General features: G+C 41.8%; 51 protein-coding genes, 1 tRNA gene and 3 pseudogenes (1 of these 55 only partly in view). 22 read left to right on the top strand and 33 right to left on the bottom strand.

What is annotated here, in order from left to right:
- Positions 1 to 1,591: the 3' portion of an ABC1 kinase family protein gene (locus tag LI82_RS06985; RefSeq protein ID WP_048194490.1), read on the top strand. The gene continues 35 nt to the left of window position 1, outside the view; only the last 1,591 of its 1,626 coding nucleotides appear in the window; its start codon lies beyond the left edge, outside the window; it ends in the stop codon at positions 1,589 to 1,591.
- Between the two features lie 93 nt (positions 1,592 to 1,684).
- Positions 1,685 to 2,998 (top strand): coenzyme F390 synthetase, encoded by a 1,314-nt coding sequence (gene ftsA, locus LI82_RS06980; RefSeq protein WP_048194624.1) that lies wholly within the window; start codon positions 1,685 to 1,687, stop codon positions 2,996 to 2,998.
- A gap of 97 nt (positions 2,999 to 3,095) precedes the next feature.
- On the opposite strand, the gene LI82_RS12465 is transcribed toward ftsA, so the two are convergent.
- Together LI82_RS12465 and LI82_RS12755 are read right to left on the bottom strand one after the other, a co-directional pair.
- Positions 3,096 to 4,829, bottom strand: coding sequence for a sensor histidine kinase (locus LI82_RS12465; RefSeq protein WP_052402797.1), 1,734 nt, complete (start codon positions 4,827 to 4,829; stop codon positions 3,096 to 3,098).
- A gap of 575 nt (positions 4,830 to 5,404) precedes the next feature.
- Positions 5,405 to 5,758, bottom strand: a pseudogene (locus LI82_RS12755) (transposase); the annotation flags it as partial.
- Here LI82_RS12755 and LI82_RS13395 point away from each other — a divergent pair.
- Entirely contained in the window at positions 5,679 to 6,017 is a 339-nt protein-coding gene (locus LI82_RS13395; RefSeq protein ID WP_048194486.1) for a PGF-pre-PGF domain-containing protein, read from the top strand. The pseudogene LI82_RS12755 and the gene LI82_RS13395 overlap by 80 nt on opposite strands.
- Before the next feature lie 305 nt (positions 6,018 to 6,322).
- On the opposite strand, the gene LI82_RS13100 is transcribed toward LI82_RS13395, so the two are convergent.
- Entirely contained in the window at positions 6,323 to 6,466 is a 144-nt protein-coding gene (locus LI82_RS13100) for a hypothetical protein (protein ID WP_160174962.1), read from the bottom strand.
- A 429-nt stretch (positions 6,467 to 6,895) separates the two neighbouring features.
- Positions 6,896 to 6,968, bottom strand: a tRNA-Asp gene (locus LI82_RS06960).
- 259 nt (positions 6,969 to 7,227) lie between these two features.
- Here LI82_RS06960 and tnpB point away from each other — a divergent pair.
- The gene (gene tnpB / locus LI82_RS06955; protein ID WP_048194484.1) at positions 7,228 to 8,349 is read left to right on the top strand and encodes an IS200/IS605 family element RNA-guided endonuclease TnpB; all 1,122 of its coding nucleotides are present in this window, start codon (positions 7,228 to 7,230) and stop codon (positions 8,347 to 8,349) included.
- Here the strand turns inward: tnpB and LI82_RS06950 are convergent.
- Positions 8,322 to 8,735 carry a DNA-3-methyladenine glycosylase I gene (locus LI82_RS06950; protein ID WP_081955769.1) on the bottom strand — a complete coding sequence of 138 codons (414 nt, stop codon included), beginning with the start codon at positions 8,733 to 8,735 and terminating at the stop codon, positions 8,322 to 8,324. The two genes, tnpB and LI82_RS06950, sit on opposite strands and share 28 nt — an antisense overlap.
- A gap of 99 nt (positions 8,736 to 8,834) precedes the next feature.
- Here LI82_RS06950 and LI82_RS06945 point away from each other — a divergent pair, with 99 nt between their 5' ends.
- Positions 8,835 to 9,140, top strand: coding sequence for a helix-hairpin-helix domain-containing protein (locus LI82_RS06945; RefSeq protein ID WP_048194481.1), 306 nt, complete (start codon positions 8,835 to 8,837; stop codon positions 9,138 to 9,140).
- A 101-nt stretch (positions 9,141 to 9,241) separates the two neighbouring features.
- On the opposite strand, the gene LI82_RS06940 is transcribed toward LI82_RS06945, so the two are convergent.
- The 6 genes from LI82_RS06940 to LI82_RS12460 form a co-directional block, all read right to left on the bottom strand.
- Complete coding sequence (locus LI82_RS06940) at positions 9,242 to 9,646, bottom strand: pyridoxamine 5'-phosphate oxidase family protein (protein ID WP_048194480.1); 405 nt, start codon at positions 9,644 to 9,646, stop codon at positions 9,242 to 9,244.
- A gap of 282 nt (positions 9,647 to 9,928) precedes the next feature.
- Positions 9,929 to 10,522, bottom strand: coding sequence for a pyridoxal 5'-phosphate synthase glutaminase subunit PdxT (gene pdxT / locus LI82_RS06935; RefSeq protein WP_048194478.1), 594 nt, complete (start codon positions 10,520 to 10,522; stop codon positions 9,929 to 9,931).
- Between the two features lie 36 nt (positions 10,523 to 10,558).
- Positions 10,559 to 11,455, bottom strand: coding sequence for a pyridoxal 5'-phosphate synthase lyase subunit PdxS (gene pdxS, locus LI82_RS06930; RefSeq protein WP_048194476.1), 897 nt, complete (start codon positions 11,453 to 11,455; stop codon positions 10,559 to 10,561).
- Positions 11,456 to 11,520: 65 nt separating this feature from the next.
- Positions 11,521 to 14,016, bottom strand: a complete 2,496-nt coding sequence (gene gyrA / locus LI82_RS06925) for a DNA gyrase subunit A (RefSeq protein WP_048194474.1) — start codon at positions 14,014 to 14,016, stop codon at positions 11,521 to 11,523.
- 11 nt (positions 14,017 to 14,027) lie between these two features.
- The gene (gyrB, locus tag LI82_RS06920) at positions 14,028 to 15,932 is read right to left on the bottom strand and encodes a DNA topoisomerase (ATP-hydrolyzing) subunit B (protein ID WP_048194472.1); all 1,905 of its coding nucleotides are present in this window, start codon (positions 15,930 to 15,932) and stop codon (positions 14,028 to 14,030) included.
- Positions 15,933 to 16,248: 316 nt separating this feature from the next.
- Complete coding sequence (locus tag LI82_RS12460; protein ID WP_052402795.1) at positions 16,249 to 16,857, bottom strand: ASCH domain-containing protein; 609 nt, start codon at positions 16,855 to 16,857, stop codon at positions 16,249 to 16,251.
- 88 nt (positions 16,858 to 16,945) lie between these two features.
- Between LI82_RS12460 and LI82_RS06910 the strand changes: the two genes are divergently transcribed.
- The 4 genes from LI82_RS06910 to rpiA all read left to right on the top strand — a co-directional run bounded on the left by LI82_RS06910 (position 16,946) and on the right by rpiA (position 21,045).
- Positions 16,946 to 17,515 carry a DNA-packaging protein gene (locus tag LI82_RS06910; protein WP_052402794.1) on the top strand — a complete coding sequence of 190 codons (570 nt, stop codon included), beginning with the start codon at positions 16,946 to 16,948 and terminating at the stop codon, positions 17,513 to 17,515.
- Positions 17,516 to 17,876: 361 nt separating this feature from the next.
- On the top strand, positions 17,877 to 18,344 hold the full coding sequence (locus LI82_RS06905; protein WP_048194470.1) for a hypothetical protein: 468 nt from the start codon (positions 17,877 to 17,879) through the stop codon (positions 18,342 to 18,344).
- Positions 18,345 to 18,972: 628 nt separating this feature from the next.
- The gene (aspS, locus tag LI82_RS06900) at positions 18,973 to 20,304 is read left to right on the top strand and encodes an aspartate--tRNA(Asn) ligase (RefSeq protein WP_048194468.1); all 1,332 of its coding nucleotides are present in this window, start codon (positions 18,973 to 18,975) and stop codon (positions 20,302 to 20,304) included.
- Positions 20,305 to 20,349: 45 nt separating this feature from the next.
- On the top strand, positions 20,350 to 21,045 hold the full coding sequence (gene rpiA / locus LI82_RS06895; RefSeq protein ID WP_048194466.1) for a ribose 5-phosphate isomerase A: 696 nt from the start codon (positions 20,350 to 20,352) through the stop codon (positions 21,043 to 21,045).
- A 110-nt stretch (positions 21,046 to 21,155) separates the two neighbouring features.
- Here the strand turns inward: rpiA and LI82_RS06890 are convergent, their stop codons facing one another.
- The 6 genes from LI82_RS06890 to LI82_RS06865 form a co-directional block, all read right to left on the bottom strand.
- On the bottom strand, positions 21,156 to 22,427 hold the full coding sequence (locus tag LI82_RS06890; protein ID WP_048194464.1) for a hypothetical protein: 1,272 nt from the start codon (positions 22,425 to 22,427) through the stop codon (positions 21,156 to 21,158).
- A gap of 41 nt (positions 22,428 to 22,468) precedes the next feature.
- A complete protein-coding gene (locus tag LI82_RS06885) occupies positions 22,469 to 23,119 on the bottom strand; it encodes a CDP-alcohol phosphatidyltransferase family protein (protein WP_048194462.1) in 651 nt (216 codons plus the stop codon).
- The gene (locus LI82_RS06880; RefSeq protein WP_048194461.1) at positions 23,119 to 24,237 is read right to left on the bottom strand and encodes a pyridoxal phosphate-dependent aminotransferase; all 1,119 of its coding nucleotides are present in this window, start codon (positions 24,235 to 24,237) and stop codon (positions 23,119 to 23,121) included. The genes LI82_RS06885 and LI82_RS06880 overlap by 1 nt, the downstream gene beginning before the upstream one ends.
- A 229-nt stretch (positions 24,238 to 24,466) precedes the next feature.
- Positions 24,467 to 25,216, bottom strand: coding sequence for a phosphocholine cytidylyltransferase family protein (locus LI82_RS06875; RefSeq protein ID WP_048194459.1), 750 nt, complete (start codon positions 25,214 to 25,216; stop codon positions 24,467 to 24,469).
- Between the two features lie 225 nt (positions 25,217 to 25,441).
- Entirely contained in the window at positions 25,442 to 25,897 is a 456-nt protein-coding gene (locus LI82_RS06870) for a hypothetical protein (RefSeq protein WP_048194457.1), read from the bottom strand.
- A 461-nt stretch (positions 25,898 to 26,358) separates the two neighbouring features.
- Positions 26,359 to 26,814 (bottom strand): hypothetical protein, encoded by a 456-nt coding sequence (locus LI82_RS06865; RefSeq protein ID WP_048194454.1) that lies wholly within the window; start codon positions 26,812 to 26,814, stop codon positions 26,359 to 26,361.
- 293 nt (positions 26,815 to 27,107) lie between these two features.
- Here LI82_RS06865 and LI82_RS13390 point away from each other — a divergent pair.
- Positions 27,108 to 27,252: pseudogene (locus LI82_RS13390) on the top strand (IS5/IS1182 family transposase); the annotation flags it as partial.
- 7 nt (positions 27,253 to 27,259) lie between these two features.
- Here the strand turns inward: LI82_RS13390 and LI82_RS06860 are convergent.
- The 5 genes from LI82_RS06860 to LI82_RS06840 form a co-directional block, all read right to left on the bottom strand.
- On the bottom strand, positions 27,260 to 28,465 hold the full coding sequence (locus tag LI82_RS06860; RefSeq protein WP_048194453.1) for a potassium channel family protein: 1,206 nt from the start codon (positions 28,463 to 28,465) through the stop codon (positions 27,260 to 27,262).
- Between the two features lie 68 nt (positions 28,466 to 28,533).
- A complete protein-coding gene (locus LI82_RS06855) occupies positions 28,534 to 29,094 on the bottom strand; it encodes a magnesium transporter (RefSeq protein WP_201770306.1) in 561 nt (186 codons plus the stop codon).
- The gene (locus tag LI82_RS06850) at positions 29,091 to 29,711 is read right to left on the bottom strand and encodes a magnesium transporter (RefSeq protein WP_048194451.1); all 621 of its coding nucleotides are present in this window, start codon (positions 29,709 to 29,711) and stop codon (positions 29,091 to 29,093) included. The genes LI82_RS06855 and LI82_RS06850 overlap by 4 nt, the downstream gene beginning before the upstream one ends.
- 172 nt (positions 29,712 to 29,883) lie before the next feature.
- Positions 29,884 to 31,245, bottom strand: a complete 1,362-nt coding sequence (locus LI82_RS06845) for an MATE family efflux transporter (RefSeq protein WP_048194449.1) — start codon at positions 31,243 to 31,245, stop codon at positions 29,884 to 29,886.
- Positions 31,246 to 31,278: 33 nt separating this feature from the next.
- Positions 31,279 to 31,722, bottom strand: coding sequence for a MarR family winged helix-turn-helix transcriptional regulator (locus LI82_RS06840; RefSeq protein WP_048194446.1), 444 nt, complete (start codon positions 31,720 to 31,722; stop codon positions 31,279 to 31,281).
- A gap of 282 nt (positions 31,723 to 32,004) precedes the next feature.
- Here LI82_RS06840 and LI82_RS06835 point away from each other — a divergent pair, with 282 nt between their 5' ends.
- On the top strand, positions 32,005 to 34,032 hold the full coding sequence (locus LI82_RS06835; RefSeq protein ID WP_048194444.1) for an ATP-binding protein: 2,028 nt from the start codon (positions 32,005 to 32,007) through the stop codon (positions 34,030 to 34,032).
- Here the strand turns inward: LI82_RS06835 and LI82_RS06830 are convergent.
- The 3 genes and pseudogenes from LI82_RS06830 to hsdR form a co-directional block, all read right to left on the bottom strand.
- Positions 34,029 to 35,717, bottom strand: coding sequence for a restriction endonuclease subunit S (locus tag LI82_RS06830; protein ID WP_048194442.1), 1,689 nt, complete (start codon positions 35,715 to 35,717; stop codon positions 34,029 to 34,031). The two genes, LI82_RS06835 and LI82_RS06830, sit on opposite strands and share 4 nt — an antisense overlap.
- On the bottom strand, positions 35,714 to 37,162 hold the full coding sequence (locus LI82_RS06825; protein WP_048194440.1) for an HsdM family class I SAM-dependent methyltransferase: 1,449 nt from the start codon (positions 37,160 to 37,162) through the stop codon (positions 35,714 to 35,716). Before LI82_RS06825 ends, LI82_RS06830 begins: the two co-directional genes overlap by 4 nt.
- A gap of 31 nt (positions 37,163 to 37,193) precedes the next feature.
- A pseudogene (gene hsdR / locus LI82_RS13680) lies at positions 37,194 to 39,482 on the bottom strand (EcoAI/FtnUII family type I restriction enzme subunit R).
- Between the two features lie 781 nt (positions 39,483 to 40,263).
- Here hsdR and LI82_RS06815 point away from each other — a divergent pair.
- From LI82_RS06815 to msrA, 3 genes are all read left to right on the top strand, one after another.
- Positions 40,264 to 40,782, top strand: a complete 519-nt coding sequence (locus tag LI82_RS06815; protein WP_236622700.1) for a hypothetical protein — start codon at positions 40,264 to 40,266, stop codon at positions 40,780 to 40,782.
- Between the two features lie 15 nt (positions 40,783 to 40,797).
- A complete protein-coding gene (locus tag LI82_RS13095; protein ID WP_160174961.1) occupies positions 40,798 to 40,965 on the top strand; it encodes a hypothetical protein in 168 nt (55 codons plus the stop codon).
- Positions 40,966 to 41,384: 419 nt separating this feature from the next.
- Positions 41,385 to 41,891: a peptide-methionine (S)-S-oxide reductase MsrA gene (msrA, locus tag LI82_RS06810; RefSeq protein WP_048194436.1), complete on the top strand. Its 507-nt coding sequence runs from the start codon at positions 41,385 to 41,387 to the stop codon at positions 41,889 to 41,891.
- Positions 41,892 to 41,971: 80 nt separating this feature from the next.
- Here msrA and LI82_RS06805 read toward each other — a convergent pair whose 3' ends face one another.
- Positions 41,972 to 42,277 (bottom strand): hypothetical protein, encoded by a 306-nt coding sequence (locus LI82_RS06805; RefSeq protein WP_135607297.1) that lies wholly within the window; start codon positions 42,275 to 42,277, stop codon positions 41,972 to 41,974.
- Positions 42,278 to 42,665: 388 nt separating this feature from the next.
- Between LI82_RS06805 and LI82_RS06800 the strand changes: the two genes are divergently transcribed.
- The 3 genes from LI82_RS06800 (at position 42,666) to LI82_RS06795 (ending at position 44,095) form a co-directional block, all read left to right on the top strand.
- Positions 42,666 to 43,301, top strand: coding sequence for a hypothetical protein (locus LI82_RS06800; protein ID WP_048194432.1), 636 nt, complete (start codon positions 42,666 to 42,668; stop codon positions 43,299 to 43,301).
- A 181-nt stretch (positions 43,302 to 43,482) separates the two neighbouring features.
- Positions 43,483 to 43,704 (top strand): hypothetical protein, encoded by a 222-nt coding sequence (locus tag LI82_RS13385; protein WP_236622699.1) that lies wholly within the window; start codon positions 43,483 to 43,485, stop codon positions 43,702 to 43,704.
- A complete protein-coding gene (locus tag LI82_RS06795) occupies positions 43,676 to 44,095 on the top strand; it encodes a GNAT family N-acetyltransferase (RefSeq protein ID WP_236622698.1) in 420 nt (139 codons plus the stop codon). Before LI82_RS13385 ends, LI82_RS06795 begins: the two co-directional genes overlap by 29 nt.
- Before the next feature lie 86 nt (positions 44,096 to 44,181).
- Here LI82_RS06795 and LI82_RS13380 read toward each other — a convergent pair whose 3' ends face one another.
- The 3 genes from LI82_RS13380 to LI82_RS06785 form a co-directional block, all read right to left on the bottom strand.
- Positions 44,182 to 44,421, bottom strand: coding sequence for an AMP-binding enzyme (locus tag LI82_RS13380; RefSeq protein WP_269078521.1), 240 nt, complete (start codon positions 44,419 to 44,421; stop codon positions 44,182 to 44,184).
- A 12-nt stretch (positions 44,422 to 44,433) separates the two neighbouring features.
- The gene (locus LI82_RS06790; protein WP_236622696.1) at positions 44,434 to 46,038 is read right to left on the bottom strand and encodes an AMP-binding protein; all 1,605 of its coding nucleotides are present in this window, start codon (positions 46,036 to 46,038) and stop codon (positions 44,434 to 44,436) included.
- 269 nt (positions 46,039 to 46,307) lie between these two features.
- Entirely contained in the window at positions 46,308 to 47,573 is a 1,266-nt protein-coding gene (locus LI82_RS06785) for an ABC transporter substrate-binding protein (protein WP_048194430.1), read from the bottom strand.
- Between the two features lie 246 nt (positions 47,574 to 47,819).
- On the opposite strand from LI82_RS06785, the gene LI82_RS06780 reads away from it, so the two are divergent.
- Complete coding sequence (locus tag LI82_RS06780) at positions 47,820 to 49,463, top strand: PAS domain-containing protein (RefSeq protein WP_052402792.1); 1,644 nt, start codon at positions 47,820 to 47,822, stop codon at positions 49,461 to 49,463.
- Between the two features lie 87 nt (positions 49,464 to 49,550).
- Here the strand turns inward: LI82_RS06780 and LI82_RS06775 are convergent, their stop codons facing one another.
- Complete coding sequence (locus tag LI82_RS06775; protein ID WP_048194427.1) at positions 49,551 to 49,802, bottom strand: hypothetical protein; 252 nt, start codon at positions 49,800 to 49,802, stop codon at positions 49,551 to 49,553.
- Between the two features lie 169 nt (positions 49,803 to 49,971).
- Between LI82_RS06775 and LI82_RS13675 the strand changes: the two genes are divergently transcribed.
- On the top strand, positions 49,972 to 50,355 hold the full coding sequence (locus LI82_RS13675; RefSeq protein WP_048194425.1) for a DUF6713 family protein: 384 nt from the start codon (positions 49,972 to 49,974) through the stop codon (positions 50,353 to 50,355).
- A gap of 45 nt (positions 50,356 to 50,400) precedes the next feature.
- Here LI82_RS13675 and LI82_RS06765 read toward each other — a convergent pair whose 3' ends face one another.
- The 3 genes from LI82_RS06765 to LI82_RS06755 form a co-directional block, all read right to left on the bottom strand.
- On the bottom strand, positions 50,401 to 50,856 hold the full coding sequence (locus LI82_RS06765) for a GNAT family N-acetyltransferase (RefSeq protein WP_048194423.1): 456 nt from the start codon (positions 50,854 to 50,856) through the stop codon (positions 50,401 to 50,403).
- A 126-nt stretch (positions 50,857 to 50,982) separates the two neighbouring features.
- Positions 50,983 to 51,330 (bottom strand): hypothetical protein, encoded by a 348-nt coding sequence (locus LI82_RS06760; protein WP_236622705.1) that lies wholly within the window; start codon positions 51,328 to 51,330, stop codon positions 50,983 to 50,985.
- A 255-nt stretch (positions 51,331 to 51,585) separates the two neighbouring features.
- Entirely contained in the window at positions 51,586 to 52,998 is a 1,413-nt protein-coding gene (locus tag LI82_RS06755) for a sodium:solute symporter family protein (RefSeq protein ID WP_048194420.1), read from the bottom strand.
- Between the two features lie 483 nt (positions 52,999 to 53,481).
- Here LI82_RS06755 and iorA point away from each other — a divergent pair, with 483 nt between their 5' ends.
- Genes iorA through LI82_RS06740 form a run of 3 tightly spaced genes read left to right on the top strand, consistent with a single transcriptional unit; the run spans position 53,482 to position 57,338 of the window.
- Positions 53,482 to 55,371 (top strand): indolepyruvate ferredoxin oxidoreductase subunit alpha, encoded by a 1,890-nt coding sequence (iorA, locus tag LI82_RS06750; RefSeq protein WP_236622695.1) that lies wholly within the window; start codon positions 53,482 to 53,484, stop codon positions 55,369 to 55,371.
- Positions 55,368 to 56,003, top strand: coding sequence for an indolepyruvate oxidoreductase subunit beta (locus LI82_RS06745; RefSeq protein ID WP_048194417.1), 636 nt, complete (start codon positions 55,368 to 55,370; stop codon positions 56,001 to 56,003). The genes iorA and LI82_RS06745 overlap by 4 nt, the downstream gene beginning before the upstream one ends.
- An 18-nt stretch (positions 56,004 to 56,021) precedes the next feature.
- Positions 56,022 to 57,338: a phenylacetate--CoA ligase family protein gene (locus LI82_RS06740; protein ID WP_236622694.1), complete on the top strand. Its 1,317-nt coding sequence runs from the start codon at positions 56,022 to 56,024 to the stop codon at positions 57,336 to 57,338.
- The last annotated feature ends 333 nt before the right edge of the window (positions 57,339 to 57,671 follow it).

The following is a 57,671-nucleotide window of genomic DNA, read 5'->3' as shown; positions in this document are numbered from 1 at the left end:
AAAGGTATTTTTCAAATACAATCTGTTCAGCCTTCTTTATAAAGACATACAACAGAACTATGTTTCCAATAAAAAGGGAACCTGTTATATTGATGTTGAGATGCAAAAGAATGCAAGAAAGCTCAGGCTTGCATTTGAAGATCTTGGAGTGACGTTCATCAAACTGGGCCAGATCATGAGCAAGCGTCCTGATCTTCTTCCCCTGGATTATACCAGAGAGCTTTCACAGCTTCAGAATAAGGTCCGTCCTCTTGAACTGGAAGAGATGGCTGAGTCCCTTGAGGGATTCCGTGCCAGTTGTTCTATAGCAGAAGCAGATGCTTCAACAGTCGTTTCTGAATTCCTTTCGAATTTTGATGATTTTAAGAGAAAACCTATTGCCAGTGCATCCATAGCACAGGTCTATGAAGCAAGGATCGGTGGCAAAAGGGTGGCTGTCAAGATCGCAAAACCTGGGCTTATAGACCAGATCAATGTTGACCTTGCCATCATCAATGACCTCAAGCCACTTATGAAGAAAATGGGTGGTTTTGGGAACAATATCGATATTGATGATTTTCTCGATGAATTCCAGGATATGCTGAACAAAGAAGTAGACCTTTTGAACGAGGCTCGCAACATCAAGAGATTCGAGGAATTATTCGCAGAATCCCATGATGTCCATATACCCGCAGTACACGATGAGTATTGTACCGAAAGTATTCTTGTGATGGACTATATGGAAGGCATCCTTGTAAAGGACCTTGAAACAACAGACCAGAAAACGAGATCAAAATATGCGCACATCATCAGTTCCAGTTATCTGAACCAGGTCTATCTGCATGGTTTCTACCATGCAGACCCTCATTCAGGAAATATTCTCCTCCGTGATGACGGGATCGCTTTCATCGATTTCGGGGCTGTTGGACTAATTGATTCCGAGCTTCGCAGGAACATGCTGAATCTTTTCTATGGGATCTACAAGAAGAACGTTGACATTGCTTTTGATGCTTTCCTGAAGATCGCTGACATCAATAAGGAAGAGATTAATGTGCATAAGTTCAAGGTCGACCTTGATACGCTCATATCTATACAGAACTTTGCTTTAGGGGAACGGCAAAACGATAGTTATGCAAATCTTGCACTTAAATACAATCTATCCCTTCCGAGTGATTTCTCCACACTTGAACGTTCTCTTGTAATCGTTGAAGGTGTTTGCCTGGAGCTTGATCCCAGGTTCAATATCATTGAGGATGCCAAGAGACTGATCTTCATTGTCATGACTAAAAGGTATTCCCCATTCAAGGCAGGCGAATACTTCCTCCTGGAAGGTGACAGGTATCTCGAGATATTCAAGAACCTTCCACAGGGGGTTAATGACGTTATTGAGACGATACGTGGATATCGTATAGAGAAACTGGAAGAGAAGACCCGTGAGATCAAGCATGACAGAATGGTCGAGAATCTTGCGAAGTATGTCTTCCTGTCGATTATCCTTGTAGCTTCGGCTTATCTGGCATCACAATCTGAGGGTAGCCTTGCAACTCTCGGAATAGCAGGATTCGTTGTAGCTATCTTCATGTTCGGAGTGTTGTTCCTGAGAAGCCAGTAACACCAAACAAACAAAACAATACCAATATTTGATCATTGAAACTAAGGGGTGAACAATTTGAGTGGGGAGTATTACAATGAAAAGATCGAGACCATGGATCGGGGAGACCTTGATTCCCTGGTAGAAGAGAAGTTAAGATACACTATAGACTATGCTGTAAAGCATTCTTCCTTTTACAGAAAATGGTTTGAAAGTAATGATGTATCGCCTTCAAGTATCCGGGATCATGAAGACCTTCTGGAAATGCCGCTCGTATCAGGCGAGCTTATCAGGAACAACCAGCCTCCAAAGACCAATGATTTTAATTTTATGAGTACCAGCTGGGATAAGGTTTTTACTATCCATGAAACCAGCGGCACAAGCGGAACCCCTAAGGCTTTTTTCCTTACATGGGATGACTGGTTACGTTTTGCTGAGAAATACAGCCGAAGTTTCACATCCCAGGGATTCGGGAAAGGTGACAGGATGATAATGTGTGCATCCTACGGAATGAATGTCGGTGCCAACACCATGACACTTTCTGCACGTGATATCGGCATGGCTATCATACCGGAAGGAAAATGTACATTCCCAACTCGCGTCCTTGAAAGCTACCAGCCTACAGGGATAGTGGCCAGCGTATTCAAGCTTTTAAGACTTGCACGCAGGCTAAAAGATGAAGGAATAGATCCAGGGGAGACCAGCATCGAAAAACTGGTCGTAGGAGGAGAGAGCTTTGCTGAGGAGAGCAGGAGCTATCTGGAGGAATTATGGGGCTGTCCTATCTACAACACCTATGGAAGTACTGAAGGAACGATGTGCGGAGAATGCACAGAGCAAAGTGGCCTTCATGTTCCGGAAGACCTTGTCCACCTTGATATCTATGACCCATACCGGAAGGAATTCCTTGAAGATGGTGACTGTGGCAGGATAGTACTTACGACACTGCTAAGCCCCGGTGAAAAGTGTGGCAATCTTCTGATCAATTATGACACCGAAGACACAACAGTGGTTCAATCAAGGAAAAAGTGTGCATGTGGCAGGACTCATATGAAGATCTTCACCCCTGAGCGTGAGGCTGAAACTCATTGGATATCAGGTTCACCATTTAATCGTGTGAATGTTGAAAGAGGTGTCTTTCAGAGGGAGAACATGGACTACCTGACTGGAGAGTATGAAGCTTTCCTTTATGAGGACGAGGATGGAACTTCCATTCTAAAGGTAAGTCTAGAATGCATTGATAAGGAAAATTGCGATAGATCTGTTATCGAAGAAAATTTTCTCAGAGGTTTCCTCAGCAACATAACAGGCACCAAGGGCCTTTATGATAATGGTGAGCTTGATGTTGACATCAAATTAACAGGTCCGGGAGAGCTTGAATTTTATAAACTAAAAGGAAGAGCTAAAAGAGTGATAGATCGAAGGTGATCCTATTGCCCTTACTCTAAGTCTTCCCAAAGGTCGATGAGTTTGCCCCTTGTTAGTTTATCTCAGCAAAGTAAACCGCTTTGAAGAAATTCGTTTGTTAGCTGGATGAGGTATTAGGATTCATTAGTATACTAAATCCAAATGTACTTCCTTTTCCAACTTCACTTTCAACCCAGACCTCACCACCATGCATTTCAACATACTGTTTAACAAGCGCAAGTCCCAATCCGGTTCCTTCATATTTACGGTTAAAAGATGAATCAACTTGCTTAAAGGCCTCAAATACAGTTTTTTGTTTATTCTCGGGAATACCTATACCAGTATCAGATACAGAAACCTGAACTTTACCGCCAATAATTTTTGAGTTGACCCATACTTTGCCACTTTTTGGTGTAAACTTAATTGCATTACTGAGTAGATTATACATAATTTGTTTGATCTTTGTCCTATCAGCATATATTTCCAGAATTTCAAGTTCTATATTGGATTTAAGATCTATGGATTTTTTCTTTGCCATTGGATCTATTAACATTACAATTTCATCAATTATTTCTGGCAGGTTTATAATTTCAGGCTCATATTTCATATTACCGGATTCAATTTTTGAAATATCAAGTATATCATTGATCAACGTCATCAAATGCCTTCCGCTTTTCAGGATATTAGATATATATTTGGTTTGCTTTTTGTTCAAATCACCAAACCTTTTATCGCTTAAAACTTGAGAAAAACCGATAACTGAATTAAGTGGTGTACGTAACTCATGACTCATGTTCGCGAGGAATTCCGATTTGATACGATTTCCTTCTTCAGCAAGAACTTTGGCCCGAACAAGAGCCAACTCCGCTTTCTTACGTTCAGTAATGTCAGTTACAATGACAGTAACCCCAATAATATTCCCCTCGTCATCCTCAAGAGGACTGTACACATTCTCATACCACAGCCTTTCGAGTAACACATCTCCATATTCTTCAACAATGGTGAATGCTTCACCAGCAAGCGCCCGGTCAAAGTTTATTTTTGCTTTTTCCCCATCTTTAGGGTCTTTGATGTAACTTAGCATACTAATGCCAATCGCAATCCTGGCATTCCATATGTTCTTCATTGTTAACTGATGAATTTTGTTGAAAGCGATATATCGATACTCCCGATCAATGGCGAATATAACGACATTATTTGGACTTTCAAATACTGCCTGCATGAGATTGTAGGCCTGCCGATACTTCAATTCACTTTGTTGCAGCGCTTCCTCAGTCTGTCTCTGCTCCACAATGTTCCATACCGAATCCATGATCAAGGTAAGCTGAAGTCTATCACTCTCATCATAATTTGATTCCTTGTTGGCTAGTCCGACAACAGCAACGATTTGTCCGTTTCTGAACACTGGTATGCTTAGGTATTTATGAAGTTCAACATGTCCTTTTGGGTAACCTTTTTTCAGTGGATTTACAGCCTGAAAGTCATTTAGAATGATTGCTTTGCGTTGCTTGACCACCTCTCCCCATATACCGGTATCCTTCAGATCATATGTATTCAGAGGTTCAACAATTGTACACTCCCTCATCACATCTTTTGACCATGTGTTGAGAGTTAACTTCATTTGTTCCTCATCATAATGGTATATGTGACCAATTTTACTCTGGGTGAGTTTGATTGCTTCATCAAGTGCAAAATTAAGAAGATCCTGAACTGAATCAGGCTTATAATGTAGAACGGACTCAAGACATCTTAATCGCTCATCTCTAAGGCGGAGTTCTTCCTCAATATTTTTACACCACGTAATATCTGTGATGCTTTTTCCCACAGGTAAAACGATATTATCTTTTCTCATAGGTAACCTCAGAACTGTCATGGGATCAATGAATATTTATGTCGAGACATTGAATACGATACTCTGTAGAAACTTCTTCTTTTTTACTCTGATCGAATAAGCGAAACTGAAGTAAATCGAGAGCTTCGTGTGCTACATCCCTTTAATATTTTTAAACATATATACATTTGCCAATATTTCAAGTAATGATTATTATCAAAATTGAGTATATGCATTAATTATTAATACAAAAATGTATCATTCAAATTTTTACCCTTATTTACGTGATTGGAGTGCTGCAACTACTGAATAAAAGTCTGGAAAGTGCTAGTTCAGAATTATCTTAGGCCTAGGAAGAAAAATGGGTTGTAATAAGGTGGGGGTAGGAGCGTTGCCTATGAGGTGCCCGTGTTTTAGGGGGCAGGTTGTCAAAATCAAAATTAAGTTCGATTAACAAATAGTCCTCACGCTCTTACCCCATTAAGCAATTGATTTTATGTCTTAATAGTGTTTACGGTCGTAATCGACCTGGTTACAACGTTGTTCTCCATGTGCCAGTTTCTTGTACTTCTGCTACATATGAAGTTACGGGTGCGAGCAGGATACATATCCATTGATATATACTGGATATTATCAGGATTTATTTTCTTAGAAAGGATAGCTCTAAAGTTTTTGAAAACACTTCTCTTCTTTCCATTTCCTATATGAATTACTCTTGATATGTTTAGATCATAGAATAAAATCACAAAGCTGTGACTCTTTTTAACAGATATTTTGTCTACTCCAATTGTATCAAGTCCAGACAGATCCATCTTTACTCTTGCTTTTTTAACATAATGAGCTAGAATTCATCAGACAGAATCTTCATTAATGTTGACCAATTCAGCAATAGAAGAAACACTCATTTCTTTCGACATTCCAACGATCAATGCTTCAAAGAATAATATGAAGATTGGAGAGGATGACTCATACGTTTACTTCGAAGCAGAAACTCCGGGATTCTCCCCATTTGCTATCGCAGCTGATGTGGAAGATGGATCATCAATTAACACCGACGATCCATCAGATGATATCTATGATTCTGATAATGCCGGAGCTTCAGAAGAGGAACCTACTACAGATGAACCAAATGGAATACCTGGCATATCCCCGGTCACATCCATATTAATTCTGGTCTTTGCCTGTATATTCCGCAAAGGGAAGAACTAAGTTTCTTCCTTTTTCTTATTTTATTATTTAAGTTTTTAATTATGACACATATTTTGATCATTATGATCCTATAATCGTTAGTCCATGCTCTTAATTTTCATAGAAATTGTTTTTCAATATATTGCATTTCTATTATTGTATCAAAATTCATTACCAATAAAAAAGTCGATTACAAATACAATTAGAATAGCTATAGATTACAAAAAAATCTGCTCTTGAAAAAAGAATACTCCAGGAATAACTGAAATCGCTGGATTTTAATAAAAAAATAAGAACAGGACATAATAACCCTGTTAGCTCTTTAATCATTTCTTCTTCATCAATATAAAGGCAGATCCAAGGCAGGCAAGAGTGACCAGGAATGAAAGAGGACTTTCTTCTTCATTCTCCTTATCGTGATCCTCTTCTTCAGGAACAGTTTGTTTCTCAATTGTAGGATCTTCGAACACAACTACCAGAGTATCATATGCATCTCCGTCATTAATAGATGTAGATCCTGCTGTAACTAATTGCCATCAGATCCTGCAATAGAGTTGAAACCTGAAGAGTAATAACTATCATTGGACTGAGACCAGATTTCATCACCATTTTCATCAATCTTTAATAAGACTCCTTCATAGCTATTACTGAAAAGCTAGCCTCTACAGATCCATTTGGAACACTGCCCATTGAACCAGAGACAAGATAGTTACCATCAGAAGGCGGTACTACTTAAAATTTTCTAAAATGGTCCCAAATCAAATAGATAAACTATAAAAATAATTTATTAAAAATGATTGTTATCAAAAATCATAAGATTCCACTAAAATTCTAATTAATCAATATTAACAAAGATAAAAGAGAAAAAATTACCAGCAATTTCTGCTGGTAAATCTATACGCCCGAACCGGGATTCGAACCCGGGTCGGAGCCTCGACAGGGCTCCATGATAGGCCTCTACACTATTCGGACATTGCGACTGATTGCTGTTGTGAGCACTCCTACAACGCTTCTACACATATAAACATATCGCATCTTTGGACTGTTGTAGTCATTTTTCCATTTTTTACTTTCTATTTGTTCGTCCAATTGCTCAATTACTCATTTATCGGTTTTTAGTAAGAAGACCACCGTTTTCAAACGGTGGATGAATTACGTCTATTCTACAAAATAAGTTCTTTGTGTTTCTTAACATTAATTATATATACAGTTAACTCAAATATATATTTGAATGTTAAAAGCCTATAAGTATAGATTATATCCTACAAAAGAGCAACAGGAGATGTTATTTAAGCATTTTGGAGCATGTAGATTCATCTATAATTGGGGTTTAGAGCAGAAAATTAAGACATATGAACAAGATGGTAAATCCGTTTCAAGATTTGACTTGAATAAAGGAATAACAATGTTGAAGAGGGATGGAGAACACGAATGGCTTAAAGAGGTTAATTCTCAGTCATTGCAGGGTGCTACTCTCAATCTCGATAATGCTTTTACACGATTTTTCAGAGAGAAAAAAGGATTCCCTAAGTTCAAATCTCGAAAAAATCCAGTACAGGCGTACAATGTTCCTCAGAACTATAAGGTTGATTTTGAGAACAACATGATTTACCTTCCAAAAATAGGCAATGTTAAGACTATTTTACATCGTTCATTAGGCAACGGTGATTTGAAAACAGCTACAGTCTCCCAAACATCTACAGGAAAGTTCTATATCAGTATTCTTGTGGATGATGGAGGAGAAAATCTGAAAAAGATGGAATTCTCGGAAAATGACACCGTGGGAGTAGATGTAGGTATCAAAGATTTCGCCATCATGTCAAACGGTGACAAAATCGATAATCCAAGACACCTTAAAAACTCCATGAAACGCCTTAAAGTCCTGTCGAAACGTCTTTCTCGAAAGCAAAAAGACTCCAGCAATAGGAACAAAGCACGTAAACAAGTAGCTAAACTTCATGAAAAAATAAGTAACCAGAGACACGATTTTCAACACAAGGTTTCAGCAAAGCTCGTCAGCGAGAACCAAGCCATAGCAATAGAAACCTTAAATGTATCTGGTATGCTCAAGAATCACCATCTTGCACAACGTATAGCTGATGCATCGTGGAGTTCTTTCGTAGAAAAGCTCGAATATAAAGCAGAATGGTATGGGAAAACAATACTTCGCATCGGGCAATTCGAGCCGTCAACTAAAATCTGTAATGTTTGTGGAAAATATAACGGTTCTTTGACCCTTGCAGATAGAAAATGGGAATGTTTAGACTGTAATACCACTCACGATAGAGACATTAATGCCGCTATCAATATCAAAACATTTGCTCTTCAAGAGCAGAACTTAATAGGTATATAATCGTCACCGTAGGAACTACGGGAAGAGCCTGTGGACTTGTTCTCAATAGAGAAAAGAATGAAACAGGAAGCCACCCTGTTCATAGGGTGGTAGTTCACTGAAGACAGTATCTTTCTTCTGTTGCGTATGATCCCACTGTTCTGCATAAGTTCCCCGACCTTTGCATCATCATAGGCTGCAATTTTATTGAAGTCAAAATCATCAAAGGCTTCTTTATATGATTCTCTCCTTTTCAAAATACTATCCCAGCTCAAACCTGCCTGTGCACCTTCCAGTATCAGGAATTCGAACAGAGTTCTGTCATCATGCACAGGTACACCCCAATGTTTGTCATGATACTCTATTTCAAGATCGTTTGCATTTGCCCACTCACAACGAAGTTTCATACATTTCAGACAGATGTCAAAGCTTTTATAGTTTCTTTTAGGAAATTCTACAAGAGGGGTAAAGCTAAGATGAAATTAGATAAGATAAAGGACTAAACGATGAGCGGATCAAAGAAAGAAGAAACCTTAAAAGAACTAATGCAAATGCCGGGCTTTGGGAAAAAGTCAGCTGAGCAACTGTGGGATCTTGGAATACGCTCCATTTCCGAACTCAAGGAAAGGGATCCTGAACTGATGTATCTTGAATTAATTGATCTAAGAGGCAGACACATAGACAGATGTGTATTATACGGCTTCAGGGAAGCGGTCTATTATGCATCCCACAAAAACCCTGAACCTGACTTACTCAAATGGTGGAACTGGTCCGATAAAAATATGGAAAAAAAGAAGAACGAAAAAAAGTGATCCTAATGATAAATTTAGCTCTTCTTTTTTTATTCACTTATCAGATTCAGAATAAAGAAGATCAACCTATCATTAGATGAACGATTAATGAATTAACCTGATCAGATCAACTTCTTTCCGGCATTATCTCCGGAAATACATTCGAATACCTCAGTGATCTTCATGACCATGAGAGCTTTTGCAGGGAACTTGTCGCCCTTTGCCTTTGCACCAGCATAAGCTTTGTCATAGTCCTCACCGCTTGTCTTGACCTCGACATCTCCCTTTATCTGGAAACAGGCGCCAACCTCAGGACCCCAGACAAAGATGGATGCCACAGGGTTCTCATCCAGGTTCTCCCGGGTCTTCAGGAAATAGTTGTCCGTGACCCAGATAGTTTCATCATCGACTAACTGGCACATGCCGATAGGAATGACATTTGGCATTCCTGCCTTTGATGCTGTTGCAAATGGGAAAATTCTTACCTTTGAAAATGCTTCCTTCATATCTTCTGTGAGTTTGACCATCTAAATCACCATTTCTAATAAAATAATCATGATCTCTTATGAGACCTAAAGGGAAAACACGCTATACCTTAATAAGAATTTCTTATTTGTTCCATATTGCCGTTATCGGAATGTTTTTTAACTACGCTGAATGCTCCTGCATTGATGATTTTATAGTTTCTTAATCTGCATTGGAATGATAAACATCATCCTCTTGAAGTATATCATGAAGAAAAAAGAATGAAATCAGGAAACAACAAATTACTGATAGCAATATTGCTGTTCCGTACTTTTTAGTTTTAATTAGAATAACTTATCGAGGAAATACTGGTGGATCCTCATATCCTCAGTAAGCTCCGGATGGAATGCCAGTGCAAGGACATTGTCCTGTTCAGCAGCAACGATCTTGTCATCAATTGACGCAAGGACGTTCACATCCTCACCTGCTTCAAGGATCGCCGGTGCCCTGATAAAAACGGCGTTGTATGGTGAATCCAATACTGAAACATCGAGGTCGACCTCGAAGGACTGGAACTGCCTTCCAAAAGAGTTCCTGTTTACCTTTATATCCATCAGTCCAAGCAGGTATTGATGTGTCTTCTCGACCTGTGAATCTCCAGACTTCGCAAGAAGGATCAGACCTGCACAGGTACCAAGTATTGGAATACCTTTCTCTTTTGCCTGCTTGATCTCCTCGTCAATGCCTTCCCTGAGGATCAGGCGGCCAAGAGTTGTACTTTCTCCGCCTGGGAACACGAGACCGTCACATGTAGGAACTATTCCTTTGTGCTTGATAGTGACAACTTCTGCAGTTTCCCCGCGTTCAGCGAGTGCTCTTTCAACAGATTCAACATGTTCGGCAACATCGCCCTGAATAGCAATAACACCTATACGCATTATAAACACCGTAAAAAAAGAAAGAAAAGAAGAAGGTTACCAGCCGCGTGTCTGGAGAACCTGTTCATCCGGAATGGAATCAACGCTGATTCCTTTCATGCCTGCGCCGATACCTTTTGAGATCTCTGCGAGCACTTCAGGATTATCATAGTTGTTGACAGCCTCAACGATAGCTTTTGCCATCATTGCAGGGTTCTCTGCCTTGAAGATTCCTGATCCGACGAAAACACCGTCAGAGCCAAGTCTCATCATGAGAGCTGCATCAGCAGGAGTTGCGACACCGCCAGCTGCAAAGTTCACAACAGGAAGACGCTGCATTTCTGCGGTCTCCATTACAAGCTCAATAGGTGCTTCGATGTCTCTTGCAGCCATGATAAGCTCTTCCTTTGTCATGCCCTTGAGGGTCCTGATCTCTCCCTGGATCTGCTTCATGTGGCGTACAGCTTCCCTGACGTCACCGGTACCAGCTTCGCCCTTTGTACGGATCATAGCTGCACCTTCGTTGATCCTTCTGAGTGCTTCACCGAGGTTACGTGCACCACATACGAAAGGAACAGTGAACTGTGTCTTGTCGATATGGAAGCTTTCATCAGCAGGTGTGAGCACTTCTGACTCATCGATCATGTCAGAGCCAAGTGCCTGCAGGATCTCAGCTTCAACGAAGTGTCCTATCCTTGCTTTTGCCATTACCGGAATTGTTACGGATTCAATGATGTCAGCAGTTACCTGTGGGTCAGCCATCCTTGCAACGCCGCCTTCCTTCCTGATATCGGAAGGTACAGCGTGAAGTGCCATAACTGCAACAGCTCCTGCTTCTTCAGCGATCCTTGCTTCCTCAGGAGTTGTAACGTCCATAATAACGCCGCCTTTCTGCATCTTTGCAAAACCGCGCTTGATAAGTTCGGTACCATGTCGTAATTTTTCAAGTTCCATAAGATCATCCTTCTGTCGATTTATTGTACTAAATATAGTCAATGCTTAAAAGTGTTTAGTTCGTGTCATTCCTCATATTTAATTCTTGCAACACCCACGACCTTGTCGCCAGGTTTCACATTCATTATTTTAACACCCTGTGTGTTCCTGCCCTGTGCACGTATGTCTTTCACAGGTATCCTGATTATAATGCCTTCAGAGCTGGTGACCATGACCTCATCGTCATCGTTTACAGCCTTCACATTTATGACCGGACCATTACGCAGGCTTGTGACTATGGTAATGACACCCTGTCCACCACGTTTCATGCTACGGTATTCATCAAAGGTAGTACGCTTTCCATATCCATTCTCGGTTATTGTCAGCAACTTGCTTTCCGCATCAACGAGGTCAAGGCTTACCACAACATCATCGCCTGCAAGCTTCATACCGCGTACTCCTCTTGCGGTTCGTCCCATTGAACGTACATCGTCCTCAGAGAACCTGATGGCCTTTCCATGCCTTGATACCATCATTATTTCCTTTGAGCCGTCGGTAAGTGCTACATTGACAAGATCATCACCATCGTCAAGGTTTATAGCAATAATACCTGCCTTTCTGACATTGCTGAAATCAGACAACTGGGTCTTCTTTACAGTACCGGACCTGGTAGCCATGAACAGGTATTTGTCCTCGTCGAATTCCTTTACAGGTATCATTGCAGTAACGGATTCGTTCTCTGCAAGTTCAAGAAGGTTAACGATAGCCTTACCTTTGGATTGTCTGCTTCCCTGCGGAATATTGTAGACCTTTAACCAGTGTACCTTTCCACGGTTTGTGAAGAACATCAGGTAATTATGAGTTGAAGACACGAAGATATTCTCAACGAAATCCTCCTCCTTGGTCTCCATACCCATGACACCCTTACCACCCCTGTGCTGCTGAGTATAAGTGTCCACTGGCATCCTCTTGATATAACCGCTATTTGTGATCGTTACAACAACATCTTCCTCGGGGATGAGATCCTCATCCTCGATGTCAACGTGGGAACCTGTGATCGTTGTCCTGCGTTTGTCTGCGAACTTGTCACGGATCTCCTGCAACTCATCTTTGATTATGGTATATTTTCTTTCATCGCTGGCGATGATCTCCTTCAGGTCACCAATGAGCTTAATGAGTTCCTCATGCTCGTCCTCTATCTTCTGCCTTTCTAATCCTGTCAGGCGCTGGAGGCGCATATCGAGAATAGCCTTTGCCTGGACCTCATCAAGACCGAACTTTTCCATCAGGCCGCTTCTGGCTTCATCAACGGTCTTTGAACCACGGATAAGAGCAATGACCTCATCAATATGGTCAAGTGCGATAAGCAGTCCCTTAAGTATGTGTGCCTTCTCCTCAGCTTTTCTCAGGTCGTACTGGCAGCGCTTGAGGATAACTTCGATCCTGTGCTCCAGGTAGATCTGAAGTATTTCCTTGAGAGTAAGTTCCCTTGGGATACCATCCACCAGTGCAAGATTAATGATACCAAAAGTGGTCTGCATCTGGGTGTGCTTGTAAAGCTGGTTCAGGATAACTTCTGGATTGGTATTCCTTGTAAGTTCGATAGCAACACGGATACCATCCCTATCAGACTCATCACGAAGATCGGAAATACCGACTATTCTTTTGTCCCTCACAAGTGAGGCAATGTTCTCGATGAGTTTGGCCTTATTGACCTGATAAGGTAGCTCTGTTACGACAATACGGTTCTTGTCGTGTTTCATTTCCTCGATAGAGGTCACTGCACGCAGCTTTATAGGGCCACGTCCGGTCTCATATGCAGACCTGATACCCTGTGTACCGAGAATTGTAGCGCCTGTTGGGAAATCCGGGCCTTTGACTATTTCCATGAGCTCAGGGGTCGTAGTTTCCGGCTCATCAATAAGTTTCAATGTGGCATCGATCACTTCACCAAGGTTGTGAGGTGCCATATTAGTGGCCATTCCGACTGCAATACCGGTAGAACCGTTAATAAGAAGATTTGGAAGCTTCGCAGGAAGCACTGACGGCTCCTTGAGAGAACCATCGTAGTTCGGCTTGTAATCTACGGTCTCTTTATCGATATCTGAGAGCATCTCATTGGAGATACGGTCCATGCGGACCTCAGTGTATCGCATTGCTGCTGCTGAATCACCATCAATTGAACCGAAGTTACCCTGACCATCAATAAGTGGATACCTCAGGGAGAACTCCTGTACCATCCTCACAAGGGAATCATAAACTGCAGTGTCACCATGCGGGTGGTATTTACCAAGAACGTCTCCCACTACACGGGCGGACTTCTTGTATGCCTTATCAGATGTGATCCCGGCTTCCTTCATGGAATACAGGATACGCCTGTGTACCGGCTTGAGACCGTCACGTGCATCAGGCAATGCCCTTCCCACAATAACACTCATTGCATAATCGATATACGAGTTCTTCATTTCGTCCTGTATCAACACAGGTACGACCCTTTCACCTGTATCGGTAGGCCGGATGTCCAGAGGTGCTTCATCTTCTGGCTGTACGTCTGTAGGCTCATTGTTCATATTATCTGCCATCTTATCTCACCTCACACATCCAGATTGACAACTTCCTTTGCATGCTTCTGTATGAACGCTTTACGCGGTGCGACCTCATCTCCCATCAGGATAGAGAATATCTCATCAGCAGCTACTGCATCTTCCATGCTTACCTGCAATAATGTCCTTGTCTCAGGATTCATTGTGGTTTCCCATAGCTGTTCAGGATTCATTTCACCAAGACCCTTGTATCTCTGGATGCTGGTTCCTTTTTCACCGATCTCTTCAAGCTTTGCTGCCAGTTCCCTGTCAGAATATACATAATGTTCAGCCTTTCCTTTCTTTATGCGATAAAGAGGAGGCTGGGCGATGTAAACATAACCTGCATCAATAAGCGGTGTCATGTACCTGAAGAAGAAAGTAAGTATGAGTGTTCGTATGTGTGCACCATCAACATCAGCATCAGTCATTATGATGACTTTATGGTAACGTGCTTTTTCCAGGTTGTAATCCTCTCCGATACCTGTACCCATTGCAGTGATCAGTGAGAGCACTTCGTTGTTCTTCAGTACTTTTGCAAGACGTGCTTTCTCAACATTGATGATCTTACCCCGGAATGGCAGGATCGCCTGGAACTTACGGTCACGTCCCTGTTTTGCTGAGCCACCTGCAGAATCTCCTTCCACAAGATATACTTCGCTTACTGTGGGGTCCTTTTCGGAACAGTCTGCCAGTTTTCCCGGAAGTGTGCTGACCTCAAGGGCGCTCTTCCTTCGGGTAAGTTCACGTGCTTTCTTGGCAGCTTCCCTTGCACGCCTGGCATCCAGTGCCTTCTGGAAGATGATAGTTGCTACCTTTGGGTTCTCTTCCATGTACTCTGAAAGTCCTTCTGAGACCATGGAGTCTACTATTCCCTTAAGCTCGCTGTTACCAAGCTTGGTCTTTGTCTGCCCTTCGAACTGGGGTTCTGTGAGCTTCACACTGATAATGGCTGCAAGCCCTTCACGAATATCCTCGCCTGAGAGCTTCTCATCACCTTTTACCACATTGTTCTTCTTGATGTAATCATTAGCAACACGTGTAAGTGCTGTCTTGAACCCGACAAGGTGAGTTCCACCTTCGTGAGTGTTGATGTTGTTAGCAAAAGAGTAGACGTATTCCCCATAACTGTCAGTGTACTGCATGGAGATCTCGACTATGGTCCCTTCTTTTTCCCGTTCGAAATAGATAGGGTCCTTGTGAAGTGGCGTCCTGCTCATGTTAAGATGCTCAACGAAAGAGACGATACCTCCTTCATACTCAAAGACATCCTGTTCCATTTCCTCCTGCCTTGCATCCGTTATGCTGATACGGATACCTTTGTTGAGGAATGCAAGTTCCCGAAGTCTTGTAATAAGAGTGCTGTAATCAAAATGAAGCGTTTCGAATATCTTGCTATCAGGCATGAAAGTGCTCTTTGTCCCGTTCCCTTCTGCATCCCCGATAACAGATACATCAGCAACCGGTGCACCATACTCATAACGCTGATAGTATAATTTTCCGTCACGTTTTACTTCAACTTCCATCCATTCGGAAAGGGCGTTGACAACTGATACACCAACACCATGGAGACCGCCTGATACCTTGTAATTGCTCTTATCGAACTTTCCTCCTGCGTGCAGGACCGTAAGTACGACCTCGAGAGCGGATTTCTTATATTTCGGATGGGTGCCAACAGGTATTCCACGACCGTTGTCCACAACGGTAACAGAACCATCAGAATTGATGGATACATCTATTGAATCACAATATCCTGCAAGTGCTTCATCGATACTGTTGTCAACTATTTCGTACACGAGGTGATGAAGTCCTCTGGTGTCTACACTTCCGATATACATGCTGGGTCGTTTGCGTACTGCTTCCAACCCTTCAAGTACCTGAATGTGTGTTGCATCGTAATCTTGCCTGTCACTCATCTCGATTTTCTCCATGTGATGTGGCTTTTAGCTCTTAAATAAAATCATTTATCCTGTAAATGATATTTGTAGACAAAAAGTCAGTATGAATTAATTTAGTTTCAATTTACCAGATATTGTTTTTTATCTAAATAATCTGCTCGTACTATGCATTACATGTATATAAATGTATGATTGGTAATTGGGTTTGATTTAGGACCAATTTGTAGGAATATCGGATATATCGGAATATTGGAATATTGCCAATACCGATACAATAAATCCGATAAGAGGAAATAATCTGAACTTAACAACTCACATCTTACATTAGAGAGTCTTAAGCAGTTTGCTGTAATATCTCAGTATCCGCCAGACTCCAGACGACCTCTCCATTGAACTTATAATCGACCGGTTCTATTGCACGCGGAGATCTTAAAAGCCAGCCTTTAATGTTCTCACAATAGTTATCTTCCCGGTTCATGTGCCGTCTTTGGTCAAGTTTGAAATGAAAATCCGATTCATATTCCATACATTCGATCAGGTTTGCTGTCCCGATTATCATTCCTGTGGGCAGATCATCAAAAAGGTCAGCAGGAACATCACAGTTCTCATTCACCCATTTCAGGTCTTTCTTACGAATAGGTGCTCTGCTCGCATAGATCGCGATGGTTCCCCGAATAGAGGTATTCTTCGAACGTATGTCTATATTTTTTAGCCCGTGTATTACCAGTGATGCCCATGGCTGCCTTATTGCAAGGACATGTATCTTTGGATATGGCAATGCATGTTCATCACCCATGTCCATACCACATTCGAAAAGCGTGCTCTGTTGATGTGTGGAAGGTAAGAAACGGTCAAAATAAGTTGGTTCTTTTGGAATAACAGCGACTTGCCATTTTTTGGGTACATTTATATCCGTATTTGTGGGAGTCTGCTCTTGAACCATCTTATTTATCCATATTGATTGTTATATAAATAATTTTATGTGGAACAATGCCCTGCAGCCTTCTTCATGAAGATGTTCCTTTCTAAGTTTGAAGTTTGAAGGTAGTCATCCTGGCCAACAGGAACTCAATGTAGAGATACTGGATGACAATCCTGATGCACTTTGGCAGAGGGACAACATTGAGACACACAGGGTCGCAAAGATACCTGAGCTCGTCCGCATTGTTGTAGGTGTGGATCCGGCAGTAACGTCAAAGGATGGGGACGTCGATACCGGCATTGTTGTTGCTGGCATCGATAGACAGAAGCATGGGTATGTTATGGGTGATTATACCTGCCACACTACACCTCGAAAGTGGGCAGCTGAAGCAATCGCAGCCTTCGGGAAGCACTCTGCAGATCGTGTCATCGGCGAGGTGAACAACGGTGGAGATCTTGTTGAGGTCAACCTCAGAGCAGTTGATCAGTCGATTCCATTCAAGGCTGTTCGCGCCAGCCCCATGGAAAACAAACGAGAGCAGAGCCGATATCATCATACTACAAGCAACGGCGGATTCAACATATCGGCACATTCCCTGCACTCGAGGACCAGATGTGTGAGTGGATACCTGGGGAAGGGAAGTATCCGAACCGAGTCGATGCTCTTGTGTGGGCCCTGACCGAACTGCTTCCTCCGAAGAAACCTGGTATACCGATTCCTCGGTTCTCAGGAGGATTTGGTGTGAGTGGTGGGTTGAGAGTTTGAGATGTGGATAGGTGAGTCGACTGTACATAAAAGGACAATAATAAGAAGCGGAGGTATGAGAAGACGAGTTTGTGTCCTATGAAATTGAAATATGGCGAATTTATGATAAAAGGTCAGCTAAGATTGGGGAAGTTGAAAGACTATACCAATCAGTAAGTAAGAGCGGAATTGGAAAGCAGAGGTTTTATAGTTCTTACAAAACACATTAAAAATATTTATATATAATCGAATGTATAATACATTTAACTAAAAAAATAAATTATTGAGGTAAATATATGGAACAAATACTACAAAATACAACAAGTGTAGAGATGAAAGCTCCCTTATGGGAAGATGAGTTGAAAAAAGAAATAATGGATAAATTGGATGTAAGTGAGGAAACTTTGCTGGGAATCTCCCAGCTCGGAGAAGGAAACCTTGGTGTCAGTCAACCCATAGACATAAAATTACACGTTGTAAATGGATATGGCTCAATAGTCGTCGGATCATTTACTAATCCTTTCCCCTGGTCCATAACAGCCAAAATCGATGCCAAAATAGTTGCTCCATCTAATGGTAGCTGGAGAATCCGTGTCAAAGCAAACGATAGTGTGAAATTTGATCAATCGAGCATCACCCTGAATCAGGATATGAAAGCAAGTGTTTCCGTTGGTGGCTGGTCGAAGGTGAAAGTCAGTGGTGAAGCTTGGTGGAGTGAAAAAGCAGATACCACTCTTGAACTAAAAGGCACAGCTTCAATTTAAGGGAAACAAAGGATGGAGTTGTAACTTTTTTACTCCATCGTTTTATTTTTTAATGGATGTGGAAATAAATATACAACCTAGAAGAAATGTTCCCAAACAATAGCAAACATTGAGATCTTGGAAGAAGAACTCGACAAGTTAGAAACTATTTATGATGAATTTGAAACGTTGGTATTTGCTTAATCCCCACTTATTGCGATTCCTACAACGACCAAAAAGCTAACCTTTCAACTTTCCTTTTTGTATATATCCCAGCACCACACATGAGCATCCTCAATCACCTTTTTTCATTAAAACCACAATCCGATCAGAAAAACATATCGGCGCACTTCCGGGAAACAGCCAGTACGACATCTACACGACTAGCTCAAGTGGATTACCGAAACGAGAAGGAAACCGATCGAACTCTCTGGTTCAGACCGTAGTGAAGCTTGCAACATAGATTCACTCCTGAAAGGCGTTACATCCTTCCTGAAAATTAGAATTACAATATCCTTCTTTTCCAATAGTTAGCTATATTTACATGGATGCAATTTAGAGTACAAGAATAGCTTATATACTAACAGGCTTATCAAAAGCGTCATAAAGCGCTATACATATCATTTTGATAACTTTGTAAGGTGAATATATGTCATTAGAAAACCCAAGAACACATTATACCTCACAGATCGATCCGGAAAAGATCGGTGATGAGAAGGTCACTGTCTGCGGATGGGTACATGAAGTCAGAGACCTTGGCGGAATCTGCTTCCTGGTTGTCCGTGACCGTGAAGGAAGGGCACAGGTAACACTTGTCAAGAAGAAGATCGACAAGGAACTCTTCGATACTGCAAGAAAGCTGGTACGTGAGTCAATTGTGGCTGTTACAGGTACTGCAAAACCTGAAGGCAAGGCTCCAAACGGATATGAGATCATACCTGATGAGGTCGTACTCCTCAATGAAGCTGAATCACCACTTCCAATGGACACCACCGGAAAGGTAGATGCTGAACTTGACACACGTCTTGATTCCAGGTTCATTGACCTTAGACGTGAAAGGACCACAGCTATCTTCAAGATAAGACACGAGGTCCTTCGCTCAGTGAGGAATTTCCTGTCCGACGAAGGTTTTATCGAGACATCAAGTCCTAAGGTCGTTGCAACAGCTACCGAGGGTGGTACATCCCTTTTCCCTATCACATACTTTGACAGGGAAGCATTCCTGAACCAGAGCCCGCAGCTTTTCAAGCAGATCCTTATGTCCGGCGGACTTGACAGGGTATTCGAGATCGGTCCTATCTTCAGGGCAGAAGAGCACGACACCCGCAGGCACCTTAATGAAGCTACGTCCATCGATATCGAGGCAAGTTTCGTAGACCACTTCGAGGTCATGGAGATCCTCGAGAACATGATCGCTTACGTCTATGGACAGGTCATCGAGAACGAGTCAGCTTCCCTTAAGAACCTTGGTATTGAGCTCGAAGTTCCAAAGACACCATTCATGAAGATCCCTTACAGCGAGGCTATTGACATCGTCAATGCCAAGGGTGAGGAAATGATCGAATGGGGCGGAGATCTTGGTACCGTTGCAGAGCACACCATTGGTGAGTATGTGTTCAAGGAAACCGGAGAATCACACTATTTCATTACTGACTGGCCAACCGAGATCAAGCCATTCTATGCTATGCCTTACGAGAACGACCCATTGATATCCAAGTCATTCGATATGATGCACAGGACAATGGAGCTTTCCTCCGGTGCACAGCGTATACACCTGCATGACATGCTTAAGGAAAGGATCGAATCACAGGGACTTAATCCTGATGGGTTTGACTTCTACCTGCGTGCATTCAAGTACGGTATGCCACCACACTCCGGATGGGGTGTCGGTTGTGAGCGTCTTGTTATGACAATGCTCGGTGTTGAGAATATCCGCGATACTGTCCTGTTCCCAAGGGACAGGAAGCGATTGTCACCTTAAGGGTGGCAGTCCCATCATTTATTTTCCGGTAAAAGGGGAATTAAAATGAAAGAAAGAAATGCAAGTGCATCAAGTGCTGAGAAGCAGGCAGCAGGAATTGCAGCAGCTGATCTTGTAGAGGACGGTATGGTCATCGGTCTTGGAACCGGTTCCACCACAGCTTTTGCTATTGCAGAGGTTGGAAGGCGTGTAAGAGAGGAAGGACTGGATGTTCTTGCAGTCGTCACATCTTATCAGGCTGAAATGCTTGCTATTGAAGCAGGCGTACCACTTACAAGCCTTGCAGAGCACCCTGTGCTCGATCTTGCTATCGATGGTGCAGACCAGGTCGATGCTAACCTGAACGTCATCAAGGGCGGCGGTGCAGCACACACCCGTGAGAAGGTCGTGGCCTATTCAGCAAAACGCTTTGTTGTAGTCGCAGATGATTCCAAGATGAGTGAAAAGCTTAACCACTTCGTGCCTGTGGAAGTACTTCCATATGCAAGAGAACTTGTGAAAAAGCAGATGATCGATCTTGAAGGTGTGCCTTTGATAAGAATGGCATCCCGCAAGGACGGTCCTGTTATCACCGATAACGGAAATGTCATCATGGATGTTGAATTCGGCACTATTGAGGACCCGGCAGAACTCTACCAGAGGCTCTCCGCATGCGTTGGTGTCGTAGAGCACGGCCTTTTCCTGAATACCGACGAGGTCTATGTTGGCAGGAAAGGCGGAGCTGTTGAAATCATCAAATAACCGTCGTATTAAATTTCCAATGCGTGGTCCTTTAAGATAAATTCAGGACCTGCATTTTGCTTTTTTAATTTTTAGATTTTGATCGATAATTTATTGGCATATAAGATTGATCAAAAACTTTTGATCACCATTTCTTTCAGTGATTCTTCGATGTTAAAGATCTCAGCCATATTCTCGGCTAAGAGTATAACAGCAAAATCTCCGGATAACGGCAATGTATCACAACTAAAAGGAAATACGGAATTTAATTTTTTGCCATCGTAAAGTACTGGCTCAATACGTTCAGTTAGCTCAAGAAATGAGCATGCTTCTGTCCTGATCTTCATAAATTTCCAGAATGGAATGGGGGAAAATGATTCTTCGATGTTATCTACGATCATGCTCACATAAGAGGAACCGTTAAAACGAGCATTATTTTCAACAGGAAATATACCATCATCCGATACAATATAATCTATACCGACTATACCCCGATATCCGAATTCAGCCATATTAGTTACAATTTTTGCAGATGTTTTTGTAATGCAATTTAAAGTATCTGCTGATGCATTTGCTTCTTTGAGAGTGCCAACGTGTACCATCCCCCTTTCGCATATTTGATCTCGCATCCCAAGTGAATTAATATTTCTATCTCTGCTGATCGCCCACTGATCATTCGGAGAAGAAAAAACATTCAGAAAAGGCTCAATGATAACAGATCTTTCACCGCTAGCTGCAATTTCGTGATATATTTCTGAGATATCATGGCCTTTCGTTTTGTATAACGACATGCCGGCTTCACCCAAAGTACCGCGAATAATAACAGTTTCGCAGGTTGACAGATATCCGTTAATAATGTTTTCCAGATCGGTACAATTTTCATTGTCTTCAGGATGCATTTCAAATGAAGTGCCTTCAACAACAGCAATGCCCAATTCTTGACATACGGTCTTGAAAGCTGACTTATCATTATACTTTAGTGTTGCAGTTTCAGTTGCTCCAAAAAGATCAGCTCCAAGAACTTTTGCAGCTTCAGTTTCCATACGCCCTGAAAACCATGGCACATATACAGGTTTTTTCCCGATCTGCCTGATGATCTTTTTAACTGGTTCAGGATCATTAACGATAAGTTCGGAGAGTGACATTTCTCCTGAATAAGCGTCATATTCCACAATATGATCCGATCCCAGACCATGGGAACGCAGCCATTTATGATATTCGGAGTCCAGTTTTCCGCGTAGAACTACCACATCATCAGGACGTGCTACCGGAAGCACTCGGTCACATTTTGAATTAACGGATGCATCACGGCGCGGGAACTGTGAAAAACGATCTGCTCCGTAAATCATTAGCTCATTGTCATTGTTTGAGATACATTTTCTGAGTGATTGAAATTCATACATTAAATCTTCCTTTTTTTAGATAAGTAGTTCCAATTTTATTGTTACCTGCTCCACAGTATCCAGCTATAGATTACTGTTAACACCAGGACATAACCCAGGAGAACAGAAAACCACCTGCCGGAAAACTTGGGCGTTCGGATTGGTGCTAAATTAAAGACAGCCATAAACATAAACAATGAATATATAGCGACTGAAAAGATCGGGTGACTGAAAAAACTGTCAAACAGGAAGATAAAAGCAAGAATCAGTACATTGTTGTCAAGTGCTAATCCCATATATGTCGAATCATCGACCAGCCCGAAAACATTGAAATAACTCAACCGTATTGCACTGACGGCGACGATCACGAACGCTCCGGGTAGGAACCATGGGCTGAATTCTCCATAGCTCAAGAGAAATACAGCGGGGCAAATTCCAAAACTTACAATATCTATCAATGAATCAAGCTGTCCTCCGAAAGCTCGATATTCATCAGTTCGTCCCTTCATCCTGCGAGCAATGAGACCATCACCCCAGTCAAAAACAACAGCCCAGATCATACCAATTATCGCGATCGGCAAATTACCTAATATGGCATAGTATATGCTAAGGACCGCACATAACAGTCCTGCAAGCGAACAGATGTTTGGAAGATCACGGGCGAAAGCAAGCATTCCTGTCTGATGCGATCGCTGATGTTCTGAATTATTCATCAGAATACTTCCACTTTGTTGGAGTCAATAACATCTACTAATGCTTCAACTAATTTGCAATTTTCTGCTTCAGTACGGCTGGCGATACGAACATAACGATCAGAATCAGGCAGGGTCTTGTCCTGACAGTTTTTTATGTACATATTATGCTCAATGAACAACTTCCGTGTGATTTCAGGACCACTTTGTGCATGATCCGGGAGGCGGCAGAAAATAAAGTTTGCATCGGGTTTGTAAACAGTCATTCCCGGGATCGCACACAGGCTTTTGTACATATTGTACCTGTCGATCCTTACCTGCTTGCAGCTTTCAACAAATTCCTGTCTGTAATCGGGCAATATCCGCAGAAACTCTTCGGCAAATCCGTTAATGTTCCATATATGTACACCTTTCCTTACAGATTCAGCAAATGCTAAATTTGCAGTTAGCAGATAACCGATCCTGATACCGCAGATGCCATAGGCTTTGCTCATACTTTTAATGATGGCTATGTTCGGATAACGTTCGAGTTCATGTTCCAGAGTTGCCTTATCCTGATCATGTGCAAAATCTATGAATGATTCATCGATGATCAGCATACAGTCATGGTCTGCAAGTTTTTGTGCAAGAGATATTAGATCGGACTTGGGAACCAGGATCGATGTTGGGTTATTAGGTGTTACCACGACAGCAACATCTGCTTTAACCTTGATCGCTTCAGCAGCAAACTTGTCTACATCCAATTGAAAAGATGGAAATTCAAGAGGAAATTCAACTACTTTGCCTATTGGTGCTGCATTCACATATTCATTAAAAGATGGTACTGGAACGATCAACTTGTTGGATATGTGGCCGGATATGATCTTGATAAGTTCGGCAGCGCCGTTTCCTACAACGATCCTTTCAGCAGGCTGATCGATCAGATCACCTATGAGATCGTCAAGAGCATCCTGTGCAATCGGGTAGTTAAGGACAAGGTCGTGAATTTTATCTTTAAAACTTGTAAAAACTTCTTCTGGCGGGAAATACAGATTGTAAAGATAAGCATGATCAATAAAATCATGGCGATAGTAACCACCATGCTGTCCGGAAATAAATTCATATTTTTCAGATTGAGTCTCATAATTTTGTTGCATCATGCATCCCCTCCATAGAACTTTTTTGATGTGATACTTTATTTTTTAATGCGTTACCCTCAAGAAGTGGTTTCAGGTTGAAAGAGCTGGACTTAGGCAATGGTTTTAAACCTGAAAGTGAACGAGTAATCCCCACCTTCACCCCACATTTTGATTGCTGGAAAAACGGCCTTGGTCTTCCAGAAGTATGTGGCTTGGTGTCGTAAGGAATTATTGTTTCGTATTTATCCCCCTAAAATAGAGTCTCAGCTTTTGCCAGGTCTGCAACTGTATCGATCTCATACCATCGCTTGCTGTCAAAAGAGACTGTTTTAAGATCAAGACTGCCATCAGCTACCATTTCAGCAAATACGGTTTCATAATAGTCATTTACTTTGCCGGCTGAAATGTACTGGTCAAGTCTTTCTGTAATACGCTGCCATGAAGACAGTGAAAAACTGTAGATATTAACAGTCTTGTATCTGGCCTCATCAAAAGTCCCAGCAATACCATTTTGGAATTTCTTAACATTTTGGGATCGGTTGACTGTGACAGTGGAACCATTCATCCAAGGTTGCATGCGTGCTACGGCAATTCTGTCAGGAGAGCACATTTCATCCAGAAGAGATCCATCAAAAACAAGATCACTTTCAACAAGCAAAAACTGCTCATTAATGATATTACGTGCCATCCAGAGTGAATATATGTTATTGGTGGTCGCGTAAAGGGGGCTTATAATAAAGTCGATCTCCATTCCGCAAGCCCGTGTTTCCAAAAAATCACGAATGCATTTTTCCTGATATCCTGTGACTACAACAAGACGTTTGAAGCCTTGCTTTTTCAAATTGATGACAAGTCGTTCAAGAATAGACGCCTCATGAACCATTGTGAGGCATTTCGGTGTGTCGCGTGTCAGAGGATAAAGACGGCTGCCCTTTCCGGCTGCCAATAATAATGCTGTAGTTATGGGTCCATTACCACGATTACTGTGGTCTGAGTTCATTGTATATCCGATTGTGTTTTTTCCATCATATATAAAGGAGTTGTTAGTACTTAAGGAGGGTGGTGGGAATATCAGCCAATTCTGCCTCAGCTACTAAGTTAATTTAAAGATGCATGTGCTGAAATCATCAAGTCATTTCAACTTGCTGAACTGATCTTACAAAAAACATGTGGAAAGACCTGAAATGGTCATTTGGCTTATACGCAGGTGTTTTCTACGATTTTTTTAAAAATCTGCCCAGAAATTATAGATGGTCTCTGTTGAAGATATGTTGTATCCTATGATGGTTATTTCAGTTGCATCAAAAATCTCTTCTTTTGATAGACCGGTGGTATTCAATTCCACCTGACCGCCAATCTCTACCGAAGAGTTTCCGTTTATAGTTCTGTCCACAACTATAGTATTGTTTTCGGTCACTACCATTTTTGAGATGTTCTCACCGAAAATTGGTTCTACTGAATTTACGTATACATCTTCATCCCCGGAATTATACAAAAATATATTGTAACTAAGTCTGTGACTGTCAGTATTGTTCTCATCAATGGGGCCCAAGCCGACTAACATTTCCGGCACTTTCATTCCACCGGGAACCTCTTCGATAGTTGCCATGTCATTGATGCTATATCCGATTGCAATTCCTAATAAAAGTATAATCAGGCCATATACAACTGCTTTATCCATTTAGCAAAAACCCCCGCTACTAAAGATCAGGCTCTGTGGAGATCCATCTTTTCTTTTCATATTATCACTTCATATCAGATACAACAGAGGCAAAATAATAAAAGCTTTAAACTAAAATTAAAACAATTATATCTTGCCTTTTTGGTATGGGGTTTAGCTGTTGCTGCTGGACTTTGCTGAACCCATACATTGCAATAAAATAGTCTATTTCTTATAAATATTTTGTTAGTTTGGCACTATTGAGAACCCTGCAGAACTTTACCAGAAGCTATCCGCTTGCTTGGGCGTTGTAGAGCATGTCTTTTCCTGAACACTGACGAGGTCTATGTTGGCAAGAAAAGCGACTCTGTTGAAATAATCAAATAAACGCTAATTGATAGACGATATTAATCAACCTAACAAAAACAGGTAGAAAGTCCTGCAGTTCATTGACCGATAATGCATGTTTTTCCACGTTCTTTTTAAATTTCTGCCCAGGAATGATAGATGGTCTCTGTTGAGGATATCCTATATCCTATAATGTTCCCGTCAGTTGAATCAAAAATCTCTTCTCTTGAAAGACCTGTGGTATTGAACTCAACCTGACCGCTGACCTCTACCGAAGATTTTCCATTTATAAGTTTGTCTACAACTATAATGTTGTTGTCTTCCAATACAATTTTTGAGAAATTTTTACTGAAAACAGGCTCAACCGAGTTTACATATACTGCTTCATCCCCGGAATTATACAATCCGATATCGTAAAACCAGATGTGACTGTCAGTATTGTTCTCAGCAGCGGAACGCAGGTAGGCTGACATTTCCGGTACTTTTAATCCAACGGGAACCTCTTCGACAGTCGCCATGTCATTGATGCTGTATCCGATCGCTATTCCTAAAAAGAGTATAATCAGGCCATACACAACTGTTTTATCCATTTAGCAAAAACCCCCGCTACTAAAGATCAGGCTCTGTGGAGATCCATCTTTTCTTTTCATATTATCACTTCATATCAGATACAACAGAGGCAAAATCATAAAAGCTTTAAACTAAAATTAAAACAATTATATCTTGCCTTTTTGGTATGGGGTTTAGCTGTTGCTGCTGGACTTTGCTGAACCATACATTGCAATAAAATAGCCGATTTCTTATAAATATTTTGATTTATTTTGTAATATTTGCCCACTGCAATTACAACCTTGCATAAAATGTACATAACATTTTTATTGCAATTCTGAAAAGAAAACATAGGGAGAGTTTTTGTGCAAGGAAGTACGGAAATCAAGTAAAAAAAATTGAAATTCAAGGTATTGATACACAACCCTGATAGGTATGTCAAGGCTATGTATTTAGTTTGGTTAAGAATATCTACAGAGCTAAAGATCAGTCATCCTCTCTTACCGGACATGCACACATCTCAAGCAATGCTTCCTCGCTGGTCTGGGAACCACGTCCTATGAGAATATCCCCTTCCTTGACCATTGTTCTGGCGGCAGGACTGTATACCCAACGTTCATCGCGCTTGATGGCCATTATGTGTATGCCGGTCTCGGTCTCGAGCTTCAGCTCCCTGAGGCTTTTGCCTATTATCGGTGAGCAGCCGTCAACCTGCATTTTTATCATGACCTCATCGGATTCACGCACTGCTATAGTGATGATAGGGTGAAGGTCGATGTCACGAAGGACAATATCTGCAATTCCGTATGCAGCGTCGGAGATGAACTCGGATGCATTAGCAAGGTGAAGCAGACCACGAAGGTGATTCACATCAGGAACGTGTTTAGCGGTCTCAAGTACCCAGTGCTGAAGATCGGATTTCTTCTTATCCATCTCGGACTCAAGGGCCTTTACTTCTTCAGCGATGTCGGTGTTATCAAAGAGCAGGGCTGAATATGCGAGTCCTACGGACAGTTCTGCGGTGTTCTTCATGTCAACTATAAGATCCACTGCTTTTTCGAGATCCTTTAAAACGCTCACATGTTCGAACTTGCGTGGTATGTAATTTTTCATGGTTGCAAGTTCAACAAGCAGAGGTACACCTTCGTCATGACCTCTTGCGAAGATCACATCATTTGGACGGACACGGGTATCGTGATGCGGATCATAGATCCAGTCATTGCTCCTTCGAATGGCGATCACCCACATACCGGTCTCGACCTCAAGTTCAAGGTCTTCAAGAGTACGTCCACACATATCGGAGTTCTCATTGACAGTAGCCTTTACAATTGTCTCTTCGGCTTCCCTGAGACCAAGTTTAAGCTCAAGAGGGATACCAAGATCCATCTCTACGATCTTTGCGATATCACCGGCTGCGTTGGCAATGGTCTCGGCGGATGCTGCCACCTGAAGAACACCTACCATATCTTCTGCTTCATCGATACGGCGTGTGCTTAACATTGCAGCCATTTTCATGTGGTAATGAAGAGTGTCCATCCGATCTTCAAGATGAAGTACTTCTTCAGAAATATCCTCGTCATCATATACCATTGCAGAATAAGCAAGATCTACCATCAGTTCCGAAGTATCCTTCATCTCAATAAGAAGGTCTTTTAGATTCCTCGGAATATACTTGATTTCTTTGTGACTCATATTATTGATACCAGTTATTAGGTATGATTTTTTAATTATTTATATATAATCGTTTTTCATGATCGTTTTTAGATTATCTGCAACAGATGTAATGTTGTGAAGATGGCAATGATGCCAACGATATCTCCCAGTGTTGCGATGATAGGAATTACAGTATCATCGGGATCGATACCGAACCTGTGGGATGCGAATGCTATTGCAATGGTGGCTGAGAACACAGCGATCAGCTCGAAGATGCTGGAAATGATGCATATGGTAAATATCGTAAAGAAACTGAAACCACCTTCTCCGAAACAGCATATCATCCAGGCGATAATACTCAGGAACACCGAAGCGGAGATCCCGACAATGAACGCTGCAATGACACTGTTCTTGACGACCGGGTTCTTCTGGATGTGCGTGGTACCAATACCCATATGAAATGCCGAGGAAAGCCTTGCACCCAGCATACTTCCGGTATCGCCGCCGATCTTGATCAGTGCGGGTATCAGCAACAGTATGGTGGGTATGGCTACCAGATTCTCGATCTGGGAGTTCATCATCTGACCTGCAGTAAGCCCGAGCAGTGATGTAAGCAAAAGGATCGGCAATCCCCTGCGGACGATGCTGTCGATTGTATAGTAGGTCATAACATCAGCACCACCTTTGCAGCCATCAACAGCATGAACATGGATACGATGTCCCCAATGGTCGCAATTGCAGGCGTCACAACGTTGTCAGGATCAAATCCGAACCTGAACATGCCTATTGCAAGGAACACAGCAATAACAGCAAGAATAAGCCCTGAGGACACCCCAGCAAGCACAGCGATCAGCGTAAGGGAAATAACTCCCGCACTCTCAAGCCCCAGCAGGGCTGTCATGCCATGCCCCAGTATCCCCAGAACGACCGACAAAATAAACCCAAGTATCAGTGACCCTAAAATATTATTTGTAAGCTCCGGATTCCTCTCGATCTTAGTAATAAGACCCATGTGTATAGCACTGCCAAGACGAGACCCAAGAGTGCATGAAATGTTCCCACGCATACCAAGAACTGCCGGATAAATGACGATCAGCCCCGGAATAAGCTCAAGCTCATCAGTCATCCCCACAAGAATAAGCCCAGCCACAGCTCCTCCCAAGGTAGCAAGCAACTGGAACGGCAATGCCTCTTTCACAATAGACCGAATACTGGCATAATCTCCCAGGTATTCTTCCTCGATCTCAACATCGTCGTCCTCTTCAGCGTGGGAGCTGTAAGACATAGTCTGCTATTTGTACTTTTAGTATTAAACGATTTGTGAGAGGTTGAAGAGGGATAGGGAACATAGGTAACCTCAGCACTTACCTAATTTTAGCTACTTGAACTCACAAAAGCATTCCGATAATATCATATGGCGGCAGGAACGCCGCCATGTGTCATTCATATCCTTAAATTCAGGCACTACTGTTTTTATTCTGGAAATAACGGTATTCCTTCCAGACAAGGAACATACTCAGAAAAGCAGCCATCAAATCGGATATCGGGAATGCCATCCACACTCCTGTAAGATCAAAGTAATGTGGAAGGAGAATCACCAGAGGGATAAGGAATAAGATCTGACGACATAATGACAGAACGAATGATGGCTTTGCCTTTCCTACAGACTGGAACAGCGTGGTACCAATTACATTCAGACCAATTAACGGACTTGCAAGCATTATTATCCTCAAAGCAGATGTACCACTGTTTATAATTTCGGTATCGGTACTGAATAAACTAAAGAAAGTACCCGGGAAAACTGACAGTAATATTAAGCCTGCTACGCCGAAAAGAGTGGTGATCTTCAGTGAAAGCCTGAGAGATTCATTTACCCTATCATAATTCTCTGCCCCATAATTATAGCCAAGTATTGGCTGAAGGCCATGTGATACACCAATAATAGGCATGAATACCAGCATCATGAGCTTGCCTGCAACACCAAATACAGCTATTGAGAGATCACCACCATAGATCTCAAGCACATTGTTCAGTACAAGCAGCATTAAACTGTTGGATGCACCCATTACAAAGGAACCAAATCCTATCAGTGTTATTTCTCTGATCAGGTCGAACTTAGGAGCAAAAGCTGAGAACGCCAGTCTGAGCGGGCTTTTTCCGGTTACGTAATAATGCAGGAGATAGAGAGTGCCTATAAGTTGTGCGAGTACGGTTGCAAGAGCTGCACCCTTTACGCCCATGCCAAACCCGAACATAAGGATAGCATCAAGAAAAATATTCAGAACACCTGAAAAAACCATGTTGTTCATGGCGACTTTTGAATTACCTTCCGCCCTTACAAGGTTGTTCAGTACAAATCCGAACGTAAAGGCAAGTGTTCCCTGCAATATGACAACAGCGTATTCCTTTGCATAAGGAAGATTATCTACTGTGGCACCGAAGAGATTCAGCACCATATCAACATTCAGGAAGAACAGAATTTCAAAGATAATACTAAGTATAAGCGTATAGGTAAATACATTTCCAAGAGTTCTTTCCGCCTTTTTTACATCTCCGGAACCAAGCATTCTTGAAATAACCGAAGAACCACCTACTCCTATACCGATGGAAATTGCCATCATAAGCATCTGCAGAGGAAAAGCAACCGCTACTCCTGCAATTCCCAGTACACTTTGATCTCCAAGTGCCCTTCCTACAAAGAAAGTATCTACAAGATTGTAGAATGCCTGTACAAGAAGTCCGATTATTGCCGGTGTGGCCAGCTGCCAGAGAAGTTTATTGATCTTCTCAGTACCTAAAAACTCACTTTTTTCATTCATGATGTTATCCTGAGATCAATTTTTGTTTTTCATTCAATTTGATGACCTGATGTCAAATTCCGCAAGGGTATTTTTTGTTTTATCGAGGAGATTCCTGAAGATCTGCTCCTCTTCATCAGACAGGTCTGAAAGAAGAATGTCATTCCATTCCTGAAGAGCATTGTTTATCGCCGGAATAACTTCCCTGCCTTTACCAGAGATGAAAACCCGATATATTCGCCTGTCTTTCTCGTCTTTCTCCCGATATACATAGCCGTATTTCTCAAGTGATCTAATAGCTCTTGTCGCAGTTGCTTTGCTTAACCTGAGATAACGTGCCAGACTTTCCTGAGAACAACCATCTTTATAAGAGAGTGTCAGCAGGAATGCAAACATCGGACCTTTAAGGTTGTATGATTCAAGAGCATTCTCGATATACTGGTGATTGTGCGAAAAGATGTATGCGATCTTAGCACCTATTCTTTCAGACTGTTTCATATTATTCCCGTTTTAATTAGTTTCATGAGAAACTAATTGGTTTAACGTGAAACTAATATATAAAGCTAATTGGGAAAAAGAAAAGGAAAATGCTCAATTAAGTCATGGGTTGATGAGAAATTTTACCATTAAATGATTTGCGAGAGGTTTGGGGGCGTGGAAATGTGAGGTAGTTTTATTAGCTAAGTTTAAAATTATAACGAAATCGAAAGTATTTTATAGATACTGAATGTACTATTTTTGGTTTATTTTTAATTAATTCAAAATGATGAAGTGCAAATAATGTCAAATGAAGTAAAAATAACGACTCCTGGAATCATTTCAACTTTAAAACGTTCAAAGTTTAATGAAAATCGTTTTTATAGATCAATTGCTCAATATATATGGAATGGTTTTGATGCACAAGCAACAAGAGTCGATATAATTTATGACTTTTCTTCAAGTGGAATATTAAAAAAACTAATCGTCAAAGATAATGGTTATGGAATTAACCACAATGAACTGTTATCTAAATTTCAGCCGATATTTGTGTCGGAAAAAGCTGGCGAGGATAAAAATAGCAAGCATAATTCAATTTTTCATGGAAAAAACGGGATTGGTCGATTTACTTTTTTTACTTTTGCAAATAATGCGACATGGACTACAACTTACAAAGATAATGCTCTGAATTTAAAATACAATATTGACATATCAGCAAATCGCTTAGAATCCTTTAGTGGCTTAGAAGCAACTCCTAATGTGACAGACGATTCAGTAGGTACCACTGTTGAATTTACCAATTTTAAAAGGCTTAAAAGAAAAACAAAAAATAAAGACTCAGCAAAATCTGTGGAATCCGAAATGGTAGATTACCTCAAGAAAGAGTTTTGTTGGTACTTAGAATTAAACAAACCAAATGTAAAATTATCATTAAATGGTATAGAACTTGATTATTCTTCCCTCATAAAGGATAAAGAGGATTTTAAAGTAGTACACACACCTTCTAATAAGATATTTAATGTGAGATATGTTCAATGGTTGCACTTTTTAGAAGACGAATACTCTAAGTATTATTATCTTAATCAAAATAATAAAGAGATATATAAAGAACATACCACTTTAAATAACAAAGGCGATCGTTTTTATCACAGCTTATATATTTCTAGCCAATATTTTGAAGATTTTAATTTCCATTCCAATGAAAATTCTAAACAAAAAAATATGGTTGGAGGTTGTCGTTCCGATGATATCTTCAAGTATCTAATGAAAGAATTAAATCGATTTCTTAGGAATAAAAGAAAACCTTTTTTAAGAGAATATGCCCAAAAACTAATTGCGGAATTTGAAGAAGAAGGCATTATTTCTAAAAAAAATAAAGATGATTTCGAATTAATTCAAGTTGAAGATTTAGAAGAGGTAATTCAAGAACTATACACAACACAACCATCTATTTTTCACAAGCTCAAAAAAGAGCAGAAACAAGTGTTAATAGGGTTATTAAATTTGGTCTTAAACTCAGATGAAAGAGAGAATGTTTTGGAAATCATGGATCAAATCGTAAACTTGGATTCTGATGAGAGAAAAGAATTGGGCAATATTTTAAAAATCACTAATATGTCCAAAATAATAAAAACTATGAATCTTGTCAAAGACCGGTTTGAAATTTTAGCTATTTTATCAGAAATTCTATTCGACCGTGAATTAAAGGCAAACGAAGTAAATCATTTACAAAAAATTGTAGAAGATCATACATGGATATTTGGAGAAAAGTACAGTTTAGTTGCTGCAGCAGAAGACAATTTTGAAAAAGCTCTTAAGAATCATCTAAAAATCTTGCGTGATTATGACGGTGAAGTGCATATCAGCCATCCTGATAAATACAAACAGGTCGATATATTCATTTGCCGTCAAGAAAAAAATCATAATTCTATACATAACCTCATAATTGAACTCAAGCACCCTCAAAAATTGCTCAATGAAGCTTGCTTGTCACAAGTAAAAAAATATATGCGAACAATTATGGCTATTGATAGATTTAATGCAGACACATATAGTTGGGATTTCCTTCTTATTGGAAACAAGTTCGATTCATTAGGATACATAAAAGGTGAAATCGAAAATAATAAAGGAAAAGGTGAACGTGGATTGGTTCACAGCCAAGATAAATTTAATATATACGTCCGTAAGTGGAGTGATATATTAAATGAATGTGATTTGCGCCATCAATTTTTACAAGATCGATTAGAAATAGAGAAGAGCAAGTTGATTGAAAACTTAGAGTCACCTGATGAAGCAGTTGAATTGGCAAAAAATAGTGCTATGGTTAATTAAGTTTCAAGAAGATTGCTTGCAACTGCTTCCACCATTAACTCGCCAGCCGATTGTGTCTGCTTTACCTTTGCTTCAAGCTGATCACATAACTCTATTAGCTGATTTACTTTAGAAACTATTCGTCTTTGTTCTTCGATAGGCGGAAGTGGCAAAGGAATGTTTGCGATTTGAGGTTGATTTATTGAAGCTTGTCCACATGTTTGCTTTGCATCTCCTTCAAAAACTTTGCGTACATTAGATGTTTGAAACAAAAAATTGACATAATGCTGCAAAGCGGTTCTTTCCATCAAACGCACTCTTATATTCTTACTTTCAAAAATACAAGGCTCTTGAATATCTTCAAAAACACCAGCTTTACCTACCAATTCTCTACTGTTTACTCGGTTAACAAGTAAGTCTCCTTTTTCAAGACCATATTGTTCAAGTTCACTTTTGTCTAACAGCATTCTTTTCAAATTTATAAGGTTTATTTTTCCACTGTTGATATTATACATTCTGAGACATGCAATCCCATCTTCTGAGTAATATTTAGCTGGTTTGTAGATTCCATTAGTCATTGATTGAATCATATCTCCAAGTCTGATCCATTTCCAGCTTTTTGGAATCTCATACGGAATTTCATCTTCCTTAAGTTTTGGTAAAGCCTTAGATTTCTTAATCTTACATTCCTTCACCAACCTCTCTTTCTCAGCCTTAATCTTCTCCAACAACACTCCTGCCGGCTCATCACTGCCATCCTGCACCACAAGCTTACCCTGCACAGCAAGCTGCAATATTTCCTGCCTGAGCATCTCCAGATTATCCAGATCGTCATAGAGTAGATCGAAGTTCTCACAAACAAGCTGCCAGTGTTCTGCGAATTCTTCAGGGCTGCCGGCATCGAGCATTTTGTTAAGTGCTGAATTATTTAACTGGATGCGGCTTTCGTTCTTCTTTTGCTGGAGTGATTCGAGCTGGTCGCATAGTGCCATGAGCTGGTCTACTTTGGCTACGATGCGTTTTTGCTCTTCGAGAGGTGGTAGTGGAAATACAATGTTTAAAATGTCATTTCTCGAAATACCAGGAATTAAACTTTTAGCACTAGATACTAAAAAAGAAACATAACCATCAATGAATACTTTGATGTATTTTATGTTATTCAAACCATGGGAACGCACAGACATGATCTGTCTTGCAATATGAACTTGCTCATTTTCCAAAATTATAGTGGTACCCACAGTGCCTTTACAAGTAATTAAAAGATCATCTTTTATGGCGATAGTATTCGATTTTGCTATCCATCTATTGATAATTAAATCGTTTTGTTGAATATTGCTTGCACCTGTAATATACGGTATACCGATACCCTCTCCGTTATATTCAGAAGGAGTACGATCTTGCCCTGAAATAAGTTCTATAATTTCTCCCAACCGAACCCATTTCCAATTATCAGGGAGATAATAAGATATTTCATCCTCTTCAATTGGCGGTAAAGCTTTAGATTTCCTAATCTTACCTTCCTTCACCAACCTCTCCTTCTCAACCATAATCCTCTCCAACAATACCTCTGCCGGCTCATAATCAGGATCCTGCTCTACAAGCTTGCCCTGCACAGCCATTTGCAGGATCATCTCACGGAGCTTCTGGATGCCATTTGGGGATTCTGCGAGGAGGTCGAAGTTCTCGAAGAAGATATCGGGGTTCATGCGTTCTTACCTTCGAGGGCTGCCATGAGTTCTGCTTTCAGAGCGTTGCGGGTTTCGGAGATCTCGGATAGGAGGGCTTTGTAGTCCTCTAGGAGCTCTTCTGGGTCGCCGTGGTCTATGGCTTCTTCGTGGGGGTTCTTGATGTCGAGGTTGTAGTTGTTTGCCTTGATCTCGTCTATGGTGACCTTCCAGGCAAGTTCGGTTTCCTCGCGGTTGTTCCACCAGGCCTTTTCGGGTTCGAACTCCTGGATTCGCATGGGTTTGGTCTTGGAGTAGGACTTGTAGCCATCTGGGTAGGGGTGTTCGTAGTACCAGATCTCTTTTGTAGGCTCTCCTTTGGTGAAGAACAGGAGGTTGGTCTTGATGCCTGTGTAGGGGCTGAACACGCCGTTTGGAAGGCGCACAATGGTGTGGAGGTTGCACTCCTTGAGCAGCTTCTCTTTTATACGGGTTTTGACGCCTTCTCCGAACAATGTTCCGTCAGGGAGGACTATCGCACCGCGTCCGTTGTCCCTTAGCAGGTGGGTGATAAGGACGAGGAAAAGGTCGGCAGTTTCTCTTGTCTGATAGTTAGTTGGGAATCCGGTTTCAATTCCGTCTTCTTCAGTACCTCCGAAGGGAGGATTGGTTATGATAACGTCCACTTTGTCGGATGATTTGTAGTCCCTCAGGGGTCTTGCGAGGGAGTTATCCCTCTGGATCTGTGCGGGGTTCTCGATGCCGTGCAACAGCATATTGGTAATGCAGAGCAGGTGCGGGAGTGGCTTCTTTTCAACGCCGTGAATGGAGTTTTGCAGAGCTTCTTCATCCTCAACGGTATTTACTTTCTCGCGCAGGTGCTCAATCGAAGATGTCAGGAAACCGCCGGTACCACAGGCAGGGTCCAGCAGCTTTTCTCCTATTTTCGGGTTTACCATCTGCACCATGAACTCGGTAACGGCCCTCGGAGTGTAGAACTCGCCGGCATTTCCTGCACTCTGGAGGTCTTTCAGGATCTTCTCATACACATCTCCGAAAAGGTGGCGATCATTGGAAGCGTTAAAATCGATATCATTGATCTTGTTAGCCATCTGACGGATCAGGGTGCCGTTTTTCATATAGTTGTAGGAATCTTCGAAAACATCACGCACCACAAAGCCACGTGGATCTGAGTTCTCAGTAAACGAAAGGTCTTTCAGGGTCTTGAAAAGATCGTTGTTCACGAAATCCAGCAGTTCTTCACCGGTTATACCTTCTGCATTCTTTGCCCAGTTCCTCCACCTCAAACGCTCAGGGAGAGGGGACACATAGTTGTCTTCCATCGCCTCATATTCTTCTTCCCTGTCATCGTATATCTTCAGGAAAAGCATCCATACAAGCTGACTAATACGCTGTGCATCCCCATCCACACCAGCGTCCTTTCGCATAATATCCTGTATAGTCTTGATAGTAGTGCTAATTGACATCGTTTTTCCCTCTTCCTGCTCTTCTCAGAGATTAAGCATCAGCAAGGTATAATTGTGTTTCCATTTCAGCCACAGCTTCAAGGAAATTGTTCTTGTTGCCGAAAAGCTTGATGATCTCAATAGGTGTTCCGATATCACTCAGCGGCTTCACTCTAAGAACATCGAGATCCTCAAGGTTCCTTATACCTTCATCTGCATACTTGTCCAGCAGAGCATCAAGAACAGCACGTGCCTTCTCTTCGTATTTCTCAAAATAGCCTGTCCTGCGAACGTTGTTCGCCCTCTGCTTGCGGCTCAATGGCGGCTGGTCGAACACCACATGGCATATCATGTCGAATGGGTCATAATTTCTGCCGACCTCCTCTGCAAGTGCATCCAGCAACAGGCCTTTGTCCTCAAGCTCCTCAAGTATTGCGGTCTTCTTTCCGGTATCAGACCAGTGCTTTAAGAATAGGTCAAGGGATGAGAACTCCTTAAGCATAGTATTTTTAGTGTAATCCTTGATGGATTCCGTTACCAGCTTCCCGTCAGAACCGTAGTACTGTACTCTCTCCGCAATGACGGAAACGCCCACGTCATCTACCTTATAGGGCTTGATCTTCTGGGTTGGCATGTTTGGGCGAAGTGGTTTAGTTCCTGATCCTTTGTAAACCTCAACCGGTTCACCGTCAAAATCAGGGTCAGCGAATAGCTCAGTTGCCTTCCTGAAATCCATTATCGTAAAGTAGAACTTGTCATAGTCTTCATTGATACGAGTTCCACGCCCGATTATCTGCTTGAACTCGGTCATGGACTTGATCTGCTTATCAAGAACGATCAATTTGCACGTCTGAACATCTACCCCGGTGGTAAGAAGTTTGGAAGTAGTAGCAATCACAGGATAACGGTTTTCGGGAATAATGAAATTGTCCAGCTCAGCCTTTCCTTCCTTTTCATCCCCGGTAATTCTCATCACATACTTACTGTCCTGTGCAAGATCCGGATTTTCATTTACAATAGCCTGTCGCATCCTTTCAGCATGATCGATATTTTCACAGAAGACTATCGTCTTACCAAATCTGTCAGTTGCTTTGAGAAGCTCGGTAACCTTTTTAGCGACCACTTCAGTCCTCTTGTCGAGAACGATCTAGCGGTCGAAATCCTGTTGATTATAGATACGGTCAATTATTTCTCTGCCATATTTGTCCCGCTTCCCTTTTTGAGGTCTCCATCCCTGAATGTCCTTGTCAAGATCGATACGAATGACCTTGTAAGGAGCAAGGAAGCCATCTTCAATTCCCTGCTTAAGCGAATAGGTATAGATCGGCTCACCGAAATAGTGAATATTGGATACAGTCTCCGTTTCCTTTGGAGTAGCTGTCATTCCGATCTGTGTAGCCGAATCAAAGTATTCCAGAATATCTCGCCAGGCAGAATTCTCATCAGCACTTCCACGGTGACATTCATCCACAACAACAAGATCAAAGAAATCCCTTGAGAATTGCTTGTAGATGTTCTTCTCTTCTTCACTGCCGGTTACAGCCTGATACAATGAAAGATAGATCTCATAGGATTTATCAACCTGCCTTTTCTCGATTCTTGTCATTGCAGAACCAAACGGTTTGAAATCCTTGGTCTTAGCCTGATTTATCAGAATATTCCTGTCCGCAAGGAAAAGAATTCGTTTTTTTGCTCTGGATTTCCACAATCTCCAGATGATCTGAAAAGCTGTATATGTCTTGCCAGTTCCGGTTGCCATAACTAACAAAATGCGGTCCTGACCCTTCGAGATGGCATCAATTGTTCGGTTAATCGCATTTAGCTGATAATAGCGTGGCGTTTTGCCTGTAAAATCATTATGGAAATCCTGTTCAACCAATTTATTGTCAGCATCATCAATTCCTTTCCACCTGCAGTAGGATTCCCATAGTTCCTCAGGTGATGGGAATTGTTCAAGAGAAAGTTCCTGTTCGATCTTATCGGAGTTTCCTGAACGGTCATGGAAAAGAAAAGCATCTCCATTGGAACTGAAAGCAAAAGGAACATCGACCATATCAGCATAGCCAAGGGCCTGCTGCATGCCTTCTCCAACCTCAAACTTGTTCTTCTTTGCTTCAACAACAGCAATTGGAATATTGGGTTTATGATATAGAATGTAATCAGCACGCTTGTTCTTGCCACGGGACACTGTCTGACCACTGACAATTATGCGCCCGTTGGTGAGTGGAACTTCTTCACGTACCTGTGTATGAAGGTTCCATCCTGCTTTATCGATAGCCGGAGTGATGAACTTAGTACAAATATCTCGTTCACTCAGGTCGTTTTTGTCAATTTCATCCATTTTCCAGCTTCCAATAATAATATCAGGATAATAAGTAACAGATATTACTTTGTAACTTATAATATAAATTTTGATATAAATAATTAATTCATGTTAATTTGCCTATAGCATTTGTCTTTTGGAATTGTCGCCAAATTCCACAGAAAAGCGACAAAAACCCATGAAATTAACTGTTTGCGACAAGTTTTCCTATTGATCCAACCTCTTCTTAACTTGAGTATTGAGAGTAAACAATTTATCACTCATAGCATTCTGCTTCATGTAATGCAACGTACCCTTAGAGAAACCCATCTTTTTCCATTCACTATAAGACATGTCAATAATCTTCGTCCTCAAAAGATCAGAATTATCATTCTATCAACGTAAATAACATAACTCGACGAAAATATTTTTATTGCTACACTTATAATATACTTACAATTAAAAGATATAGCATATTTGTTTCGATTTATAAAATTAACTTTAATGAAGGAAGTTTAGAAAAATGGGCCTTCCAAATAAATTTTGTTCTGCAAATAAACGTTCTATAGAGACAGCTTTGGTAATGGCTGAGATCGATGGGGTGACGGATAACATAGCCACAAATTGGATATCAACTGATAAATTAGTCCCAGAATATCTTACAAATCATCCAGTCTGTCCTTCAAAAGGTAGATATTTTTTAGTTAGAGATGAAAGCGGTTATTTTGTACCTATCTGTTCTTATCATTCGACTGACAGGGACCTTATCAATTCAATGATAATTGATGCATATCTAAAACGTTTGTTAACTTACAAAGGAATGGAATTTATAATGGGTGCACAGGGAAAACGCACCAGAATTGATGATCTGCTCCATATAATCTACAATAAGGGTTTTGAAAAAGGATGGGAAGTGTGGACAAAAGAAAATGCGATCGATTGTTCTGCCCTCGCAATCGAATCGATGAGAGATGCACTTGAAGAGATCTACCATAACAGTACATTGATCCCGGACACAACAGCTCTTAACCTTGGAAAAGTAGAAGGGAAGTATCCATATACAAAACAGATAAAGACATCTGTCAAACCTTCTGATATGGCAGATCCTTGCAGTGAATTAAAGCCTGGGGACATGTGCATAATAACCGGTAGCTCACCACATACCACCATTTTCCTCGGTCGTTTTAGGGAAAAAGAGGGAGATAACAATCCCTACTGGATATGGGCTTCTGGTTCAAAAGGCAAAGTTGATATTTTTACGCATGAGAGATTCCAGTATTTCTATAAAAGATCTAAACAAGTAGTTTCTCGCTGGGATCTCAAGAAATACAGACAATGAAAGAGGAGATTAAAAATGACTTCACAACATAATAAAGAAAAAGAAATGGACAAAAAGCGCAAGGGAGCAGCTGATAAGATCATTGATGGTATGGTAGTTGATGGTGCTTCACAGCAAGACATTAATACTCAGAAAAAGGCTAATAAAAAGCACTTTGGGCATGAAGGAGAAGCAGATATCTAAAAACTGGTTTTCACAAAAACCAGGTTCTTTTTTTACTATGTAAAGATCCTCTTCTCTAGATTCAGCTAATCCTCGAAAATTGAGCAACAATATGATTCAAGGCTTGTGAGTTTGTTGAGAAGTGCAATTAAATATTCTGCCAATAAAAAATCTACGTGAAAGACAGTAGATCAATAAGAAGAAGTAACGGAAATGGCAGTTCTCTGGATCACTAGGATTCCCAACATCATTCAGCATCACGCATAAATCGTATCACGATGTGACGGTATAGCCTTTCAACTAATCGTTGCCTTCCTGATGACTTCTACAAAGCCAATGTTTATTGCTTTCAAGGACTCAATTATAAACTAAGGACTCAAAATATACCTTAAAGAATTCACCAATGTGATAATGGGGGAATTACATTTACCGATGGTACAATGGAGCTTTTTGAGAAGCTAAGGAACGAAGGATATGAGGTAGCCACATTTGCTGCGGGGAGTTTCTGGATAGCAGAAGATATTTTTCGCAGGGTTCAGGGTGTTGTAGGGACTGCAGTAGGCTACATGGGAGGAAAACTTGATTATCCCACCTATGAAGAAGTAAGTGTGGGAGATACCGGACACGTCGAGGTTGTCCAGATCGTTTATGATCCGAAGGTTGTACATTATGAAAAGCTTCTGGAATTATTCTGGGAACTGCATAACCCAACGGTTCCCGATGAGAAAGGAGAAAAAACACCAGGTCAATATGGTTCAGTTATTTTTTATCATAACGATGAGCAGAAGTCCCTTGCAACACTTTCAAAAAGAGATATAGAAATATCCGGGAAATTCAAGAAGGATATAATCACCGAGATACGTCCTGCTGCAAGATTTTTTAGGGCAAAGGAATACCACCAGCAATATTTCGAAAAAACTGCCTCAGGAGGAGAGATCATAAAATGATTTTTGGTTATAGGACGTTTGACATACAACCATTTAATAAAAGTTGTGAGGATCGCCAGGATCCCCAACATAACTTTAGATCACGCATGAATCACATCACGATGAGGCAAATGCATCATTTCATCGTTCTTAGCAGTCTCAAATCCACGCACGTAGAAGAATGAATCAATATCTTCGAACATGTTCACATTTTCCACGGTCTTATTATACTGGTCACCTTTTGGATAATCTGAATATCCCTGGGCAAAACCGTCGCTATTCTTCATCTGGTGATTAAGCTCTGCTGCAGCTGCCAGAAATGTAAGTCCACCTATGATCGTACAAAATACAAGTACAAGTATGATAGTATCCCGCAATGTTCTGGTTGTATTACTCCTTTGTTTCATATTACATCACTTTGTCATGGTGTAGTCTGTTCCAGACATTTGCATGATGTAGGAGTGTTCTCGCCTGCTATACAGTATCAATATCTACTGTCTGTAGCTGTTGTCTGGTATCTGCTATCTTTCATGGAACCAATGACATCGACAGATCAAGATTTAGATTTGTCTGCATCATCATGCGGTACCATTACCTGATAGTATAGATGCAAGAATAACAGGGGACCCCTTTCCCTGTCTGCAGGTTGCAGATAAAAACGCAATGTCTGACTGATTGCAGTAATATTGCATACCATATGATATTTTTTATTTTATCATGATTATTTGTCCGAAGTTATAAATACGGGAGAGAAGAGAAAGGACAGAAACTGAAGAGAGAGTTGGAGAAAAAAGAATGAGCAAAAGATACGAATCGATAGTATCATTTATCGATAAAATCAAAGAGATACCCTTGGAGGCATCTCTTTTCTTTATAGCATGGATCTGGCTGGCATTTTCTGTATTCGGAATGACCCTGGCCAACATGTATTTGCATAAACCTATTTTAGATATTTATCACTTGATCACAGGTGTTGTTTACCTGCTTCCAATATCTGTTATTGGACTTAAGACATTAATGAGCAGGAATGTTGCTGGTCTGCCTTTGATCATCTTTTCATGTATGATCGGAGCTCTGGCAATAATTTCTCACTTAAAGCTTAACTTGGGATTTGAAAATGAATTTGATTTTCTACAGGGAATTGCAGTTTTATTGATCATATTACTGCTGGTAGCAATGCCTGTAAGTTTCTACATTTATGCCCGTTCTCTCGGATGTGATAATACAAGGAACCTAAAGATGATTTTGTTTCTTTCCGCAATAAATGGCTTAATTATTGTTTACAATGAATTATTCGTTTCCCAGGGTGTTAATAGTGAACTCATGGCTGCTTTGATGTTCTCTTTTTTGTTTGTAACAGGACCTGTACTGGGAGGATTGTACATCCGGGAGGTTATGTCTAAAAGTACTGAAGTTGTGGCATTTGAATGAGCAGGATGTGTTCCTTGTTGAAGCCTGCTTCAATCCGGTATTAAGAAGGATTTATGGGCAGGTTGCTACAAATCCAAAAGACCAAATATTTTAAAGATGTCCTTCATTTTCCGTTTAGATCAATAAAGTTTAAAAAGCGTTATTATTAAATCACCTTATCGTAAAAAAGAGGCAAATACTCATGAATATTTCAATCCGCCCGGAAGCTGAAAGCGACTTTAGAGATGTGGAAAATGTGACAAGAGAAGCATTCTGGGACCTGTACAAACCCGGATGTGTCGAACATCTTGTTTTGCACCATATGAGAGGATCACCTGATTTTGTAAAGGAGATGGATTATGTTGCATGTGATGGGAACATGATCGTAGGCAACATTGTCTTCAAAAGCAAAAGTGATCAATGACGAGAACAAGGAATTTGAAGTCCTGTGCATGGGTCCGATCGGAGTATTGCCTTCATATCAAAAAAAGGGGATCGGCTCAATGCTCATGAACTGCTCTATTGAAAAGGCAAGAGAATTGGGGTATAAAGGCATATTTATCTTTGGTGAGCCTGAATACTATAAGAGATTCGGTTTCGTAAATACCATAGAATATAACATCCAGACAGCTACCGGTGAGAACTTCGATGCTTTCATGGCACTGGAACTCTATGAAGGTAGTCTTGGACCAGTATCCGGGAAATTCTTCGCATCAGATTCTTTTGAAGTTACCGCGGAAGAGGTTGAGAAATTCGAAAGGGAGTTTCCTCATAAAGAAAAGCATGTTACGGACACACAGTTATTCAGGGAATGAACATAGCTTCAAGACTTTACTTGTTGCCTGCATCGAATAAAAAACACGTGGAGATCAATCCCCACAGATTGCTATACTCCGAAACATCACTCACAATTAATCTTCTCGGCTTCCATGTGCCGAAGCTCCTTCCTCTTGATCTTGCCGCCGATGGTCTTTGGCAGGTCATTCACGAATTCAACACTCCTCGGGTACTTGTATGGGGCTGTTGTATGCTTCACGTGGTCCTGAAGCTCTTTTATCAGGTTCTCCGATGGCACGAATCCGTCACGCAGTACTATGAAAGCCTTGACGATCATACCCCTGATATTATCCGGAACGCCGATAACAGCGGATTCCTAGACAGCAGGATGCTCAAGGAGGGCACTTTCCACCTCGAATGGGCCAATACGGTATCCTGAGCTCTTGATGACATCATCATCGCGGCCTACGAACCAGAAGTAGCCATCCTCATCCCTGTATGCCTTGTCACCGGTGTAATAAAAGCCATTCTGGAATGACTTTTCGTTCTCCTCATCGTTGTTAACGTATTTGACAATAAGGCCCAGAGGTCGTGGGTCAAGTGAAACTGCGATCCTTCCTTCCTCAAAATTATCCACCGGGTTGCCGTCGTCATCGTGCAGTTCAATATTCCAGCCAGGGGATGGTTTTCCCATTGAACCGGGCTTGTTTTCCAAGCAGGTGAAGGATGCAATGGCACAGCAGGTCTCTGTCTGGCCGTAGCCCTCGTAGATGCTAAGACCTGTTCCTTCCTTCCATACCTTGATAACCTCAGGATTTAGCGGTTCGCCTGCACTACAGCAGTGACGGAGCTGGGTGAGGTCGAACTTGCTCAGATCTGCAAGAATGAGCATCCTGTAAATGGTGGGAGGACAGCAGAAACTTGTGACCTCATACTTCTCGATAAGCGGGAGTAATTCGGTCGCTTTGAATTTCCCTCTGACATCATACACAAAAATACATGAGCCTGCTATCCATTGGCCAAATATCTTGCCCCATGCGCATTTTGCCCAGCCGGTATCCGAGTAGGTGAAATGCAGGTCGTTCTCGGTCAGGTCCTGCCACAGCTCTGCAGTGACCCTGTGACCCAGCGGATATGCATGGTTATGGAGTACCATCTTTCCTTTGCCCGTCGTTCCCGAGGTGAAATATATCAGCATCGGATCAGTTGAACTTGTAAGCGCAGGCATGGATACCGAATGATGCGACACAGGTGCAGGATACAGGAGCTCGTACTGGAAACTAATCCAGTCATCTTTCTCACCGTCAACTAACATGCATTCCTTAAGAGAAGGGCAATCCATCCGGACCTCATCGAACTTAGGTGTATTTTCAAGGTCAGTAACTGCCATCTTGAACTTACCTGCGTTGATCCTGTACTGAAGGTCACTTGATGTCAGAAGTGTCGGACACGGGCACACAACAGCACCAAGTTTGATCAATGCAATTACAAATATCCACCACTCCGGCACGCGGTGGAGCATCAGCATGACCCTGTCGCCCTTGTTGATGCCGTATTTGAGAAAGATGTTCGCTGCCTGGTTGGAGAGTTTCATCAGGTCCCTGAAGGTGTACTTCTTCTCCTCACCCTTCTGGTTTACCCAGATCATTGCAAGCTTGTTGCGATCTTCCTTTGCCCAGGCATCAATGATATCATATCCGAAATTGAAATATTCAGGCATCCCATTGTCCCACTCTTCCCTGGCCTTATTGTAATTACACATATTGCGTGGGATATCTTTAACGTTCAATGTGTCCATATTTTCTGTAAAACAATTGGTCCCTGCCTGCTCCAGTTGAGAGCGTGGAATTCTCCAGAGCCTGCCCACATTTAAGCCATCAATTGTCCCTTCCTCAAGCCATGTATGGATCGTCTTTGTTTCGACTCTAAGCTTTTTAGCCGCTTCCTGCGGTGTGAGGTAATGTTGTTTTTCTGTTGTCATTAGATATTTCGAAGTATTCAAAGTATTTTAATGCTTTTTTTTAATTATCTACAATAAAAAGAATTTATCACATGTTCATGTGCTGTATTTGCATGTTATTGAAATCTGCAGGTGCAGGATTTGCTAGCGTAAATGGCCTGTTATATTTCATCAGACATTACACATAAAGCACTTGAAAAAGGTAGATCCATGAAAACTTATCCTCCGGATCATGACAAATATGTGGAATAAACTAAAAATAAAAAAAGATGGTGCAAACACACCATCATTCATTGAGCAAAGCCAAGTTCTTCACCCTGCATAATGAGCATATTGTCCTCATATGGCAGAATTATCTTGCCGCATAGCTCCCACTGGTAACTTCCATCTTCTTCAGTGACCGTCCAGATGTCATAGTTCCAGTATTTCCGGTCTCCGTTCTCATCGAGTATTGTCCATCCGCTCATTCCAAAGTGCGAATCAGTAAGGGTTTTCATTGCCCTTTTTACACTTTCGTCGTCATTCGGGATTGAATCCAGATCGACAAATGTAGCTATCCAGAGAGCGTCATATGTTGTTAATGCGTAAGACTCAGGAAGTCTTCCAAGTTGTTCTTCGATCCTTGGTGCGATCTCCTGATATCTGTCATTTGCCCTTATGTATCCGTATATTGGCGCCTTGACATTGATTGTTGCAGCAAAACTGGCTGCATCATTATCGTCTATCAGGCCCTTGTTCAGCGCTATGCCGTCAGTGCCATACCAGTTAACATCTGACAGAGCAGGATAGTTCTGTGCTAAAGCAAAGATCTCTGTTACTTCACCGTAGGAACAGAGGACCACAGCTATAGATCCAGCATCGTTTTCTGAAGTGGCCGCTACTACCTTTTCATTGAGTGACTCTACTTCTGCGGAAAAATCCACATTTTCTGTTTCATACGTAACTCCCTCAAGCACTGTGCCGTCAAGGTCCTCAAAGCTTTTTCGAACCTCATCAGAGAGTCCATTACCCCAAACATCATTTCTGTACATAGGGATCACAGTACTGATGTCATCTTCCTGCATGAATCTAGCCAGTACCATTCCCTGGTTAGTGTCATCAGGCACAAGCCTGAACAGGTTATCATCAGGAATAGCTAAAGATGGAGCTGTTGATGCAGTACTCAGAAGGGTAATACCATTCTCGTTTGCATATTCAAGGACAGCTTCTGCTTCATTGCTTGACTGTGGACCGATAACTAGCGTTATCCCCATTTCATCAAGTTCTTTAAGCTGCTCCAGAGCCATCTCAGGATTACTTTCGGTATCCTTTACAATTACATTCACGTTCTTTCCGGAACCAAGTCCTGAGAAATAGCCGTTGATGTCATCTGCAGATACTGCAAGTGCTGTCTGGCTTGCTTCTCCTATAGAGGAAAGACCTCCTGTAAGCGGTAAAAGTGCTCCAATGGTTATATCCTCGGATTCACTGGTAGCTCCTCCGGTCGATTCAACACAACCTGAGAGGAAAGTTGCCATAAGTAGTATACTTATTAAAAAAAGCGCCGTTCTTTTCATAAAATCACATTCAGCCCATACACAATGTCCATATTTATATATTTCGATTTTTATTTATTGGTTTTAGGATCAGAGATCAGGATTTTGTTTTTAAAATGACCTATTTTTTGTCTTTGTATAAGCCCTCAAAGTTAGGGAGAAATTCGGTAATTTTTAGACATTATTTGTTACATTTTCAAACTCTTATATATGTAACAATAGAATATTTTATATACTACAACATAGTCAACACCATACACAAGTAATATGGAGGGATCGAATCTGGATGGAAGTAACATAATTCAGCGTGAGTTTAGCGGCGACGAATCTTGTAAAAGTTCCACTGGATCATTTGTAGATTCTGATATATTAAGTCCTATTTTTGATGATATTCCTATGATTATGATCCTTGTCAATCAGGAAGGGAAAGTTGAATACATCAATCGGACTGCTACTATTGCATTAGGGAACGAAAAAAAGGATAGTATTGGTCTTCTTGGTGGTGAACTCTTCGGCTGTGTAAATTCGATCAAATTAGAAGGTTGTGGGAAGAACAGAGAATGCTCAGAATGTACTGTAAGAAACTCTGTTATGCACACTTTTGAGACCGGTGAAAGCATTTACAAAAAGGAAGGCGAATTGGAGATCGTAAGCAATGATAAGTCTGTAACACTTCATTTTTTGATTTCAACGACCCTGATACGACAAAATAATGAACCACTTGTATTGCTGACTGTGGACGATATTACTGAGCAGAAGAACAATTGTCTTGCCTTTGAGGAAGCAATTCGGAAACAAAAAGCTCTGGAAGGCATCATAAACAATAGCTCTACAATGGCATTCTTATGGAGGGCAGAGGATCTCTGGCCTGCAGATTATGCTTCAGAGAATGTTTTAAAGCTTGGTTATTCAGCCGAGGATTTCGTACTTGGGCGAATTAATTATGGAGATCTGGTCCATCCCGATGATTATCAAATGGTAAAGGATACACTTAAAGGAAAGTGTAAGGAGGGAAGTGACAACTATAACTCAGAATATCGTTTGATAACAAAAGATGGAAATTTATTGTGGGTAAATGAGAAGACCTTTATTTTGAGGAACGGGGAAGGAAAAGCAACTCACTTCCAGGGAATTGTCCAAGATATTACCGAGCGCAAGCAAGCAGAAGAAGCAATGCTCCGTGCAAAAGTTGCTGCGGAATCTGCCAACATGGCCAAGACCGAATTCATCTCTAATATGAGCCATGAGCTAAGAACTCCCCTTACTATGATCATCGGATTCTCCGATCTACTTTGCAGTGAAGATTACGGCTCTTTGAATGAAGAGCAGAAGAAATACATATCTAAAGTTCTTAGAAATGGAAATCATCTGCTGGAACTGATCAATGATCTTTTGGATTTCTCAAATATTGAAACCGGTGAGATGGAACTTCGTGTTAATGAATTCACTGTATCCGATGCTATTGATGAAGTAGGAGCATTGATGATACCTCTTTCAAAAAAGAAAGGGATCGATCTGACATTTAACATCGACATTGAAATGCCTACCATAAAAGCAGACATGATCAAATTCAAGCAGGTCCTTTACAACCTTGTGAACAACTCCATCAAGTTCACAGATCAGGGAGGGGCAGTGACCATTGGTGGTAAAATATCTGATAGTTCTGTTAATATCTTCGTAAAGGATATTGGTATAGGTATTTCACAAGAGAATCAGGAAAAACTGTTCAAGCCGTTCTTCCAGGTGGATTCTTCAAACTCAAGAGAATATGGCGGTACAGGACTTGGCCTTGCTCTTGTTAAGAAATTTGTTGAAATGCATGGTGGTGAGGTCTGGGTCAAGAGTGAACTTGGAAAAGGAAGTACATTTGGATTTAGCATGCCAACTGATCCTGAAAACATATCCTGTTGATCTGTTCTATATGATTTGACAGATCTATCTGATCAGAAGTTATTCCCCCATATATCTGCAGCTATTCTTTGAAAAGATAGCGGGTTATCACGCTTGTCGTTGCACTTCATGCAATGCAACGTACCCAAGACTTCGATTTTTGTTGTGTGGTTTTAAGATCGAAAACATCAAAACTGCCATACCAACAATTGCAGCGCCACTAATCAACTCAATGAGTATTACAATTATCAATGATTCTAAAAAGAAAGAACCCAGCACTCCATACGCAATTAGGATTAATGCTCCCACAATTACTGTGGTCTTTCTGTTTAAATTAAAATGTTCATGCTTTTCTTCCATCTAATACCGCATCCCCATTTAAAGCGGGGATGAAGAATCATTTAATTTTTTTGGATGTGCCCAGCTTTGCCGAAATACAGACCTTCCCTACGTTTGTTCAGAATCGATCTGACAGGAGCTATTAACAAAGATTAAAATAAATATATAATTACCTAACAGAGGTGATGTAATGATTACGGCCGAAATTTTATTCTGGGTCTATCTGGTCAATTCAATTCTATTGATCAACCACGAGATCGACTCTGCCTACTGGAAAGAATGGGAACTATTCAAATTACCAGGTAGCATCACTGGATTTCTTCTGATACATATTCCTTTGATATTTTTTGTCTTATATGGACTTGTTTTAGTCTTTCAGCAATCCTTCACTGGATTGGTATTTTCACTTGTCTTGAGTTTTGCTGGCATTTTTGCCTTTACAGCCCACATGTATTTTATCAGGAAAGGAAGAGATGAATTCAAAATCCCCATCTCATTGTTCATTCTTGTGTCAACCCTGATCGTATCCCTGATTCAGGCAGTACTCACTATCCATCTAATGATAAACTGGTGAAATGGCAGAAGCATAAATAATGAAAAACGGCCACTAACTAGATCATTAAACATCGATCGTTTTTCTCATGTAAACACGGGTATCATCACGGTCGATCTCTGACCAGCCTAAATGATGGTAAAAAGAAATATTCTCGGTCAATAATACATGAGTTGCTAAACGTAATTCCAGATAGCCTCTGCGTTTAGCTTCTGATTCAGCGAGATCCATTAGCCCCCGACCAATACCAGTTCCCTGGAAATCAGGACGTACTGCCACATTTGCTATCGTAGTATAATCATCTTCGAACATTAAGATCAAGCCACCTACTATCTCTTTATCAGATTCTGCAACCCAGACAGGAAAATAGGTGATCTCATCTTCATAATCAACGTCCATGGGCGGCAGTCGTTCCCCTTTTAGTCTATCCAGATACTTCGTGTAAGCCAGATCCATACATTTTTTGAGACCCTTTGCATCGTCAACAATAGCTTTTCGTATTCTCCAGCTTTTTTGATTCATATTTTGCCCCTGTAATAATCACATAACAAAAACGATCTCCAACAGGCTTTCGATCAGCAAACCACCTAACCAGGACGCCAGCGGGACCTAACATCTCATTTTTAAAAAAAGTAAACTTTGAAAAGATCAAATGTGATATTGAACATGGAACTTATAAACAACCCTTATCTCATCCATTTCCCTGTATTCTACTTCAAAGTTGCCTTCATCTGCAATATATGTCAGGTCATCAAGGTCTTTGAAAATGACCTCACAATTAATGTTCTCCGGAAGCAATGAGCTGAAACCATCACATTTTCTGGTAATCTCTTTTATCATCCTTTTTGCTTCGGCTGAATTAAAGGTCCCAGCCTTTTCCGGACTATAGATTATTTCAGTTGTTAGAGTTTCCTTGTCCAGCAATGTCATCCAGAACCCGTTGATCTGTGAATCATCGATGGCGTAATCCTTAATTTCGAAGCTCTTGTTGATCACATTCTTCAATTTTGAACACCTTTTATTTAATTAAGACCTATTCAATAAATCAGTTTTCATGAAGTGGTCCCAAATAGAGATTCATCAAAAGATGCTACTGCATGCAGGACATGTAAAATTAACCAGCATGGGAATGTTAATCAAAGATAAACTGTTTGCAAGCAGGATAAATGCATAAATGAAAAAGAAATGGTGCTGAAGGTTTATTTTCAGCACAGGGTCAAGAATCGAACACCTTATCCATAACCCTATCTATCATTCCATTTCCACCATAGGGGTCGGACGGGGACTTGCCAGACTTCCTCCCAGGTATGCCACGGTACCACATATCAAACCGATGAACACAGGATGGATGAGGGGATTGCCAAGGAACTGCCACAGCACCACAGAACCGAAGCTTGCCACAAGGCTGGCAACAAATCCGGTTGAAGTACCACGGTCCCAGTAAAGTCCAAAAATAAGTGGTATGAAGACACAGCAAGCAATCACGCCCATGCTTACAGACACCAGAGGTACTATCATCTGTGGCACATCCATTGCGAAGAATGCCGAAACTATGATGATCATCACCCCTACTATTCTTGTCATGCAAAGCACTTTGTCATCGGGTATAGCCGGACGCAGGTACCTCAGGATATCCGAAGTAAGGGCTGTTGTTGTGACCAGCACAATGGCACTCATGGTTGACATAGCAGCGGAGATGGCGGCCAGCAGGACGATACTATCAAATCCACGGGGAAGCAGTGATGTAGCCAGAAACGGTATCAGACCATCCGGGTTTTTCATGAAAGGAGCCAGTTGCTCCGGGCTGAATACCCCGTGAACCATGACGCCCAGGGAAAAAATGCATATTGCATAAATAGTAATGGATATTGGACCATAGATACCTGCAAAACGTACTACTCTCTTATCCTTTGCAGAGAACAGCATGATCAACAGATCGGGTAATGCCAGAAGTCCGAGACTGATGGCAAACGCCATTCCGAAGGTCTTTTGCCATGGTACTGCTGCACCTGTCATACTCAGGATGTCGGCCGGGACCATATCCCATATTGCCATGCCTCCTCCACTTGAAATAAGACCTGTATAAAGCAGCACTGCTCCCACAAGCATGATCAAACCTTGCAAAAAGCTTATCCAGATGATAGCAGGCAGTCCTCCTATCACATAATAGAGTGCCACGATAGCAACAGCTATGAGGAGACCCTGGACATATGTTACTCCAAGCAGTCCCTGGAAAAGGTTGGCACAGCCCTTGAAAATGGCAACCAGATATATTGTGTACATCAACAGCATGATCCCTGCAAGCAATATCTTGCCTCTCTGTGAATCGTACCTGCGTTCCAGTAGCTGGGGTATGGTCTTGGCATCGTACTTCTGGGAGAACATCCATATCTTCGGTGCAATGATGAATGCCAGGCAGGCAAATGCTACATGGAAGAATACACCCCAGATAACCCATGGAAGTCCGGCAATGAGACCGTAACCTCCGCCCCCGAGGAAAGAGGCAGCACTAAAGTAAGCAGCCATATAGGCGATGCCTATTACCGCAGGATGCATAACATTCCTGTCCGAGACCACAAATCCTGAAAAGGTTCCCTGCCTGAGCTTCAGGGAAAGTAAAAGTATCCCAAGTATATATACAACCAGAAGAACCAGATTAATCATGGTCTTGCCTCAATACGAAAAAGAATGTTGTGACCAGCATGATCATGACGGCGATCATCAGGTAAATGTAAGGCAGAGGCATCAGGAGCTCATCTCCCCATTCTGTTTTTCATTCTTAGTAGTGGTTATTTTTAATGTGTTGTGTTTCAATACCAATTCCTGCCCTCCTCTTTGTTGGACTACTATGTACTATGATGCACGGAATAGTACATTATAGATTAAAAACATTTTTGTTTGTTCCCAATGCCAGAGCCATTCTAAAAGTATTTCACACTTCGTACTTTCATTGAAGAAATAGTGAGCTTGGATTAGTTTACTAACATATTTTCTGGCAAAACAAAAAAAGAAATGGCAAAATATTTATATTGTATCAAACAAGTGCATAGACCAGCATCAGTGTATGAATATGTGCAATAATTCATGTTCCGGGCATGATCTGCTGTATAATTTGATTTTCTTTTACTACTTATCCATTCAAGAGGAATGATATTGACCAGTAAACGTATATTAATGGGCAACGAAGCAATCGCCTTTGGGGCGATGAAGGCTGGCCTTCAGGTAGCAAGCGGCTATCCGGGGACACCTTCCACTGAAGTAATGGAGACCATCGCCTCTCATGCGAGCAAATATGGTATATATGCCGAATGGGCCACAAACGAGAAGGTAGCACTGGAAACAGCAGTCGGAGCCGCCTACTCAGGTGCCAATACCCTGGTCACCATGAAGCAGGTCGGACTCAACGTAGCCTCTGACCCTCTCATGAGCCTCTCCTACATAGGAGTAAAAGGCTCCCTTGTTATTCTTGTATCCGATGACCCCGGACCACATTCCTCCCAGACCGAACAGGACACAAGAGCTTTTGGGCACTTCTCGAACATTCCGGTTCTTGACCCATCCACACCACAGGAAGCCTATGACATGGCAAAACTGGCCTTCAGGCTGTCCCATGAAATGGAGATCCCTGTAATACTCAGGACCACCACCCGTGTCTCCCATGGCTGTGCTGACGTAGTTACAGAAGACATCGAACCGGCCGGTCGTGACATCGAAGGCTACGTAAAGGAACCACGCTGGACCATATTCCCAAAACTGACAGCACAAAGACACCCCTGGCTTGAAGATCTTCAAATCAGGATATCTGACCGTTTCTCAGATCATTTCAGTGAAAATACATTCAACTCAATATCAAAAGGGAACAGCAAAATAGGCATTGCATCCTCCGGTGTTTCCTCCCTGTACACTAATGAGGCCACTAATAAGCAAACAGGAACTTTCTCGCATTTCAAGCTCGCAACCGTCCATCCCTTCCCTGAAAAAGCAGCTCTTGAGTTCCTCAGCGACATTACAGACCTTATAGTCATCGAAGAGCTTGACCCATACCTCGAGGAGCAGTTCCTGCAACTGATAGGCAGACATCATCTCGATGTGAACGTATATGGAAAGAAGAACGGCCACTTCCCTGTAAGCGGAGAATATGATGTAGATGTCGTGATCGAAGGAGTGAACAGCTCCCTTCAGTCCATGAATGCAGAAGTTCCTCTCCTGACACATTCAACACCTGTAGTCGCAAGGGAGAATATCCCTTCGCTTCCTGTAAGGCCACCCACATTCTGTGCCGGATGCATGCACCGAACTGTCTTCTATGCTTTCAAGAAAGCAGCAGCGAAACTGAAGAAAGAGAACGGAAAAGGAACCGTATTCTCAGGTGATATCGGTTGCTACACCCTCGGAAACGCCCAGCCGCTCAACATGGTGGACACTTGCCTCTGCATGGGAGCAGGAATCAGCATGGCAGCAGGCCTTTCCCACACACAGCAATATCAGGAGGGAAATTATGCTAAACAGGTAGCCTTCATCGGAGATTCCACTTTCTTCCATTCCGGAATCGCTGCAATGATCAGCGCCGTTTACAATAATGCTGACATCACACTGGCAGTCCTTGACAACCGAACCACTGCCATGACAGGACATCAGCCACATCCGGGGATCGGACTGACCGCCATGGGTAATCCTACAAAGGCAATCGATATTGCCGAAGTCCTCCGAAGCTGTGGGGTGGACCTTGTTGAAACCATCGAGGCGGATGACCTTGGTAAATGTATCGAGACAGCAAAAATGGCCATAGAGTATGAAGGTCCCTCTGCTGTGGTCTTCAAAGGAAAATGCGTGGGTATCACAAAAGCAACAGGACAATACGTGATCGATGAAGAGAAATGTACAGGTTGCAACTTCTGCGTCTCACAGCTTGGCTGCCCTGCCATCTTCTCGATGTCATCAGGAATACCGCAAATACAGGACAACTGCACCGGTTGCAGCCTGTGTGCACAGGTCTGTCCGTCGGATGCTATTGACCTCAGGGAGGTACTACAATGAAATTCGATATTCTTATTGCAGGTGTGGGAGGACAGGGCGTTGTACTTGCATCCCGCCTGCTGGCAACGGCTGCCATAGATGCCGGTTACCATGTGGCCACCGCAGAAACAATAGGAATGGCACAAAGAGAAGGATCGGTCACCAGCCACGTCAGGATCGGGGACGAGGTCTGCGGTTCACTCATCCCTGCCGGGAATGCTGACCTGATAATTGGTCTTGAGCCTGCAGAAGCCGCAAGGAACATCCATTTCCTGAGCAAAGACGGCAGCATTGTTGTAAATGAACATGCTGTGATCCCTTCAGCTTCAGCTAACAATGCTGAATACATTCCGGAACATGTAATCGAATTCCTGAAAGAGAACTGTCAGGAAACCATAAACGTGGATTTCACGCAGCTTGCAAAAGAAGCAGGAACCTACAGGGCAACAAACGTTGCCATGCTGGCCGCTGCTGCAGGTGCAGACCTGCTTCCTTTCAATCCAGAAGAATTGTGGAGCGTGCTTGAGAAGATGGTACCGGAGAAGTACAGGGAACTGAACAGAAAAGCATTTGACATGTCCCTCGAAAGAGTTTCAGGCATGAAGGATCCTGAGAAGCAGGAGCAAGTGCAAGTGCAGGCAATGGATACCTGATATTCAGAGATGATGAAGATGTGCAATATTTGTGAAGATACAGAAACAAAGCAGAACATGGCCTGCAATGAGTATGAAGCCACCGGATCTTCCGAAGAGGATCAATTGATAAAGCTCAAGGATCTTCTCAAAAGGGTTGCATCGGGAAGTCCTTTCTATCAGAAGAAGTTCGAAGAAGCTGGACTTGACATCGATTCAATAAAGACGATAGAAGATATCGCAAAGCTTCCATTCACCACCAAAGAGGAATTACGGGATGCTTATCCCCTGGGTCTCCAGGCGGTCCCGGATGAAAAGATAATCAGGATACATTCATCATCAGGCACCACCGGCAGTCCTGTCATCATCCCATACACACAGAAAGATGTTGATGTCTGGGCAGAAATGATGATGCGCTGCTACCGGATGGCAGGCCTTACCGAAACTGACAGGATACAGATAACACCCGGATACGGCCTCTGGACCGCAGGGATCGGTTTCCAGGCAGGTGCGGAACGTCTCGGAGCAATGGCAGTTCCCACGGGCCCGGGAAACACGGAAAAACAATTGCAGATGCTCCTCGACCTCAAGTCCACAGCACTTGCAAGCACCTCGTCCTACGCCCTCCTCCTTGCAGAGGAGATCAACAAACGGGGCCTGAGGGACAATATCAACCTGAAGGTCGGCATCATCGGTTCCGAGCGCTGGAGCCCAAAGATGCGGTCCCGCATAGAGAATGAGCTCGGAATCGAGAGCTTTGACATCTTCGGCCTCACCGAGATCTACGGACCCGGCATTGCCCTCGATTGTTCCATGCATGAAGGGCTTCACTACTGGTCCGACCACCTTCTCTTTGAGATCATCGACCCGGTAACTGAAGAAAAGCTACCCGACGGCACCCTCGGGGAACTTGTCATAACAACCCTAACAAAGGAAGGGGCACCCCTGATACGCTACAGGACAAGGGACCTTACACGCATCATTCCTGAAGTCTGCAAATGTGGATCCCCCTTCCCTCGCATAGACCGCCTGCTGGGACGTACCGATGACAGGATAAAGATCAAAGCTGTAAACGTCTATCCCGGCCAGATCGAGGATGTCATACAGAGGGTCGAAGGCGTCAGCAGCGAATACCAGATCATTCTTGAAAGATATCAAGGCAGAGATTCAATGCTCTTCAGAGTCGAGATCGCTGATGCAGATGATCCCGGAATAAAATCAAGGACTGCAAAAGCACTGAATAAAGCCTTCAAGGACTTCATAGGTATCAGTGTAGATGTGGAATGCGTCGGAGTAGGAGAACTACCCCGTAGTGAGAAGAAGAGCAAGAGGGTCATTGATAACAGGGATATGTGAGATAATCCCTTTCTGTGGAGTTCCTACTGGCACACAATATCCAGCTTCATAATCTCCAAAGAATCCCGGACTAGCAGCTTTCTTATCCCTTTTATTCAGTGGTTTAGGACAAGTTTACAACGGTAAACTTAAAAAAGGAATTGGAATATTAGTAGGTGTCGTTGTTGGATGGATTACTTATCTTATTCCAGGACTGATAATATGTGCATATGGAGTTTATGATGCTTACACCACCTCAAAGAAAATGAATTCAGCTGAGATAACCTTCAAAAAGGCAAATTATTCAGATTATATTCTTTTTATTTTGGTTTTCTTGATCCTGATCGGAGTATT

Source organism: Methanococcoides methylutens (genome assembly GCF_000765475.1).
Lineage (GTDB): Archaea > Halobacteriota > Methanosarcinia > Methanosarcinales > Methanosarcinaceae > Methanococcoides > Methanococcoides methylutens.
Note: the sequence above shows the minus strand (reverse complement) of the source record. Positions and strands in the feature narration are given on the sequence as shown.

Excerpts from the sequence above, each read along its gene's own strand:
- gyrB (WP_048194472.1), bottom strand. The coding sequence starts at position 15,932 with ATGAGTGACAGGCAAGATTACGATGCAACACACATTCAGGTACTTGAA.
- LI82_RS12460 (WP_052402795.1), bottom strand. The coding sequence starts at position 16,857 with ATGGTTCAAGAGCAGACTCCCACAAATACGGATATAAATGTACCCAAA.
- LI82_RS06825 (WP_048194440.1), bottom strand. The coding sequence starts at position 37,162 with ATGTCAATTAGCACTACTATCAAGACTATACAGGATATTATGCGAAAG.
- LI82_RS06890 (WP_048194464.1), bottom strand. The coding sequence starts at position 22,427 with ATGTATGAATTTCAATCACTCAGAAAATGTATCTCAAACAATGACAAT.
- LI82_RS06885 (WP_048194462.1), bottom strand. The coding sequence starts at position 23,119 with ATGAATAATTCAGAACATCAGCGATCGCATCAGACAGGAATGCTTGCT.
- LI82_RS06835 (WP_048194444.1), top strand. The coding sequence starts at position 32,005 with ATGTCAAATGAAGTAAAAATAACGACTCCTGGAATCATTTCAACTTTA.
- LI82_RS06740 (WP_236622694.1), top strand. The coding sequence starts at position 56,022 with ATGTGCAATATTTGTGAAGATACAGAAACAAAGCAGAACATGGCCTGC.
- LI82_RS06940 (WP_048194480.1), bottom strand. The coding sequence starts at position 9,646 with ATGGTCAAACTCACAGAAGATATGAAGGAAGCATTTTCAAAGGTAAGA.
- LI82_RS06855 (WP_201770306.1), bottom strand. The coding sequence starts at position 29,094 with ATGACCTACTATACAATCGACAGCATCGTCCGCAGGGGATTGCCGATC.
- LI82_RS06870 (WP_048194457.1), bottom strand. The coding sequence starts at position 25,897 with ATGGATAAAGCAGTTGTATATGGCCTGATTATACTTTTATTAGGAATT.
- LI82_RS06945 (WP_048194481.1), top strand. The coding sequence starts at position 8,835 with ATGAGCGGATCAAAGAAAGAAGAAACCTTAAAAGAACTAATGCAAATG.
- tnpB (WP_048194484.1), top strand. The coding sequence starts at position 7,228 with ATGTTAAAAGCCTATAAGTATAGATTATATCCTACAAAAGAGCAACAG.
- LI82_RS06755 (WP_048194420.1), bottom strand. The coding sequence starts at position 52,998 with ATGATTAATCTGGTTCTTCTGGTTGTATATATACTTGGGATACTTTTA.
- LI82_RS13395 (WP_048194486.1), top strand. The coding sequence starts at position 5,679 with ATGTTGACCAATTCAGCAATAGAAGAAACACTCATTTCTTTCGACATT.
- LI82_RS06845 (WP_048194449.1), bottom strand. The coding sequence starts at position 31,245 with ATGAATGAAAAAAGTGAGTTTTTAGGTACTGAGAAGATCAATAAACTT.
- LI82_RS06800 (WP_048194432.1), top strand. The coding sequence starts at position 42,666 with ATGAGCAAAAGATACGAATCGATAGTATCATTTATCGATAAAATCAAA.
- LI82_RS06775 (WP_048194427.1), bottom strand. The coding sequence starts at position 49,802 with ATGGAAGAAAAGCATGAACATTTTAATTTAAACAGAAAGACCACAGTA.
- LI82_RS13095 (WP_160174961.1), top strand. The coding sequence starts at position 40,798 with ATGACTTCACAACATAATAAAGAAAAAGAAATGGACAAAAAGCGCAAG.
- aspS (WP_048194468.1), top strand. The coding sequence starts at position 18,973 with ATGTCATTAGAAAACCCAAGAACACATTATACCTCACAGATCGATCCG.
- LI82_RS13385 (WP_236622699.1), top strand. The coding sequence starts at position 43,483 with ATGAATATTTCAATCCGCCCGGAAGCTGAAAGCGACTTTAGAGATGTG.
- LI82_RS06875 (WP_048194459.1), bottom strand. The coding sequence starts at position 25,216 with ATGAACTCAGACCACAGTAATCGTGGTAATGGACCCATAACTACAGCA.
- LI82_RS12465 (WP_052402797.1), bottom strand. The coding sequence starts at position 4,829 with ATGAGAAAAGATAATATCGTTTTACCTGTGGGAAAAAGCATCACAGAT.
- LI82_RS06950 (WP_081955769.1), bottom strand. The coding sequence starts at position 8,735 with ATGAAACTTCGTTGTGAGTGGGCAAATGCAAACGATCTTGAAATAGAG.
- LI82_RS06830 (WP_048194442.1), bottom strand. The coding sequence starts at position 35,717 with ATGAACCCCGATATCTTCTTCGAGAACTTCGACCTCCTCGCAGAATCC.
- LI82_RS06860 (WP_048194453.1), bottom strand. The coding sequence starts at position 28,465 with ATGAGTCACAAAGAAATCAAGTATATTCCGAGGAATCTAAAAGACCTT.
- gyrA (WP_048194474.1), bottom strand. The coding sequence starts at position 14,016 with ATGGCAGATAATATGAACAATGAGCCTACAGACGTACAGCCAGAAGAT.
- LI82_RS06840 (WP_048194446.1), bottom strand. The coding sequence starts at position 31,722 with ATGAAACAGTCTGAAAGAATAGGTGCTAAGATCGCATACATCTTTTCG.
- LI82_RS06790 (WP_236622696.1), bottom strand. The coding sequence starts at position 46,038 with ATGACAACAGAAAAACAACATTACCTCACACCGCAGGAAGCGGCTAAA.
- LI82_RS06865 (WP_048194454.1), bottom strand. The coding sequence starts at position 26,814 with ATGGATAAAACAGTTGTGTATGGCCTGATTATACTCTTTTTAGGAATA.
- LI82_RS06745 (WP_048194417.1), top strand. The coding sequence starts at position 55,368 with ATGAAATTCGATATTCTTATTGCAGGTGTGGGAGGACAGGGCGTTGTA.
- LI82_RS06905 (WP_048194470.1), top strand. The coding sequence starts at position 17,877 with ATGGAACAAATACTACAAAATACAACAAGTGTAGAGATGAAAGCTCCC.
- pdxT (WP_048194478.1), bottom strand. The coding sequence starts at position 10,522 with ATGCGTATAGGTGTTATTGCTATTCAGGGCGATGTTGCCGAACATGTT.
- msrA (WP_048194436.1), top strand. The coding sequence starts at position 41,385 with ATGGAGCTTTTTGAGAAGCTAAGGAACGAAGGATATGAGGTAGCCACA.
- LI82_RS06785 (WP_048194430.1), bottom strand. The coding sequence starts at position 47,573 with ATGAAAAGAACGGCGCTTTTTTTAATAAGTATACTACTTATGGCAACT.
- LI82_RS06815 (WP_236622700.1), top strand. The coding sequence starts at position 40,264 with ATGGAATTTATAATGGGTGCACAGGGAAAACGCACCAGAATTGATGAT.
- rpiA (WP_048194466.1), top strand. The coding sequence starts at position 20,350 with ATGAAAGAAAGAAATGCAAGTGCATCAAGTGCTGAGAAGCAGGCAGCA.
- LI82_RS06765 (WP_048194423.1), bottom strand. The coding sequence starts at position 50,856 with ATGAATCAAAAAAGCTGGAGAATACGAAAAGCTATTGTTGACGATGCA.
- LI82_RS06880 (WP_048194461.1), bottom strand. The coding sequence starts at position 24,237 with ATGATGCAACAAAATTATGAGACTCAATCTGAAAAATATGAATTTATT.
- pdxS (WP_048194476.1), bottom strand. The coding sequence starts at position 11,455 with ATGGAACTTGAAAAATTACGACATGGTACCGAACTTATCAAGCGCGGT.
- LI82_RS06805 (WP_135607297.1), bottom strand. The coding sequence starts at position 42,277 with ATGAAACAAAGGAGTAATACAACCAGAACATTGCGGGATACTATCATA.
- iorA (WP_236622695.1), top strand. The coding sequence starts at position 53,482 with ATGATATTGACCAGTAAACGTATATTAATGGGCAACGAAGCAATCGCC.
- ftsA (WP_048194624.1), top strand. The coding sequence starts at position 1,685 with ATGGATCGGGGAGACCTTGATTCCCTGGTAGAAGAGAAGTTAAGATAC.
- LI82_RS13675 (WP_048194425.1), top strand. The coding sequence starts at position 49,972 with ATGATTACGGCCGAAATTTTATTCTGGGTCTATCTGGTCAATTCAATT.
- LI82_RS06850 (WP_048194451.1), bottom strand. The coding sequence starts at position 29,711 with ATGTCTTACAGCTCCCACGCTGAAGAGGACGACGATGTTGAGATCGAG.
- LI82_RS06780 (WP_052402792.1), top strand. The coding sequence starts at position 47,820 with ATGGAGGGATCGAATCTGGATGGAAGTAACATAATTCAGCGTGAGTTT.